We start from the raw sequence: 57538 nt of genomic DNA on the forward strand, positions 1-57538 counted from the left end.
GGAAGGGTCTTGAACTCAAAGCACGCGACGCGCGCTTGTTTCTCGCCCCAGGGCTCTGCACCCGTTGTGAGGTTGTCGAGGAAAGCGCGGCGCACTTCGCGCGGGAAGCCACGATCGGTGGTAACAACTTGCGCGAAATCGTCACGCTTGAGCCGGAGAGCAAGGTCACCTTCTTCCAGGCGGCTGGTCCACGCGAGGGCGCGATCATCAACGAACTGTTCGAGGATGAAGAAGGCGCACTGCAGCGTCGCTTCTACTGTTACATGGGCCTGCGTGGCAAAGAGCCAAATACTCTTGAGGAGCAAGCCCAGCAGACTCAGCTTGCCGGCGAGAACGGCTATAAGGCCGCCCTGCTGGCGACGGTGAAGCCGACCCGCGCACTTGTTGCAGAGGGAAACCTGTAATCAGTTTCAAAGCAGATCAGTACGGCGGCGCCTTGTGCGGTCGCCCTACTTTCTTGTTCGACTGATAATGGGTTGATTGACGGCAGGACCGCGAGGTTGATTGCAGGTGTACTCGCGTCTCATTCTCTACACGGCATCCCAGGCAGTGCTGGGGTTGTCTAAGCAAGGGGCACAGCAGCGGATAGGCAAGTAAGCCAGCGCTAGCGTAGGCGGCATTACCGCGTGACGTGATCCTGTCACGACATTCCAAATCAGGCTAAGACAGGGCGGAAAATTCGCGCCAACATTCACTTTTGATGGCGCGTCATGGCCGACATGGCCTATAGGAGCTGCCACCACTAAGGCTTGGCCTTGGTCCCCTCCCTGCCGCTCCAGGCCTCGATATCTTGCAAGCACCAGGGAAACCGTCGCACACCATGTTCGCTTGCAGGAAGAAATAGTGACTACAACCGAGAGCTTACCGTCCGACATCTATGCCATTGCCGACGTCCATGGACGCGCCGACCTTCTTGAGGTCATGCTTGGATACATCGCGGCTGCCTCGAGTGATCATCAATCCAAGCCGGTCGTGATCTTTCTAGGCGATCTGATCGACCGCGGCCCTTACAGTCCAAAGGTACTCGATCAGGTCTGTTCAACACTCGACCTTTATCCGGGTTCTCGGCTGATCCTTGGCAACCATGATTTTTACCTGCGTGAGCTCCTTCGTGGTGCTCTCACCCATGAGGACGCTGTCAACTGGATGGACTGGGGAGGCGTCGCAACGGTGAGCGCATATTCCAATCGCCCGGTGCCTGATTTCGAGAACATCGCCGCAGATATCCGCCGCGTCTTCCCACACCATGTGGACTTGCTAGAAAACGCGCTGACATTCAAGGAGATCGGGCGCTTCTGCTTTGTTCACGCTGGAATACGTCCCGGTGTTCAGCTTGCAAATCAAAGCGAATACGACTTGCGCTGGATCAGGGCGGGCTTCCTCGATCACATGGACGCCTTTGGCCATGTCGTTTTGCACGGTCACACGATCACGAAGTCGCTGCGACCCGAAGTTTACTCGAATCGCATAGCTTTGGATACCGGAGCATATCGGACTGGCCGGCTGAGCGCCGCCGTAATCAGGCGCGATGAGCTTTCACATTTCGTATGCACCGAACTAACCGAAACCGGCGCCATCCAGGTCGGCGAGTGGCGGCCCGACTAATCGACAAGAGAAGAAGATCGAGTTTCAATGGTTTCCATAGTAGGGCGTTACGCCACAAAATCTCAGATAAATCAGAAAGCTATTTAGATCATAAAGGCCTGCCGGCGGTTTGAACCGTTTCAAGGCGTGGGAGCGGGTGCCCTCCTCTGTGCAAACAAGCACGATCGGTGAGATACGCCAAAACGTTGGAAGAGATTTGGCGTATGGAATCGGTCGGGTCCATGTCTATTGGCGCTTTCTTGACAACGAAATGCGCCGCCTGACTTTCCGGTTAAGCGCATCACGTTCGAGCTGCTCGAGCAACGACCGATCCCCGATGTATAACATCTTCAGCGGCCCGCTTTTGGTTCCCGCTGAACATACCGCCACGATACACCTGGGCGTCAGCATCGAACGAGAACAAGACGATATCGGTCTCAGTCAACGCCATCGGATGCTGTTCGAACGAGGTCGCGAACACGCTCTCTCCCTCGGAGACCGTCTCGTTTCCAAACCGTATTTCCCCATTGACGACAAAGAGCAGAGAAGCCAACTCGGAAATTAGCAGCGGTCGGCAATTCAGCGTAGTGCCTGCGCTGAGGCGTGCATCAAAGACCCAGACATCGGACCGCACCATTAGCCGGGCCTTGCGAGGTCCGGCAATCAGCCGCCAGTTATCGTCGCTGACTTCGTCGACAAAATCATGAAACTGCACCATCGGCTCGAGATTTGGAGCGTGCGGCCGCAGGAAAATCTGTAGAGCCCGAACAGTTGTCTTCCCGAGCATAAGCTCTTCATGTTGGAAGGTGTGGCCGGCATTCATCATCATGAAATGCGTCTGGTCGAGCCTCTCCTCGTTACCGACGGTGTCGCGGTGGAGCATCTCGCCGCCGCGGATATAGGCCAGTATTTCGTCGTCCTTGTGCGGGTGCATGCCGATGAGATGACCCGGCTGAACCTGGGCGCGGTCAATCCTGCCGATCGGGCCGATCCCGCTGTCGTCCTGGGTGAGCGACAGACCCGGATACATGATCTCGACGCCGAAGCCTTCCCCGATGTTGCCGCGCATCCGGCCATCTGCGATTTTGGTGATAGTCATTGAACTGTTTCCTTCGATCGCGGGCGCGGGCGCGCCCGCGCCGAATCCGACGCGTTCCGCCATCAGTGGTAGTTCAGGATGCCGACGAGCTTCTGGCCGAGCGGGCTCGTCCAGTCGACGGCAAGTTCGGAGATGATCTGGTCAACCGTGGTGATGACCGCGCCGGCCTTTTCCATGCGCCGCAAAGCGATATCGTCGCCGTACTTGGTGTAGGATGCGGATGCGTCGGCCGAGACCTGGACCTCGTAACCTTCGTCGAGCATCTGGAGGACCGGGAAGGTGACGCAGATTTCCGTCGTCATCAGTGACATCGGTGCAGCTTCGCTGCCACGTTTGGCGTTCGTGGCGATGTCGGCGAGCACGAAGAACTTACTGTTACCGAAACCTGCTTTTGCGACAAGTCCGCCATATAGATGTTGCCTTAGTCGGTCGCGATATAGGTGAAGTCTGACCTCTGTTTGTTCTATCCCAAGACAATACGTTCGCCGCTTTGTGCCGATCGTTTGATAGCCATAATGACTTTCAGTGTGTTCAGCCCTTCGCGCCCGCTCACCAGCGGCGCTTCTTCACCGCGGATCACCTTGCAGAACTGCCGGATCTGCAGCACCAGCGGGTCTTCGTCCTGAATGGCGACGCGGCGCTTTTCGAAGGGCTCCCACCAGCTACGTCTTGCGCCGTTCTTCCACACGTCGAGCGACGGGATCGTCAAGGATCCGTGCGTCCCACCGATCATGTAGCATGCCTCCTCCGTTTTCGGGTAAGCTGGGTTTTCGCCCGTCGTCATCTCCCAGCTCCAGGGTGCGACGACCGAGTCCGAAACGGAAGCCGTGGCAAGAAGACCGCTTTCGAACTCCATGAGGATCACCGAGGTCTCCTCGACGGCATTGCCGCGGACGCCGCTGGATTCACGCGCCTGGATGGCAACGATTTCCCCAAAAAGGCAGCGCAGGTTGTCGACGTCGTGGATTAGGTTAAGCAAGACAGGGCCGGCTCCGGCCTGGCGCCGCCAGTCGATGTCGAAATAGTCGTCCGGCTTGAACAGCCAGAACATAACATTGGCCACGAGGATGCGGCCAAGCTCGCCGCTGTCGATGATCTCTTTCGCCTTCTGGATCATTGGATTGTGGCGGCGGTGGTGGCCGACCAGAAGCGAAACGCCAGCGGCTTCTGCCGCTCCGATCAGCTTTTCGCCGGCCGCGATGTCGTCGGCAATCGGCTTTTCGACCAGCGCTGGCACCCCGGCGGCAACGGCTTCGAGACCGTTGGCGACATGGACCTGGTTGGGCGTCGCGATGATGATGCCGTCGGGACGATCCGTCTCGATCATGGCCGCAAAGCTTGGAAACCATTTAGCGCCGTATTCCTGCGCAATCTTTTGCCCCAGCGGCATCGGATCGACGATGGCCAGAAGTTCCGTCTGCGGCTCGGCAAGCACGTGCTGGATATGTCGCTTGCCGATCAGGCCAGCGCCGAGCACTGCAAGTCTTACTTTCCGTTCCATGCCGAGCTCCTTCCCGTCACTTCGTCTCGGCAGACGTGATCAGGCTTGCAACGCGGCGGATCGCCAGTAGGTAGCCTTCGGTGCCGAGACCCGCGATCACGCCATCGGCGCGATGCGAGACGAAGGAATGATGGCGGAAGGCTTCACGCTTGTGAACGTTGGAAATATGCACCTCGATCACCGGCTGCTCGAACGTATTCAGCGCATCGAGAATGGCAACTGAGGTATGGGTGAATGCGGCTGGATTGATAACGATGCCCGCCCCGTCCTCGCGCGCCTCATGGATCCAGTCGATGATTTCGTATTCACGATTGCTCTGGTGAAAGCGGATTTCGTGGCCAAGTTCGGAAGCCAACCGGCGGCAATCGGCCTCGACATCGGCGAGTGTCTCATGACCGTAGATAAGCGGCTGGCGCTTGCCGAGCAGGTTGAGATTCGGGCCGTTGAGAACATAGATCAGGCTCATGTGTCTTCCTTTCGAATTGCCGGAATGATCACGGCAATGTGCTCTCGTGGATCGCAAAATCGGGATCCGACTGGATAAGATCGGCACGCAGGGCGCAGCGCCCCTCATCGAGTACCGGACGGGCGACCCCTTCGGCTGCGTCATAGACCATCTGCAATATCGCTCGCATTTCGGCCGCAGAGCGTCCGGGTCCGATGCGCAGGATGATCTGCACGAATTGATTGGCGGGATTCTCGTCGGCGACCAGCGAATGGGTGGCTTCGCGTGCGAAGGTCCGCACGGCATTCGGCTTGACCGCGCCGCTGTCACGCACGCTGCGATGAACAGCCTTCACCAGCGCCGGCATGTCTATGCGTCGGCCGGCTCCATGGCTATATTCGATGACGATGTGGGGCATCCCGTTCCTCCTTCGCCAGCCTGGATCAGGAGGCTCTGCACAGTTCGGTGAAATGGGTGCTCATGCGTTCGGCGTCCGGTTCGATACCGCTGAAGAGCCTGAATGCGGCCGCTGCCTGAAACACCGTCATCCCGCCACCGGTCAGAGTGCGGCAGTCGAGACGGGTGGCGAGCGCCAGAAGCTCGGTTACCAGCGGCATGTAGACGATGTCGGCGACCCAATGGCGAGGTTCCAGCCAGCTCTCTTCGATCGGCAGACCCGGATGGTTTTTCATGCCCGTCGGCGTCGCATGGATAAGGCCATCAACGGTCCGCATCGCTTCACCGACATTGGTGATCGAAAAAGCCCGTTCGGCAGAAAACCGGCGGTTCAGATCTTCGGCGAGCTTTGTCGACCGTGCAATATCCTGATCGAAAATCGCGAGATGCTCGATGCCGAGTTTCATCGCGGCATGTGCAACTGCGACCCCGGCGCCGCCGGCGCCCAGAAGGACCGCCCGATGCCGCGGGACGTCAGGAAGGCCGCGCCGGAAATTTTCATAGAAACCGTACCAGTCCGTGTTGTGGCCGGTCCGTCTTCCGTCCTTGAATACGACGGTGTTAACCGCGCCCAGCATGCGGGCGTCGTCGGAGAGATCCGTGAGGTACTGAATCACCGTCTGCTTACAGGGATGCGTGATGTTGCTGCCCGCAAAGCCGCGGGCTTCCATTTCGGCCAGCAGATCCGGCAGGGCGCTCGGAGGCAGTCCGCGCTCGGCAAGGTCGAGGAGTTCGTAGCGATAATCGAGACCCTGAAGCGTGCCCTCGCACTCATGCAGGGCAGGGGACTTCGACATCTGGATATCCGCGCCGATCAGTCCCACCAACACAGCGCGCTTCATCGTTTCGTTTGAAACAGTCATATGCGGATCGCCTCAGTGATGGGCCAGGATTTCGCCGAGGAAGGCCTGGGTGCGTGGATGCGTGGGATTGCGGAAGAACGTTTCCGGCGTCGCCTCTTCGATGATCTCGCCGGAGGCCATGAAGATCACGCGGTCGGCCACCTGCCGGGCAAAGCCCATTTCATGGGTGACGCAGATCATGGTCATACCGTCCCTGGCGAGACCGATCATCGTGTCGAGGACTTCCTTGACCATTTCGGGATCGAGCGCGCTGGTCGGCTCATCGAACAGCATGGCTTTCGGCTCCATGCAGAGCGCACGCGCAATCGCTACGCGCTGCTGCTGTCCGCCAGAAAGCTGGACGGGGTACTTGTCAGCCTGGTCGAGAATGCGGACGCGTTCGAGATATTTGCGGGCGATTTTCTCGGCATCTGTCTTGCTGGTGCCACGGACGCGCATCGGCGCAAGCGTGCAGTTTTCGAGGATGGTCATGTGCGGAAACAAGTTGAAGCTCTGGAATACCATGCCGACTTCGCGTCGCACGGCGTCGATCGCCTTGCCGCTGTCATCCAGTTTTGTCCCCTCGACCATGATCGTGCCTTTCTCGATTTTCTCGAGCGCATTGATGCAACGGATAAGGGTTGACTTGCCGGATCCCGACGGTCCGCAAAGGACGATCTTCTCGCCTTTGCGGACGGTCAAGTTGATGTTCTTCAACGCATGGAATGCGCCGTACCATTTATCCACGGCTTCCATAGAGAGAAGCGGGCTTTGAGTGTCAGCGGCGTGCGGCACGGCGATCTCCTGCGCAGAACTTGGATCAGTTGATGGTGAAGGGGATGTTTGGAATGGATTCGGGGAACTTCGGAACCTCCACCTTCATCCACTTGGCATAGACCTTGGCGTGCTCGCCGTTTGCCATGATTTTGTCGAGGAAGGCGTTGACGGTTTCATTCCAGTCCTTCTCGCCAAGCCGTGTTCCGACGCCATTGAATGTGGTGAGGAAATCGATCTTGCGTTCATATGTGCCGGCACTGGCTGCTTCCAGACGGTCGAGGTAGAACTGGTTGCCGCCGACCGCCTGCACCTGGCCGGAAAGCAGCGCCTGGATGGACGCGGCATCATCGTCGAAACGCCGGACGGTCGCCGTATCGCCGACAGCGGCGGTCACCGCCTTATCCTGCGAGCTTGACTTTGGAACGCCGATCTCCAGGCCTGCGAGATCGCCGATTTCGGCCATCTTCTTGTCCTTCGGTCCATAAAGCGAAATCGTGTTGCCCGCATACGGCTTGCTGTACTGGATCGACTTGGCGCGTTCCTCGGTCATCGCCATGGTGGCAAACAGGATATCGACCTTACCAGTGACAAGCGCCGGGATGCGGTTGGCGACCGCGAGCGGTGCGAATTCGACCTCGACGCCCAATTCTTTGGCGAATAGCTTGGCGATATCGGCGTCGAAACCGTCCTGAACGCCGCTCGAATTGACGAAACCCCAGGGTGCGTTGTCGCCCTGAATGCCGACGACGACCTTGCCCTTGGCCTTCACCTCCTCGACCGTTGCAGCTTGTGCAGACACCGGCGACAGCCACGGGGCCATCACCAGTGCTGCCGCGGCGAACAGAATTCCACGGCGCTTCAGGCCGGTCTTAAAGCTGCTGATCATTACCTTCTCCTCCTTGGTTGATAGAGCTTGTGCGTTCGTTGGATTGCCAACTTACCGAGCGGCCTTGGCCATCCGATTTTCGAGCCGGGCCCCGTAGAGGGACAGGGGCCAGCAAATGATGAAGTAGATCGCACCGACGATGCCGAAGACCAGCAGCGGCCTGTAGGTCTGGTTCGAGACGATCTGTCCAGCGCGGGCGAGCTCGATGAAGCCGACGATGGCGGCAAGCGACGTGCCCTTGATGAGCTGGACGAGAAAACCGATCGTTGCCGGCAGCGAGACCTTGAAGGCCTGCGGAAGGACCACGTCCTTCATCCGCGACACATAGTGGAGACCCAACGCATTGGCGGCCTCGCTTTGTCCCTTAGGTATGGCCTGTATGGCGCCGCGCCAGATCTCGCCCAGAAACGCACTGGCATGAAGCGTGAAGGCGATTGCGACGGCTAGCCAGGCTTCGATGGTGACGCCGATAAGCGCGATCCCGTAGTAGACGACGAACAGCTGCATTAGCAGCGGCGTACCCTGAAAGACGGCGATATAGCCCGCCGCCGTCTTGCGGAGCGCAGAGCGTCCGGACGTCCGGGCCAGTGCGATCAAAAGGCCGAATACGCCGCCGCCGATGAAGCCGATCGCAGATAGAAGCAGCGTCCACTTCAGGCCCTGCAGCAGGAAAAGCAGTTCGTTTTGGCCGATAACACCCACCGTCCCGCTCCTTACCGCACCGGATAGCTGAAGAAATGACGGGAGATCAGCGCAAACAGCCCCATCATCATCGACGAGATGGCGAGGTACATCAGCGTAATCGTGAAATAGACTTCGAAGCTGCGGAACGTATCGGACTCGATGATCTGTGCGACGGAAGTCAGCTCATAGGCTGCGATCGACGTGCAGACCGATGTCGTCAGCGTCAGCATGATGAATTGGCTGGTCAACGAGGGATAAATAGCCCTCAGCGCCGGTTTCAGCACGATCAAGCGAAACACCTGCGCCTTGTGCAGGCCAAGCGCGAGGCCTGCTTCAACCTGACCCTTGTGGATGCTGTCGACCCCGCCGCGAATGATCTCGATCGCATAAGCGCCGCCGTTGATGGCCAGCGCGATGATCGCCGTGACCGTAGGGTTGAGGCGGATGCCCATCATCGGCAGGGCGAAGAAAATGAAGAAAATCTGCACCAGGAAAGGGGTATTTCGCACCACTTCGACGAAGGCGATGACGGCCGCGCGCAAGGGACGGATATTCGATGTTCGGGCAGCGACCCCGATGACGCCGATCACCAGCGCCAGCGACATGCCGGCCAGTGCCAAGCCGATCGTCGCAAGAGCCGCCATCAGAAGGTCGGGCATGTTTTCGAAGACAACGCTGAAATCCAACACGTAATTCATGACAACATCTCTCTCCCGCCGACGGGCTCCTCTGCCTGTCTTCGTGTGTGGTATCCGTTTTGCGCTTTGCTTCTGGTTAGCCGGTCAACGCTCGGGCGGCATCGTGAAGGTGACGCAAATGCTCCTCCGGCGCCTGCCTGGAATGGATCGGCACCTCCACCGAGACCGCGGCGCCTGTCGGCAACACCCTCATCAGGCTCGCAACGGGAAGTTCACCCAGCCCCGGCGCAAAACGCCCCGTCCTGGCCTCGCTGACCTTTTGATCCGCCGTTATCGGCGCGGGTCCGCGGGCGTCGCAGAGCTGAATACTCCTGATCATGCCTTGGGGGGCAGCAGAGACATCGTTGGCTTGGCCGCCATTGCGGAAGAAGTGCAGCGCATCGACCAGCGCGCCGGCGTTGTCCCGGTTCGAATCCTGCACGATCGACAGGCTGTCATGAAAGCTTGCGACAGTGCGCCAGCCCATGTTCTCCAGGTCGACGCCCATGCCGAAGGTGCCCGCGAGGTCGCAGAGTGCCGCGAAATTGGCAATGAGGCGCTCCCGATCCGGATCGTCGCCGCAAACGCTGAGACGTTGCGCCCCGAGCGCGCTTGCGGCCTCCAGCACTGACGTCAGGGCAGCGGCATCGAAGTCCGGACCGATGACGACAAATTCGATGTCATAGAGCGACATTCCTTCACCATCCAGGCGGGCTTTAACGTCACGAGCTACGTCGCTTCCCGCCGGCAGCTCATAGTAGGGAGCGCCAGGAAATGCCGGGTGAAGGCGTAGGCCAACCGATGAAAAGCCCGCTGCGGCTGAGAGCGACACAAATTTTGCCGGCTCGACGTCGATCGCTGAAAAATGGGCAACGCCCAGCGACGGCACAAAAGTCTTGGATGGGATTGTTTTCTCCCGGGCCTCCATTCAGGCGATTCCCTTTTCAGCGAGGTGTTTTCGAAGATTTGTGCCGGTACGATGGATGTGCTCGCGCAGCCGGTCGCAGGCGTAATCCATGTCCCGTGCGACTGTTCCTTGTGCGATTTCGCTATGTTCAACGCTGACATTGCGGTCGCCGGATGTGCGGGTGAGAAATGTGCGCCGATAGCGGTCGTTCAGGTTCAGCATGGTCTTGCAGAAACTGAGAAGCAGCGGCTTGCGGCAGCCCGAAATCAATGTGAGATGAAATTCCCGATGAACGGCCTCCCACTGCTCGAGCGTTTCGGGTTTGGAGGCATCCCGTTCCGTGCGGTTCAGGCGATGCAGCGCACGCATGATATTGCCTTCCCATTCGACATCGCCGACGCGCATGGATTCCCGCAGCGCATAGGTTTCGAATTCCTCGCGCAGGCTGGTGATCTCTTCGAGATTGGACAACGATACGGGCGAGACGCGGTAGCCGCGATTGTCTTCGAACTCGACGAGTCCGTCCGAAATCAGACGCGCCAATGCCTCGCGCAAAGGACTGAGGCTGACGTTGAAGCTCTGCTTTGCCCGATCGAGATTGATCTTGCTGCCCGCTTCAAGCTGGCCCGAAATGATCGCTTCGCGCAACTGCGAAACAAGTTGGCTGGCGATTGTGTTCTTGCCGTCATCCAAAAACGAGGGGGGCGTTACCGCCTCCGCGCCGCCTTCGAAGATCAGACTTCCAGGCCCTGATCGCAATTGACATCCTCCCAGATGGTTCCACCACGATTTTCGATGGCGGACTTCATTATCGACGATCGATATAATAAACGATTATTTGTGTCAAACGATTTGGCACAAAATTCTCCCATTTCAATCATGAAAATCCCTCATCCGTTATTTATGTAACAAACTCAACTATATGATTGGTGATATGGCGCCGCCGTGAGCGGTTTTTGTAAAAATTACTGACGGTGCAGCAGCTGTCCGCTTGACAAATAATCGATGATTCAAGACAACGTCTGCGGGCGCAGGGAGGTGCGAGATGGTGATACGGACCCAACAGGATGTGACGGCCGCAGTTTTGAAGGTCATGGAACAGACCAGCGACGATCGTCTTCGGGAGATCATGACGGCGCTTGTGAAGCATCTGCATGCCTTCGTCCGGGAGGTCCGCCTGACGGAGCCGGAATTCCGCGAGGCAACAGCTGTCCTCAACGAAATCGGCCAATTGCAGACTGACAGCCATAACGAGTTCGTCTTGATGTCGGGTTCGCTTGGTGTTTCAACGCTCGTCTGCCTGCTCAACAATGGCGATCAGGGTCAGACCGAAACGTCCCAGTCGTTGCTTGGCCCCTTCTGGCGCCTCAACTCGCCGCGCGTTGAAAATGGCGGCACCATTGTCCGGTCGGATACGCCGGGTTCTCCGCTTTTCGTTCACGCGCAGGTGGTGGATGCGCATGGCAGTCCCATTGCGGGCGCCGAAGTGGATGTCTGGCACGCGTCGCCCGTCGGTCTCTATGAGAACCAGGACCCCAATCAGGCCGAGATGAACTTGCGGGGCAAATTCACCACGGACGCTGATGGTCGCTTCTGGTTCAGCACGGTCAAGATGGTGGGCTATCCGATCCCGGTGGACGGTGTCGTCGGCCGGCTTTTAAAGGTGCAGGGACGTCACCCCTATCGCCCGGCGCATCTGCACGCGCTGATCTTCAAGGCAGGCTACAAGACCCTTATTTCGCAGGTTTTCGACCCGAGCGATCCGAACATCGGTTCCGACGTTCAGTTCGGGGTGACGTCCGCGCTGACGGGCGATTTCGTGCAGCACGACGAACCGCATCCCGACGATGCGCATGTGAACATTCCCTGGTTTTCCCTGGAATACACATACGTGATGGAGCCGGGCGACGCGGTTCTGCCGCGCGCGCCAATCAAATAAACAAACGGGAGAACGACACCCATGTTGACGGATGAAGAGCATCGCGCTGCGGCACAGTCCTTGCTGAGCGCCGAGGAAAGCCGGGTGCCGATCCCGCAGCTCAGCAGGACCTATCCGCAGATTGAGATCGAGGACGCCTATCGAATCCAGGATCTTTGGGCGGAAGGCAGGATTGCCAAAGGTGCGCGCGTTGCGGGCCACAAGATCGGCCTGACATCGCGGGCCATGCAGATGGCATCGAAGATGACCGAGCCGGACTACGGGCGCATCCTCGACGATGCTCTGTTCAACGACGGCGCCCAGATCAGGGCCGACCTCTTCATCAAGCCACGCCTCGAAGTGGAACTCGCCTTCATCATGGGCGAGGACCTTGAAGGTCCGAGCACCCGCATCTATGACGTCATGCGCGCCACCGAATTCATCGTTCCGGCACTCGAAATCATCGACTACAGGACCGAGGTTCCCCGCGCGATTACCGATACCATCGCCGACAACGCCGCTTTCGGCGCCATTGTCGTCGGAGGCCGCGTCATCCGTCCGATGGATGTCGATATCCGGTGGATCGGGGCAACGCTCTCCAAGAATGGGATCATCGAGGAGTCCGGCGTTTCGGCGGCCGTCATGGGACATCCCGCAGCAGGGATCGCCTGGCTCGTCAACAAGCTCCATGCGGTTGGCGGCAAACTGCAGAAGGGGCAGATCGTGCTGGCGGGCTCCTTTACCCGCCCTGTTGACATCGCGGCTGGCGACGTCATCCACGCGGATTATGGCCGGATCGGTGCTATCGGCGTCGCTTTTGTATAGGTGAAGACATGAACCTTCTGGAAAATCGCTTCAAGCAGGCCCTGCTCGAAAAAAGGCAGCAGATCGGTCTCTGGTGCAGTCTGCCGGGGAGCTATGCGGCGGAGATCGTTGCGCCCTCCGGGTTCGACTGGCTGCTGTTCGATACCGAACACTCACCGGGCGACGTCCTGACGGTGCTGCCGCAGTTGCAGGCGGTCGCGGCCTATGATGTCTCCGCGATCGTGCGGCCTGCAAGCAATGATGCAGTTCTGATCAAGCGTTACCTCGATATCGGCGCGCAGACACTCCTCATTCCTTATGTGCAGAACCGTGCGGAAGCGGAAGCTGCGGTCTCCGCCATGCGCTATCCTCCTGCCGGTATCCGCGGTGTGTCGGGACTGACGCGGGCGACGCGTTTTGGGCGTGTCGCGGGTTATGCCCGGCGGGCGGAAGAGGAACTGTGTCTGCTGGTGCAGTTGGAAACCCGTGCGGCACTCGAGGCATTGGAAGCCATTGCACAGGTTGATGGTGTCGATGGCATCTTCATCGGACCGGCGGATCTTGCCGCCAGCCTTGGATATCCGGGGGAGCCCGGCCATCCTGAGGTCGTCGCTGCTGTCGAGGATGCGATCAGCCGCCTTGCAGCTCTCGGCAAACCGGCAGGCATCCTGACGCCGGACACCGCCTTTGCTGCCCGCTGCATTGATCTCGGAACGATTTTTACCGCGGTCGGCATCGATGTCGGTATTCTCGCTCGCGGGACCGAGGCGCTGGCAGCGAAATTCAGGCAATAGTGACCGCAAGATTGCGCTGTCCCGCAGGAGATAAAGACATGACCGACGCTATAGCGGCTTCGCTCAGCGCACTGATCCCGAAGGGCTATCTGCGAGCGGCGGTAAACCTTGCCAATATCGCTTTGGTGCAGCTCGATCCAGATACAGGAGCCTTTGAAGGTGTCAGCCCACAACTCGCCAAAGAGTTTGCAGAGCGCCTCGGTTGTCGCGTCGAATTCGTCGCATATCCTTCGGCAGCCAGTATCCTGGACCGGGTCGATCAGGACGAGTGGGACATCGCCTTCCTGGCCGCCGACCCGGCGCGCGAAGACAGGCTGCTGTTTTCGCCTGCCTATGCGCTGATCGAGGCCACGCTTGTGGTTCGGAAGGCGACACCATATCGCAGTCTTCAGGACATCGACGCGGAGGGCGTGGAAATTTGCGTCACCCGCAACGCTGCCTATGGCCTCTATTTGTCCCGGCGTCTCGCGCATGCCAAAATCGTTCATTCGTCGACGCCGGGGGAGACCCTTGAAATGTTTGCCGAAGGGAAACATCACGCCGCGGCGGGTGTGCGGCAAGCGCTTGAACATTTTGCGAGCATGCGTAAGGGTTTCCGCGTCCTGGTGGAACCATTCCTCGTTATCAGGCAAGCAATCGCCGTCAGTTGTTCCTATCCAGCGGCGGCTCTCTTGGTACGCGAATTCGTCGAGGAGGCTCTTCGAGAAGGTTTCTCGGAAAACGTCATTCGCGATGCGCAAAGCAATGGCGTTGCTTTGGCAAAGAAGTAGCAGTTCCATAAATAGGCGATATGCCGCAATCGCCTGGTCGATGGTTCGATTCCGTTCAAGACCGCAGGTACCCCAATCAACACCTACTGTTCTCCAGTCTCATCGTCGGCGATCTTGCGCAGCAGATACAACAACGCTATGCGTTCCGCGGGGTTGAGACGCGCGACGGTCTTTTCGCTGATGATATAGGCTTGCGGATACATGTCCTGCAGCAAGGCTTCGCCCTTGGGCAGCAGGGAGATCACCACCTTGCGGCCGTCGGCCTGGTCCTTGGAGAGATCGATCAGTCCGCGGGCCTTCAGCCGCTCGACGATGCCACGGATGGTCGCCTGGTCGACGGAGGTGGCCTTGACGAGCTCGACCTGTGAACTGGGCCCGAGGTCATGCAGCGCGCACAGCGTCACAAACTGCACCGATGTCAGGTCTGGATCACTGGCATTGGTCTGGAAAATCGACAGATGACGCTGATAGGCCTTGCGCAGCAGATGCCCGACTTGCTCCGTGACGTGGTAGCCATTCTGAGGCGCCGGCGCTTCGGGGAGGCCTTCGGTGTCTTTTGCGGTCATCGTCGGTGTGGTCCATCGGTTTGCGGCTCTTCGGCGCGAATGCATCGCGGACTGCAGGAAACATCACAGCAGGTTGCGCTGGTCAAGGCGTCTCGAGCCGCACCCGCTCCGCGCGATTTCACGCGGAGCGGCTTGGCTATCTCGGCTATTTGAAGTTGTACTTCATTTCCTTGACGGCGATGTCGCCATCCAGAACCATCGGTTCATCGTCGAGGAACAGCGAGCAACCGCGCATCGGGATGTCCAGATGGCAGGCGGTGTCGTTCGGGCCGCCGAGCTCGTTGTTGGGGCCAGTGGAGAACATCACGTTGCCGTAGAAGGAGCGTGCCTCCATGCCCATGCCTCCGGGGAATTCGCCGGGCACCATTCGATGCCACTTAGCGTTCTGATTAAGGCCCCAGCCGACATGGCTCATGCCCATGCCACGCGGGTCGTTGAAACCTGCCATATAGGATTTGACCAGCTCGGCATCGAGACCGCCGCGAATGTCGGTGATCCAACCGTTTTCGATCGTATAGATGATCGGGTCGCGCACGTAGATGTTCTGCGGCAGCAGGATATCGCCCGGAGCAACGACGATTGTACCGTCGACGCCATCGTCGTCACCACCGGTAAAGACAAAGCCGGACGGCCAATGATCCCAGCGGCCCGGCTCGTCCGTGCACGCATATTCCGTAATGGCGGGATAGGTGTTGAGCTTGTAGGTGACATCCGTGCCATGCGGAGAAGTGATCCGCATCACCTTCGCCTTGGACAAGAGGTCTCCCGCAAATTCAACGCGCTCGCGCAGTTCCTTTGTCGGCAGCATGCGCGCCAGAATCTCCGGCGGTTCCACGGCGGTCAGGATACGCGTGCCGGCCGCCTGGATCGCCATCTGTTCCGGGCTGAAGAGTAGAAAGATGCAATCGATCAGCATGTCGGCGGCCTTCAGGGCCTCTACCGCTTCCGGCATGGCAGCAAGGCCTGTCTGGCCGACCGCCCATGCACCTGCCGGCGGCACCGGCGGCAAACGCATGTGATACATCTTGGCGCCAAGACGCATGCCCGCCGCCATGAAGGCGTCGGCGTAATCGAGGCGCTCGTTGCCCTGGGTAAGGACAATGAGTTTTTCTCCCTCGTGGACGCCCGACATCTTCAACTGATGCAGGCAGATTTCCGTGAAGCTGAATTGATCCATGCTCATTCCCCTATCTTGTTTGAAGGCTTGGCTGTTTTGTAAAGTTACGGACAGTCGGACTTGACCTTGGCAATTTCGGCGATCGCCTCCTCCCTCGAAACGACATCGCCATACTTGCTGTCGATGTCGAAGAGGTTGGCATTGTGTGGATCGGGATGCCGGTCGCCGACGCAATCGCGCACGACAATGGTTCGGAAGCCGTGCTGCACGGCATCGACGGCGCTCGCACGGATGCAGCCGCTGGTCGAGCAGCCGGCTAACACGACCGTGTCGATGCCCTGCGCACGCAGATGCGAGGCGAGGCTGGTGCCGAAGAAGGCGCTGGCATATTGCTTGACTATGACAAGTTCGCCTTTTTCCGGAGCGACGCCGTCGCAGAATTCGGCCAGCACGTTGCCCTCGACCATGGCCTTCATGACCGGGGCCTTCTTCACCCACATGCCGCCATCGGCACAGTTTTCCGCGAGATAAAGGATGCGGGTGTGGATGACGGGAATGCCTGCGGCCCGCGCAGCAGCCAGAAGCGCCGGTGTTTGCGCCACTGCATCGACGACACCCGGCGCAAAGAGCGGCGCGCCTTCCACCGTATAGGCCTTCAGAAAGTCTATGACGAGCAAGGCGGGGCGCTGGCCGAAGCCGATGCGGTTGCCCCAGACGCCCTGATAGTTGGTTTCGGCACTGACCATCGGGCTCTCCTCAATACGCGCCGGACAGCAGCGCGCCGGCACCCGGTACGACGGCTTCCATTCCCAGTGATTTCAGCATGCAATACGTGGTGGCGACGGCGGCGGTGAGGACCGGCTTGCCCGTCATGGCCTCGACCTTGGCGATCACAGGCAGCGACGGCATCTGCACGCAGGCCGAAAGCACGATCACGTCGACATCCGAGAGATCGAGTGTCTGGACGATCGCCGGCAGGTTTTCCGGGTCGTGGCGGGCGACATCGAGATTATCGGGAATTTCCAGCGCCCGCCAATCCATCACCTCGAAGCCCTCTTCGCGAATATAGTTCACGACGAGTTCGGTGAGGGGCTTCATATACGGTGCGACGACGGCAATCTTCCTGGCCTTCATCACCTTCAGGCCTTCGATCAGCGCGCCGGCGCTGGTAACAACCGGAATGTTCGTGTCGTTTTCCTGAGTGCGGCCGGTAAGGCGCTTTTCCGACTGGCGGTGATAGCCGAGGCCCATCGCCATGATCGCAACCAGGCAGGCGTATCCGAGAACATCGACGCGGGCGTCGGAAAGCTCGACGGCGCAACGGTCGGATTCGGCGTCCATCGCTGCCAGTTCCTCCTTGACCACTTTCTTCATCCGCATGCGGCTGGAGTGGAAGGTGAAGCGCTCGGGGCGGATGGACTGGCGTGCCGTCAACATGGCGGGAATTTCGGTCTCCATCGTTGTGTTGGAGCTCGGAACGATCTGGCCGATACGGTAATATCTCTGCACGGATGGAATCCTCTGCGTTGCAAAAGCGAGTGTCAAACAAACGCCGGTGGATCGTCGATCCGCCGCCGTTCCAATCAACGGGAGAGAAAATCTCCAAGCGCGGCAAAGAAGCCGTCGAAATCATCCCAGGGGATCATGTGCCCGGCATTGGGCACACGCACGATTTCCATCGCTGGATAAAGTGACTGGATTTCGGTCGCGTCCTCCGGCTCGATCACGCCGCCGCGGCCGGCCACCATCAGCATGGCGGGCTGCTTGAGCTTCGGCAGATCCGGGAAAATATCGTCCTTGTGGAAGTCCTCGAAGGCGGTGACGATGGCCGGCTCGTAGCAGGTGTGCAGCCATTCGGCGCGCAGCTTCAGCTGTTCGTCGGTCCATGTCGGGCAAAACGCCTTCATGCCTTCCGCATCGATGCCCTTCAGCGCAAGGCGGATGCTGTCGACATACCAAGGCAGCTTGCTCGGGTAGGCGCGGCGTCCGGGGCCAGAAACCGGCGGATCGATCAGCGCGAGCCTCGAAAACGCCTCGGGCGCCGCAACGGCGGCGCGGATGGCGATGCGCGCGCCCATCGAATGGCCGAGTAGGGCAGGGGCAGGAAGCCCGAGCGCTGTGGCGAAGCCGACCACGTCGGCGGCCATCGCGTTGAGGCCGTAATCAAGGTCGGGCCCCGTCGAAGACAGCCCCCGGCCGCGCACGTCGATCACATAGACGTCGTAGCGTTCGGCGAGCCGCTCGGCGACGAAACCCCATGTGATCGCCGGGCTGGTGATGCCAGGGATCAGGATGACCGCAGAGCCGCTTCCGCCGTAGCGCAGATAGTGTTGCCGAATGCCGTTGGCGAAGACGTTCGCACCGTACAAGGCACCGCCGCTCATGCTGCGGTCTCGCTCTTCAGCGGCTCGGCATAGATGTCGTAGCCATAGACCCACGCGGGATCCTCCTGCTTGAGCAGGAAGGTGTTGGCGTTCGAAACGCTCTGGACACGCGTCGCGCGGTCGCGGCGGTTAGTCTCATACAGTCCGAAAGCGGCGCGGAAATCGTTGATGCCGGTTTCCTGCAGGCAGCGGGTCAGCATGGCGGCGTCTTCGATCGCCATCGCGGCACCCTGCGCCATATGGGGTTTCATCGGATGGCAGGCATCTCCCAGCAGCACGAGGCGGCCCTTGCTCCAGAGTGGCAGCGGGTTACGGTTGAACAACGGCCACTTCGTCACCTCATCGGTGCTTTCGATCAGAGCCTGGATGATCGGATGATAACCCTCGAACGCCGCCGCCATCTCGTCGCGGCTGCTGTCGACGAAAGCCGAATCGAACTCCCAGGCTGGATGCGGAACGCCGGTGACATAGTAATATTCGTCGCGGCGAGCCGTCGTGTAGTAGACCATCATGTGACGGTCCGAACCCCACCACTTGACGCAATCCTCAAACGTCAGGTCGTATCTCTTCAGCTTGTCGGACGAGATCAGAGCGCGATGGCCGACCCAGCCGCTGTAATTCGGCCTTTCTGCGCCGAGCAGCGTTTCGCGAACGCGCGAATTGATACCGTCGGCGCCGATCACGATATCGGCGCGCACCGAGGTTCCATCTTCGAATTCGATCAGCACATCGGTGCCGTTATCGTCGAGGCGGGCCAGCTTCTTGCCGAAATGCAAGGTGCCCGGCTGCAACGCATCGCACTGAATGGCCTGCAGGTCTCCGCGGTGAACGGTGCAATAGGTCTGGCCGTAACCTTCGAGCGGAACCCGCGCGGTGTATTCGCCGGTAATGCCGTCGCGGCTGAACCAATGGCTCGGCGTGCTGCTGATGCCGATGACCTTTTCGTCGACGCCGATGCGCTCGAAAATCTTCAGGACGTTCGGCCCCATATGGATGCCGGCACCCAGGCGCGAGAAGCTCGGCGCCTGTTCATAGACGTTGACGTCAAAACCCGCGTGCTGGAGTAGCGCACCCGCGACGGCGCCACCGAGGCCGGCGCCGATAATCGCAATCTTTTCTTTTCCGTTCGACATAGCGACCCTTCTTAGCTGTCCTTCGACGCATTGTTCCCACGATTGGTGGCTTGGCAAAAGTCTAGCGCATACACTCTAAATAGCAATAGCGAGGCTTTGATTTTCATCAAAATTGCGCAGAAATTCCTTCGTCAATTGAATATACTAGGGAAATTGTAATCGCTAAATCCGACTTGTCATCGGTCACTATAAAGCGTATACGCTTTTTAATAAAATAAAAGGGGCAATAGATGCGAAGAGTCGGTGACTGTCGCATCGTTATGATTTGTGGGCGTCCGCGCGATGTCTGCTGCGTAGCGGTTCGGCCGATGGAAAAAGGCGTGGTCTGTGTTTCGTTCTCCGGTGCGGAGGGCCTGCTTTGACACTGCCAGTTTGCTTCAGTTTGAATGTGAACGATGCCGTAGCGAGCGTCGAAGCAAGCCCGGAAACACCACTTCTCTACATCCTAAGAAACGATCTCTCTCTCAACGGCCCGAAATACGGTTGTGGGCTCGGGGAATGCGGGGCGTGCGCCGTTCTCGTGGACGGTCGTGCCGTCCGGTCCTGCACGGTGCCGCTCGGTGCGGTTGGCGCGCGCCGCGTAACCACGCTTGAGGGCCTCGGGACACCCGAGCATCTGCATCCGGTCCAGGCAGCCTTTATCGACGAGGCCGCCGCTCAGTGTGGATACTGCCTGAATGGCATGATCATTGCCACCGCTTCCCTGCTCAATCGCAATGTTGATCCGAACGAGGAAGACATTCGCGAAGCGCTGCGCCATCATCTCTGCCGCTGTGGGACGCATATGGAAATACTCGCTGCAGCCAGGCGGGCCGTCGGCTATGCCAAAGCCGAACGTGCGCGCCGACCCATGCCGGATCCCGTGCCGCTGGACGCCGTGAAGGAGGTTTCTCCATGACCGATCACCGCGCAATGCCAAAATCCGCCTATATGTCCGCTACAGACATGCTGCTCATCGTCAATGATGCGTCGCTGGGCGATGCCGCAGAGCTTTACATCGCGGTCGGTGCGGATAGCCGTGTGACCGCATTCAACGGTCACGTCGATCTCGGGACCGGCATCCGTACCTCGCTGGCGCAGATCGTAGCCGAGGAGCTCAGCGTGCCGTTCGAGCAGGTGGATATGGTGCTCGGCGCCACCTCGGCTGCCCCCAATCAGGGTGCGACGATCGCCAGCGAAACGATTCAGATCACTGCCATTCCCCTGCGCCAGGCCGCCGCCACCGCCCGCCATTATCTGCTCGCCAAGGCGGCAAACAAGGCTGGCGTGGCGCTTGAGCGGCTGATCGTGGACGATGGCATCATTCGTACGGATGGCGGCGAGAACTGGCAGCTCAGCTTCGGCGACATCATCGCCGGCGACCATGTGAGGCTGTCGATCGACAAGACAGCCGCGCTAAAGCCGGCGGCAGACTATCGGCTCGTCGGCTCGTCGCGTCCGCGTGTCGATATTCCTGAAAAGGCCACCGGGCGCTGGACCTACGTGCATGATGTACGCGTGCCCGGCATGCTGCACGGTCGGGTCTTGCGCCCTCCCTATGCCGGTTTCGATCACGGCGAGCATGTCGGCAATAGCCTGATTTCGATCGATGAAGGATCGGTCGCGCATATTCAGGGGCTGGTCGGCGTGGTCGCCATCGGCGATTTTGTTGGTATCGTCGCGACCCGCGAGGAGATCGCCATCGAGGCGGCCAAGAGCCTGAAGGTCGTCTGGCGCGCGCCGCCCGAGTGGCCGGATCTGAACGCACCTGAAAAGGCGATTCGAGCCAACCCGGCGAGGCCGCGCAAGCTTGCCGACCTTGGCAATGTCGATATGGCGCTGGCCGGCAGCGCCCAGTCGATGAACCGCACGTATGTATGGCCCTACCAGATGCACGGCTCCATCGGTCCGTCCTGCGCGGTGGCGGACTATACCGAGACAGGTCTCACGGTCTGGTCGGGCACGCAGAACCCATTCCCCATGCGCCGCGATCTGGCACTCCTTCTCGACATGCCGGAAGATCTCATCCAGGTCGAGCGGCTGGAAGCTGCGGGCTGCTATGGCCGTAACTGCGCCGACGACGTCACGGCTGACGCCGCACTGCTGTCGCGCGCCGTCAAGGCACCCGTGCGGGTGCAACTGACCCGCGAGCAGGAACATGCCTGGGAGCCGAAGGGCGCCGCCCAGATCATGGATGTGCGCGGCGGTCTCGATCTGGAGGGTGGTCCGTCTGCCTACGATTTCGAAACCCGCTATCCCTCCAATCTCGCCCCGACGCTCTCCCTGATCCTCACCGGCAAGGTGGCGCCGATCTCCGATGTCGTGCAGATGGGCGATCGCACTGCGATCCCGCCCTATGCCTATGGCAATCTTCGCGTGACCGTGCATGACATGCCACCGATAGCGCGTGCATCGTGGTTCCGTGGCGTCTCGGCGATGCCGAACACCTTTGCCCACGAGTGCTACATTGATGAACTGGCCGCTGCCGCCGGCGTCGATCCGATCGAGTATCGGCTTCGCTATCTCCACGATCCACGCGCCGTCGATCTGGTGCATGCGCTGGCCGAACGGGCGAAGTGGGTGCCGCATACGGCATGGGGCACCCTCGGCGGCGAGGGCGACCTGCTCTATGGGCGCGGGTTTGCCTATGCCGTTTACGTCCACGGGCCGTTCCCGGGCAAGGCCGCCGCATGGGCCGCTTGGGTCGCCGATGTCGCCGTCAACAAGAAGACCGGCGAGATCGCGGTGACCAAGGTCACCTGCGCGCAGGATTCCGGGATGATGATCAATCCCGATGGCGTGCGCCACCAGATCCATGGCAATATCATTCAATCCACCAGCCGGGTGCTGAAGGAGAAGGTCGAATTCTCGTCGACGGCCGTGCAGTCGAAGGAATGGGGCGGCTATCCGCTGATCACCTTCCCCGAGGTCCCCGCCATCGACGTGCTGATGCTGCCGCGGCAGGACGAACCGCCGCTCGGCGTCGGAGAGTCCGCCTCCGTTCCCAGTGCCTCGGCAATTGCCAACGCGGTCTATGACGCCACCGGCATTCGCTTCCGTGAATTGCCATTGACGCCGGAGTTGGTGCTCGCTGCGCTGAACGGCAAGAAGGATGAAACCCCTTCCGCCCCGCCCGCGAATAAGCGTAAGTGGTGGAACATCGGTCTGTCCGCCGTCGGTGCTGTCGCGGCACTGTCCGGCGTCGTCACCGTGTCCTCGCCATGGCGACCGGCAATCAGCACCATTCAGCGGCCGGATACCAACGTCTATAGCGCCGCCACCATCGAGCGTGGACGGCTGGCGGTTGCTGCCGGTGCCTGCAATGTGTGCCATGTCGGCCCCGACGGCACGCCCTTTGCTGGCGGCCGACGCTTCGACACGCCTTTTGGGGCGGTCTATGCCACCAATATCACGCCGGACACCGAAAACGGTATTGGCGCGTGGTCCTATCCGGCCTTCGAGCGGGCCATGCGCGAGGGCGTGAGTCGTGACGGCCATCACCTCTATCCCGCCCACCCCTACACATCATTTGCGGGTGCCGATGATTCTGATCTTCAGGCGCTCTATGCCTACATGATGACGCAGGCCCCGGTTGCCAAAAAGGCGCCGGAGACGAAACTGAAATTCCCCTACAGCATCCGCGCGATCATGGCGGGCTGGAACGCGCTTTTCCTGAAGGCGGAGCCGTTCAAATACGACCAGGCCCGTGATGCACAGTGGAACAGAGGCGCTTACCTAGTGGAAACGCTCGGCCACTGTTCGGCCTGCCACACCGATCGAAACGTGCTCGGCGCGGAAAAGAGCGGCAGCGCCAAGCTTTCCGGCGGCTTTGCCGATGGCTGGGAAGCGCCGGCCTTGAATGCCTTCGCCAAGGGTCCGGTCGGCTGGACCGCCGATGCTTTCTACGACTATCTGCGCACCGGTCACTCGCGCGATCATGGCAGCGCGGCAGGCCCGATGGCGCATGTCGTCGAAGTGATGCAGCCGCTGCCGGATACCGATATCCGCGCCATGGCAACCTATCTCGCAAGCCTGAACGAAACGCCTGCCGACACCAAGGCACAGAGTGAAGCGGCCGTTGCGGCGAGCGAAGCCGCCAAGGCCTCTGCTGCGCATATTTCACCGAAGGGCGAGCGGCTTTTCAACGGCGCCTGCGCCACCTGCCATACCGGAAACACTATCCTGTCGTCGCTTGCCCTCAGCAGCAACCTGCATGCAGACACACCCGACAATCTCATCCAGGCGATCCTGAACGGCGTCGAGGCGCCGGCGATCCTTGCGCAAACCACCGGCCGCGAAGGCCCAGAGGTGATGTCGATGCCGGCGTTTCGCGAGACGTTGAACGAAAGCCAGATCAAGGATCTCGCCGCCTATCTCAGGGCGCGCTTTGCTCCTGACAAGCCGGCCTGGACGGAGACGACAAACGCCATACAGCGCGTCACGGCATCGAGCCACTGAGGGAGCAGACGAGTTGGCCCAGATCCGAACCGGACAGGATATCGACCACCGCGGCGTGTTCGAAAAACCGACAGCCGCCTTTCGGCCCTCGGCCTACTGGTTCTGGCATTCGATCCCGACGGAGGAGGTCTGCCACGCACAGCTCGACGATTTCAAACTGAAGGGGATCGGCACCATCCTCATCCAGGCGCGTCTTGCGATGTCGCGGGATGATTATCTGTCGCCTGATTACCTCAATGCCTATCGCGTTGCGGCCGAAATCGCCGGTAAGCTTGGCCTGAAGCTCGGCATTTATGACGACTACAACTGGATCAGCGGTCACGCCGGCGGGCGCACGGTTGCGGGCTGTGACGCGGTGCGCGAACGCCACCTGTTCTGGGCCTCGTCCGAGCAGGCTGAGGGGCAGATCAGCGGCATCCATCCGCCTTTCACGCAAAAGATGGGGCCGGACATTTTCGCGTGGCAATATGAAGGCGGTCGGGTCGAGTGGTGCGAATGGGTGGTCGCGTCCGCCCTGCTGCATTCCTCCGATGAGGTTGGCGGTCTGGACGAGATTGTCGATGTGATCACACAGACATCGGTCGTTAGAAGCGACGATGTTTCCTGCACCTACGCATTCGACGGCGAGATTAAAGACGGCCAGACGTTGACGGTCTTCATCAGCGCGCGCTCCACGACCTCCCGGCTGATCAACTACCTCCTGCCGGAAGCCGCGGAGCGGTTCATCGACGTCGGGCTTGATCCGCTCGTCGAAGCGCTTGGTAATCTCGTGCCTGATCCCGTCGGCTTCGTGTTCTATGACCAGCCGGCGGCCGGGTTTTACAAGTGGGATCAGATTTCGGGCAGTCTCGGCAACAGTCTGCTGTTTGCTTCGACGCTGCCGGATGCCGCTTTGCACAGCACGGGCCAGCCGTTCGCCAAGACGCTGCTGGGGCTGCTGCGCGATGTCGGGCCTGAAACCTTGCGGCTGCGCGCGCAATTCTATGCTGCCTATTCAGCCCTGATGAACGATGCCTTCTCTGGCACGCTGCGTCGATGGGCCGAGGGCAAGGGCATCGCGCTGACTGGACACGAGATCCTACCGCATATCAGCGCGTGGTCTTTGAACGGCGGTTTCACCAGCATAGACCCCAGGGTTGCGCTCGCTGTGGATTTCTTCGGCATCGACGCTTTCAGGCATGAGACGGCGGTCGATTCCAACAATTTCATTGCCCAGCTTGCGCCGAAGCTGGGCGATTCCGTTGCCCGCTCGAATGGCCGCAGCCGCTGTGTCGTGGAGACCTATGCCAGCGCCGAGCGAACGCCCGTGCGCGCCGCCGGCCAATGGGAGCTGACGCTGGAGACAATGCGCGCGCAAGCGATCCGACTCTATTGCCTCGGCACCCGACAGTTTCTCTGGCACGGCGTTTACCAGAGCGATGGTCACGACGACGATCCGACGCCCTTTGCCAATCCGCGTTTTGATTTCGGGCCGGGCATCAATTTCGAGCCGTGGTGGAGTTATCACGATCTGTTCGCGCAGGAGACCGCACGCATCTCCGCCTTCATCGAGCCGGCCAAACCCCGTACCCCCGTTGCAATCCTCTATCCGCTTCAGACTGCGTTCGCAGAAGGCCCGCGCCACACACATGCCACCCACATCGGCGCATGGTGCGAAAAGCTTCTGACGCAGGGACGCGACTTCATGTTGGTGAGTGAGGCTGATCTTGCGACTGCAACGATAGAGAGTGGCCGTCTCCTGGCATCGGGCTTGGTTTTCGATGCGGTCGTCCTGCCATCTGTGACCGTGCTGGAGACTAAGGCGACGTTGCAAACCCTTGATGCTTTCAAGGCTGCGGGCGGTGTCATCTGGTCGTCGGGCGATCACTTGTCCACCGTCTGCGATAGCGCAATACGGGATGCCGTCGAGGTTTCAGTGCATGTCGAAGGAATGCCCGGCGACAGCGATGTGATCGCTCTGTTGCAGTCGCTTCCGTCGTCCGGTCCCGACTTGGTCTGCCGCTCCGGGAACAAGCCATGGCAATGGGTCGGATACGAGCCCGACGGCTGGTGGCGTGTCGTGCTGTTCAACGATTGCTCAACGGAGCTCGTAAGCGAGATCTCCTTCGGAGACGGCTTCGAGTGTGAGGTTTGGGCCGCGACGACAGGCGAGGTGAATGAGGCGTCCACCTTCGGTCGTCTGGCGGTCACGCTCGCACCACAGGAAGTACGTTGCATTCGGCTGCGGCAAGTGCTGCAGAAGGCAACGATCCAAGGTCAACTCTCGGATCAATCGCTTCTTGATGCTGGACACGCGATATCGCTTGTCGACGGTTGGAGCTTTGCGCCGGGCACCGGTTTAGAGTTCGTGCCGATTTCGGTGCTATCAGGTTGGGAGATGCAGGGCTTTGCCGATTTGTCCGGTACCGGCATCTATCGGCTGACGCTGGAAATAGGCGATGAGGCCGATTGGGTCCTAGAATTGCCTGAGGTCAATACCGTGGTCGCCGTGTGGCTGGACGGCAGGCAGATCGATCGCCGCGGCTGGCGGCCCTATCGTTTTGCCTTGGGTCGGTTGGTCTCCGGTGTTCATTCGCTGGAACTGCGCGTCGCCAACACGGCCGCAAATCGCTATTACCGCAACACACCCTATCTCGGCGACAGCCTCGACAAGAGCGGATTGACCGCAGCACCGAAACTCATCCCGCAGACAAACTGACCGGAAACCACCTAGCCATGCCACAACATTCGACGATCCCCCTGATGCGCGCCTGGAACAGCTGGTCCAACCGGCCGGCCGAAATGGTTTTCCTGCCCCTCGGCGTGCGGATCACGCCGATTCTGTACTCGACCCGCAGCAAGTCGACCTCTGTCATCGAACCGCGCCGCGACTCGGTCCGGCTGGGGCGCCACACGATCGACGGCTCGCTGATCGAGCTGGAGACCGATCACAGCGGCACGACCGTGGCCTTTTCGACCACGAAGACCGATCCCTTCGCCGTTCGCGGCAGCTGGGACGGCAAGGTTTCGGCCGAATGGGGGCTGCGCTTCTGGGTGACGCTGGCGATCTCGTCCGATGGCAGTGAGCTAGCCGTCCATGATGCAGGGCGAAACGTCACTCTCTTGAAGATCGGCACCCGGTTCGTGGCGGTCGCGACCTCCGAACCGCCGATCCATGTCACCGGCCACGAGACGATCGACGCATTGTGCGCGGATTTCGAGGAGAACGGCTACTTCTACACCGCCACTCGCAAGAACGAGGCACCTGTCATCGCCTTGCGCTTCAATCTCGAAATGATGCGCAAGGGCGCCTATGCCGCAGGCGTTGCCGATAGCGCGGAGCTTGCCATTTCGAAGGCGCAGGCCTGTCTCGCTGCCGGTGCGCCCGCCGAAATCGGCGATGTCCAGGCAGGCGTGTTCGAAGGCGCGCTCGACGCCATCCGCGATGTGGTCGCCTGGAACACGATCTGGGACGAAATCAATGCGCGCCCCTATACGGCAGTGACGCGGATCTGGAACCTCGGGAAGTTCGCGGTCTGGTACAATGACCAGATTTTCGCGGCTCTATTGGCCGGCGTCTTCGACGCGGATCTGGCGCGCGAGAATATGGCCACTGCGGTGGCGAGTGCGACGCCGCAGGGAAATATCGCCTGCATCGTCACCTCCAACGACGCATGGGTCGATCGTACGCAGCTTCCGTTCGGTGCTTTGGTGATCTGGCAGTTGTATCAGCGCACCGGCGAACGCTCGATGATCCAGGCAAGCTATGATGCGCTGGTCCGCAATCGGCGCTGGTGGCAGGAAAACCGCGATCCGGATGGTTTAGGGCTGCTTTCCTGCGGTACGTCGGATGTTGGCGAGGGCCTGTACAAGGGGACTGCCTTTGCCGCGCGCAATGAAACCGGCATGGACAATTCCGCGACCCATGACGAGGCGGTCTACGATCCCGTCACCCGCACCCTGTCGACGTTCGACCTCGGCCTCAACTGTGCAGCGGCTCTCGACGCCGAGATGCTGTCGAAAATGGCCGCGGTGCTCGGCAAGCCCGAAGATGCACGCGAATTCGCCGCCCTTGCCGAGCGCAGCCGCAAGCTGATCTCGGAAACACTGTGGGACGAAAGCCGTGGCATATTCGCCAATCGCCAGCGGCGCGGTGGCTTCGTGCGGTCGCTATCGCCGACCAGCTTCTACCCGCTGCTATGCGGCGCGGCCACGCCAGTGCAGGCCGCCCGCCTGCTCGAGCATCTGAGCGATGAAAGCACGTTCGGCGGCGACTACGTTCTTCCGAATGCTACGCGCGACGATCCTGCGTTCGCCGACAATGTCTACTGGCGCGGACGCATTTGGCCGAATGTTAACTACATGGTCTGGCTCGGCCTGCGCCGCTATGGCTTCGTTGCGGAAGCGAGCAAACTTGCCGCCCAGAGCTACGACCTCTTCATGAAGTCCTGGCGCGAGGATCGCATCGCCTCTGAAAACTACAATGCGGTGACCGGCGAGGCGATGGACCAGGGCGATACCGACCCGTTCTACATCTGGGCAGCGATGCTGCCTCTGATGGCCGCCGGCGAGATCGTCGAGTTCGATCCCTGGACGGGCTGGACCGTGCGCAACACTGGGCGGGATGTCGCTCTCGGGCCGATGGTGTCGCCGTCAGGAACGCTGCATCTGGCCGTTGAAGCAGGCATTCTTGCCTTGACGCTGAACGGCCGGACCGCGCTCAGGACCGACCTGCGGACCACGCTCTCGCGCATCACCATCGCAGAAGGGCGGATTGCCTGCACCGTCGCTCCAACCGCCGAAGATGGCTATATCGAGCTGCCTGACCTGGACATTTGTCAGGTCGTTGCTGTCCGTCTGGATGGGGAGAATGTCGCCTTTGTTGCATCACAGCAAGGTATACGCCTCATGATTGCCGAGAGCGCCCGTGACCGCCAACTCGACGTCTATTTTTCACCACGCGAGCCGCTCCCCACGCAAGGTAGCGCTTGACACAAGTCAATTCCTCATCAATAGTTTGTATACAAATAAAAAACGAAAAGACTGATACTAATATCAGAGGGTTTGAACTGAGGTCGGCGACAAATCGAATGATTGAAGTTGGCTTTCTATCGGCGTTATACGCTATTATCCGTCTATGAAACGATGTTCCGCAGCTGTGCGGCGCAGGTTTCCACTTGCCCGGAAAATGCGTGTTCGAATATTCGATTTCCTCTGATGATAGTTTGCATACAAACAATTAGATGTGCCTGGCATGTCGCCTGTTTTCGGCTTAGCCGATCCGTTGAGGTCGCTGACTGCGGTCGCGATCGTCTATAACTGTGTATGTTCAAGAGGGGTGCCACAATGACTGAACTCACCAGACGCAATACGATGAAGTTGATGTCCGCAGCGCTCGTCGCTGGCGTCAGTTTCTCCAGCCTGCCGCGCAAGGCCTTTTCGGCTGGCACCATCACGGTATTGAACTGGCAAGGCTACGGCACGGACGAAGCATGGTCCGTCAAGGCTTTCACCGAAAAGACCGGCATTGCAGTCGTTCACGACTACTATAGCTCGGAATCGGAGATGCTGACCAAACTGCGCACCAATCCGGGCGCTTACGATCTCGTCGTTCTCAACGCCGCGCGTTGCGCCCAGGCCGTTGCCGAAGATCTGCTGCAGCCGATCGATTTCAGCAAGGTTCCGAACGCAGCGACGGTCGATGAGAACCTGCGCTCCAACCCGAACTTCAGCAAGGACGGCAAGGGCTTCGCAGTTCCGTGGGTCTGGGGCATGACCTCGCTCGCCATCCGTGAAGGCATGCCGGTTCCCGATAGCTACGCCGTTCTCGCCGACCCTGCCTATAAGGGCCGCGTTGCCATGGACGACGATGCGATCATCAACGTTGCCGTCGGCGCCCTAATGAGCGGCCAGGACATCAACGATCCAAAGGATCTGGCCGCTGTTACGGCTGCACTCAAGTCGATCAAGCCGAACGTTAAGCTTCTCTGGTCCACGGAAGATCAATGGAACAAGTCGTTTGCCGCCAAGGAATTCGACCTGTCGCTCTTCTGGTCGGGCGGTTCGGTGCGCTCCAAGCGCAACTCGAAGCTTCCAGTTCAGTTCGTTGTCCCCAAGGAAGGCGGCATCGGTTGGGTCGATGGTCTCGGTATCCCGGCGTCGGCTCCGAACGCGGAGGGCGCGCTTGTGTTCGCCAACTGGATGATCGATCCGGCATTCTATGTGGAATGGGCCACCAAGGTCGGTGCTCCGGCGTCGTCGAACTCGGCCGCTCTGTCCGCGCTTCCGACCGACGATCTGAGCCGCCAGGTGCACAAGCCTGAATACCTGAAGACAATGGGCATCATGTCGGCGCTGCCGGACGATCGCCGCGAAGCCTTCAACAACGTATGGCAGGAAGTGAAAGCCTTCTATGCAGAATGACCAACTGACATTGGCGTTAGTGCGTGGACCTTCGGGTCCGCGCAGTCGGCGCGCGCTCCCGTCATGGGTTTCGACGACGGCCTTGCTGCTGCCAACTTATGCTTGGTTGACGCTTGCTGTCTTCCTGCCGCTGCTGACTATGTTCGTGTTCAGCTTCATGTCGGCGACACCGATGGGCAAGGCCCCGATCGTCTTTACGCTGAAGCAGTACCGCGCCTTCATCGATCAGCCCTATCTAGTCGGCATCGGCATCACGTCATTGCTGATCGGCTTCTGGACAACGCTGTTTTGCGCCATACTCGGCTTTCTCGCCGCCGTTGCGCTGGTTCGATCGACCTTTGGCAAGACGCGCGAAATGCTGCTGATCCTGATCCTTCTGCCCTTCTGGACCAACGGTCTGGTGCGCGTGTTCTCTTGGACGATGGTGCTCCGGGAAAACGGCTTCCTCGACAATCTGCTGCACATGATTGCGCCCGAGGCCGGATCGATCGGCTTTCTCTACACACGCCATGCAATCGTGGTCGGTCTTGTTCACGGCTATCTGCCATACATGATCCTGACCTGTTACATCGCCCTGGTGGCAATCGACGACGCGATCATAGAGGCTGCATCCAGTCTCGGCGCACGCTGGTGGACCATTCTGTTCAAGATTTTGGTGCCGCTCGCGGCTCCTGGCCTGATCTCCGGCTCCGTCCTGATCTTCATTCCGGTCATCGGTTCGTTCATGGAGCCGCGCATCCTGGGTGGCCGTGTCGGCGTCACCATGGGGACGGTGATCGAAGACCAGTTCACGCAAGCCTTCAACTGGCCGCTCGGCGCATCATTGTCCTTTACGCTGCTGGCCGTCGTGCTCGCCATTTTCGCAACCTTCTCCGGCGTTCTGCGCCGTGGCACGACAGCTTGAGGAGGGGATCATGAACCCGCTTGGACGTATCTATCTCATCGCGATCCTCATCTTCCTCTATACGCCCATTCTCGTGATGATGGCGATGGGCTTCAACGCTTCGCCGCTTTATCAGCTGCCGTTCAGCTTTTCGCTGCAATGGTACCAGGCGCTGTGGAGCAACACTGTTTTGCTGACGGCCGGCCTCAACAGCATCATTATTGCCACCATCACCGCGGTGCTGGCGACAGCGCTCGGGACCATGGCATCGGTGGCGCTGTCGCGGCGGACATTCCGCGGCAAGAGCCTGCTGCAGCTTATGCTTCTGCCACCGATTGCCATCCCATGGCTGATCACCGGCACGGCCATGCTGATCTTCTTCTACTGGAGCGGCATCGGGCGCGGCATGCATGCCCTGCTGATCGGCCACGTGGCCCTCGCCATCCCTTATGTGGTTCTGGTGGTCGGTACCGGTTTTCGGACCATTCGTGCCGATCTCGAAGACGCCGCGATGAGCCTTGGCTCCACGCCGGTCCACGCTTTCTTCTCGGTGACACTGCCGCTGCTTTATCCGAGTATCCTCGGCGCGGCACTTTTCGCCTTCGCCGTATCGCTCGACCAGTTCGTCATTTCCTACTTTCTCGCAACGCCCGGCTACACCACGCTGCCGGTGCAGATCTACTCCTCGATCCGCAAGGGCTTCACCCCTGAAATCAATGCGATCTCGACCGTGCTTCTGCTCGGTTCGATGACGATCATCCTGATTTTCGCGCGCTTCGCCAAGCCCGGAGACACCCGTGACAAACGTTAAAGTCAATTCCGTCGCCAAGACCTATGGCACCACGCCCGTCCTGTCAGATATCACCACCGAGTTTCCGGAAGGCTCCTTCACCAGCCTTCTTGGACCGTCCGGTTCCGGAAAGACTACGCTTCTGCGCATAGTCGCGGGCTTCATCAAGCCGGACCAGGGCGTTGTCACGATCGGCAACAACGATGTGACCGATATCCCGGTCTGGGGTCGTAACATCGGCATGATGTTCCAGTCTTACGCTTTGTTTCCGCACATGACGATCGCCCAGAATGTTGCGTTTGGTCTGGAACGTCGCGGCATCAAGGGCGCGGCCGCTCGCAAGGAAGTCGATCGCGCTCTGGAGATGGTGCGGCTTCCCGGCTTCGGCGACCGCACGCCCAAGCAGCTGTCCGGTGGCCAGCAGCAGCGCGTCGCGCTGGCGCGCGCCATCGTCATCAAGCCGAGCGTGTTGCTTCTGGACGAACCGCTGTCGGCGCTCGATCGGCGTCTTCGTCAGGAGATGCAGGTCGAACTGCTGCGTATCCAGCGCGAGAGCGGTCTTACGACGATCTTTGTCACCCACGACCAGGAAGAGGCGCTGACACTCTCCGACAAGGTCGCCATTCTCGACAAGGGGCGGATTGTCCAGATCGGCGAGCCGGAAACGGTCTACGAGCGGCCCCTGACACGCTTTGCCGCGGAATTTCTCGGCGATTCCAACTTCCTGACCGGTACGATTGATAACGGTGCAGTGCGCCTGAACGATGGCACCGTGGTGAAAACCACCGGGACACTACCCGGCGACCGCTCGAAGGTCACGCTCGCCGTGCGCCCGGAAAAGATGTCGATCGGATCGGGCCCGACGGACGGCAACAGCCTGACGGCGCGCATCACCACCGTCATTTATGCTGGCCCGGTGCTTTCTTATCTCCTGGAAACCAAGGACGGACTGCCGCTCAAGCTGTTTGCACAGAACCGCGACGGCAAGGTCCTGAGCGATGGTGACACCATCACCTTGAGCTGGTCTCCGGAACACACGGTCCCGGTGGCTGAGTGACCATGGCGACCGTGCCGTTTTCGAAAAAAACGTTGCATGTCGTCATCGATATGCAACGCCTGTTTGTCGAGGAGACGGCGTGGTACACGCCGGCGATTGCCGAGATTCTTCCGAACGTGATGACGCTGTGCGCTGCAAGGCCATCCGATACCGTGTTCGCCCGTTTCATGGTTCCGCGGGATCCCGAAAGCGCCAAGGGCCGATGGAAGAACTATTATCGCCGATGGTCGGCTGTGACGCTGGATGAACTTGACGTCGCGATGCTTGATCTGGTCGCACCGCTTGCGGCGGTCGCCCAACAGGGATCGCTCGTCGACAAGGAAACCTATTCGGTCTTCGGGTCGCCCGGTTTTTCCGAGCGATTGCAGGCAGCAGGCATCGATACCATTATCTTTTCGGGCGTCGAAACCGATGTTTGCGTCTACGCCAGCGTTCTCGATGCAGTCGATGCCGGCTACCGTGTCGTTCTGGCAGAAGACGCGCTGGCAAGCGGCGACATGAAGGCGCACAGAGTCGTCGTCGAGAATTTGGCGCCAAGGCTTTCCGAGCAGATTGAAATTCTGTCGACAGAAGCCATCCTGAACTTATGGCGAGAATGAATTTGGGAACGCGGTTGCCTGCCTGGAAGACGAACAGATAGATTTGAGAGATCCCATGGACGTTCCGTTCAAAGATAAAGCCGATTCGCCAAAGGCAGCACCTTCATCCGCGGCCGACGCAAACGCTCCGCAGGCCGAATATGCGCTTGGCGAACAGATCGGATTTTATCTGCGCCAGGCCAACCAACGCCATGTCGCCATCTTCACAGGCCTGATGGCTGAGAAGCTGACCACGACCCAATGGGCAGCGCTGGTCAAGCTCAAAGATCTGCAGCCCTGTTCCCAGGGCAATCTTGGCCGTGAGACGGCGATGGATATGGCGACCATCAAGGGCGTCGTCGACCGGCTCGTCAAGCGTGGGCTGGTTCACACCGCGCCGGATGCAGCCGATGCGCGGCGTCTTGTTTTGACGTTGACTGCAGAAGGGGAGGCGACGGTAGCGCGCAATCTATCAATCGCCCTTCAGATTTCGCAAGAAACGCTGAGCACCTTGACGCTTGCCGAGCGGATGATGCTGATGGAACTCCTGCAGAAGATCTGCTGACAGGACCATCTCTGCTGCCTAGAAATGAGAGAGTATCGATGTTTCAGCCCAGCGACGACGAAATCCACTCGCTTGTCGGCCAGATGACGGTTGCCGAAAAGGTCGATCTGCTGAGCGGACGTGGTCTGTGGAAGACAGGATCGATCGAACGGCTCGGCATTCCATCTGTTGTCATGACCGACGGCGCCTATGGCGTTCGTTACTCGACGACCCAAATCGACGCCGGTGACAGTGATGCAGACAGCCTGCAGGCATTCTTGGAACTCGTCGACCAGCAGGCCGATGCGCCAGGCGGTATGTTCGGCACGACCCGTCCCGCGACGTGCTTCCCAAACGGCAATCTGCTTGGCTGTTCGTGGGACGTCGATCTGGCCTATCGGATGGGGGCGGCGCTGGCGGCGGAATGCCAGAACTTCGGCGTCCATCTCCTGCTTGGACCGGGCATCAATATCCGCCGCACGCCGTTGGCCGGCCGTGCCTACGAGTATTATTCCGAGGACCCCCTCATCAGTGGGGACATTGCTGCGGCCGTCATCTCGGGCCTGCAGGATAACGGCATCGGGGCCTCGCTGAAGCATTTCGCTTGCAACAATTCCGAGATCGAACGAACAACCACCAGCTCAGAAGTCGATGAACGGGCACTGCGCGAGATCTACTTGGCTGGGTTTGAACGGGCGATCGAAAAGAGCGCGCCCTGGACCGTCATGAGCGCTTACAATCCGCTGAACGGTGTCCAGGCGGCCGAGAATCACTGGCTTCTCACCACAATCCTGCGCGAGGAGTGGGGCTATGACGGGCTTGTCGTTTCTGACTGGCACGCCATCAAGGATCGTGGGGCTGCGCTCTCTGCCGGGACAGATCTCGACATGCCGGAGAGCAAGCCACGCAAAGCGCGCCTGAGTGCTGCGATCAAGGCCGGTAAAGTGGCGCCCGAGGCGGTCGACGCTGCCTGCGCGAAGGTTCTGGCATTCGTGCGCCAATGCAAGTTGAACGAGCGGCGCGGGATGGCCGCGAACCTTGACGGGCACCATGCGCTGTCGCGGGAGATCGCCGCGGAATCGATCGTGCTGCTGCGCAACGAAGGCAATGTGTTGCCTATTGATCCAAGCCGCCCAGGCGAGATCCTCGTCGTCGGCGATGGCGCTGTCACCCCTGTCATTCAGGGTTCTGGGTCGGCCACGACCAACCCTTATCGCGTTGACAGCCCCTTCGTTCAGATCGCCGCCCGGGCGGGAAGTGACCTCAAGGCAAGGTATTTGCCATTTTCCTCCACTGTTCCGGTCGGCATGCCGGCATCGATCGAAACGATCGTCGAGGCAGCATCGAGTGCCGACGTCACGCTGGTGTTCGCGGAGAACGAGAAAAGCCGCCACGGCGAGGGCAACGACCGTGACTCACTGAGGCTGGCGGCCAGCCACGATGCTCTCATCAAGGCGTTGGCGGCAGCCGGACGGAAGGTCATCGTCGTGCTCTCGATGCCCGATACCGTCGAGATGCCGTGGCTCGAGGATGTCCATGCCGTGCTTGCCATCTTCTATCCGGGGCAAGGCGGCGGCGAAGCGCTCGCTCGCATTCTATTCGGCGAGCAGAACCCTTGCGGCAAGCTCTCCGCCAGCATGCCCGCGCGAATGCAGGATATTCCCGGCTGGCACACCTATCCCGGCGAGCACGGACGCCATGTCTACAGCGAGGGTATTTTTGTCGGCTATCGCTTCTACGATCTCAAAGCGATTGTCCCGGCGTTCCCGTTCGGGCATGGGCTCAGCTATACGACGTTCTCTTATGAGAATATCGAGATCGATGCGCGTGAGATCGGCGCAGCTGCGGATTGTCGGGTGCGTGTCACTGTCCGCAACAGCGGATCGGCCGCCGGCAAGGAGGTCGTCCAGCTCTATGTGCGCCCGCTTGCGCCAGGCCTGAAGCGGCCCATCCGTGAACTCAAATCCTTTGCCAAGCTGCATCTGCAGCCCGGCGAGGCGAAGACGGTGAGCTTCACGCTAACGCAGCGCGATTTTCGCTATTTCGATACCTCACGCTCTGCCTGGGTTCTTGATGCGGAGGCTTTCGTGATCGAGGCTGCGGCATCCTCCCGCGATATCCGCTTGTCCGTCACCCTGCCGTGCCGCCCGGAAGCTTCCGCTCTGCCCGTCATCTCGCCCAACTCTCCCACGGCGCTCGTTTTCGCCCATCCGAAGGCCGAGGCCGCCCTCGTCGACTTCTTCATCGCGGCGCTTTCGATTTCTGTTGCGGAAGCCACGGCACTTCTGGCCAAAACGAAAGGCTCCTTTCTTGGCTTCTACGACACCCTCAGCTGGTATGTCGGCGATAGCGTCAAGGAGAGCGATCTCGCCAGTGTCTTCGCTCGATTGAACGACCATCACCATTAGGCTCCGTCAAGATGATGGTGGCCGGCTATTCGAACCGTGCATCGCCCATCTTGCTGGGCGATGCATCCTAGCGTCGCGCTGTTCTACGCTCCGCATTTGGGTGTGTTCGTCTGGTTGATGGCATTACGACAGGGTTTAAATTGCCAAAGTTCCATAAATACTATGCCATATCTCATAGGTCTCAAGGGGGCGCTGGTAATGATCCTTTCAAGAGCTGACCATGTAGACGCCATTCGATCATGGTCAGAAGTGCGAGGTGCTCATTGGACGATCCCAGGGACATTTCATGCCGATGACCTCGCCACAAAACGCCCCTGCATGACAACCATTTCAGCGTCGCGCTTTCCGGTGATCATTGCGACAATGGCGTCGACCATTTCGCCGGCGGGCTGTTCGTAGCTTGTCAGTCCATAGGCGGGGGCGCCGCCGAGCTCGATATTGTCGAAGCCGACGACTGCCAGGTCTTGCGGAACTCTAAGAGCGAATTCGCTCCGGGCGACATCCATCGCTCCCAGCGCCAAAATGTCATTTTCACACATCAATACATCGATGCGCGACGCGGGCGAAGTTGCACTCAAATAAGTACGTGCCGCTTCGGCGCCGGCCTGGGCGCTGTATCTTTCCGCGGCCAATTCTGCGACGCCTTCGACACCCTTCCGTCGCCAGGAATTTGCATAATGATGGCGCCTGCCGTCGACAGTGTTCTCGCCCCCGTCATAAAGCCGGGACGGCGATAGCCCTTGTCGAAGACGTAATCGACGATCAGCACGGACTGAACCTGGCGCGGTATGCCGGTTGGCGTTTCAGAATTTCGTGGGGCACACTTGGAAGCGGGAGCGCGCCCGCGACCGGACTGCCTTCTCATCGATCCCATGTAAATCGGGCGACGTCGAAGCTTCCCCGCTTCAATTGCCGCGAGACTTTTTTGTTGCCATGGACGCGGAACTTCGCATCGTAGCCACCGCATATCTTGATCTTCGGGGTGATATCCGTTGCGGGCGCGGACCGACAGGCGGTCGACGTCCAGGCGCTTCGCGACTTGACGGGGGAAATCGCAGCTGATCGGCTCGACTCCGAACAACCCCGGTGTCTGTCGATGAACGGTGTCATCGCTTCAATTGGCGGTCGAGCTCTGGCTCGACAACTCAACCTAACTACAATAAGCGTCAAGATAACGCTCGGCCAGACGCGCCCAAATGGCCGCGCCGGTCGTCAGGCTGCCGTCGTTGAAATCGTATTTCGACGAATGCAGGATCGGCGAGTCCTTGCCGTTGCCGAGACGGAGGAAACTACCGGGCCTGTGCTCAAGGAAATAGGCGAAGTCTTCGCTGCCGGGCAGGAGAGGGCATGTGAAGACATTTTCAGCACCAATCAGTTCCTCGGCCACTTCGCGAGCGAATGCCGTTTCCTTTTCCGAATTCACAACGACTGGATAGCCATGCTCATAGTCGACATCGGCTCTTGCGCCATGGCCCTCGGCAACGCTTGCCGCCAGCGTGCGGATGCGCTCCTCGAGGAAAGTGCGGATCGCCGGGTCGAACGAGCGGACGCTCATCGAGATCTTTGCCGTGTTCGGAATGACGTTCGACGCTTCGCCGGCATGGATCGTGCTGACGGTGACGACGGCGGTCTGGGTTGGATCGACATTGCGCGAGACGATCGACTGCAGCGTGACGACGAGGTTGCAGGCGACCAAGACCGGATCAACGGTGAGATGCGGTCGCGACGCATGGCCGCCCTTGCCGACGATGGTGATCTTCACCGTATCACTGGCCGCCATCATCGGACCGGATCGGGTGAGCAGTGCGCCGGCCGGCATGCCGGGGTGGTTGTGTAGGCCGAAGATCGCGTCGATCGGGAAACGCTCGAATAGGCCGTCGGCGATCATCCGTTGCGCGCCGCTGTTTTGCCCGGCCTCTTCGGCCGGCTGGAAGATCAACGTCACTGTGCCGTTGAAGCGTTTTGTCCGCGCCAGATATTCGGCTGCACCGAGAAGAACCGTGGTGTGGCCGTCGTGGCCGCAGGCATGCATCTTGCCGGGTATGGTGCTGGCATAGGCGACACCCGTCTCTTCCTCGATCGGCAATGCATCCATGTCGGCACGGATACCGATGCTCTTGGTGCCGGTGCCGTTCTTCAGCGTCGCCACGACGCCATGGCCGCCGACATTGCGGGTGACAGCATATCCCCAGGCTTCCAGCTTATCGGCTACGTACCGGGCGGTCTCGGTTTCCTCGAAGGAAAGCTCCGGGTTGGCGTGCAGGTGATGGCGGGTCGCCTTCAGCTCGGCTTCCATGGCATCGAAATCGGAGACGCGGGCGTAGAGATTGTCTTGCGAGGGCATCGGAGTTCCAGACTTAGCAAAATCCAAACAAAAGGCCCCGGCCTTTGGGGCCGGGGCTAGGCGGGGAGATTTTTAAAGAAAGCGCGACAGAAAAGCCTGCGTGCGCGGATGCTGCGGATTACCGATCACATCTTCGGGCTTGCCCTGTTCGACGACGACGCCGCCGTCCATGAACACCACCCGGTCGGCCGCTTCACGGGCAAAACTGATCTCGTGGGTGACGACGATCATGGTGAGACCCTGCTTTGCCAGATCCCGCATCGTCGCCAACACTTCGCCGACCAATTCCGGATCGAGTGCCGAGGTCGGCTCGTCGAACAGCATCAGCTTCGGCTTGATCGCCAGTGCGCGGGCAATCGCCACGCGCTGCTGCTGGCCGCCGGAGAGCTGCCGCGGATAGGCATTGGCCTTCTCCGACAGACCGACGCGTTCCAAAAGGCGCTTGGCGTTCTCGATCGCATCCTTTCGGCTTTCACGATGGACGCCGACTGGCGCTTCGATGACGTTCTGCAGCACGGTCATGTGCGGGTAGAGGTTGAACTGCTGGAACACCATGCCGATCTTGCGGCGCTGCCTGGCAATGCCGGTGGGCGACAGCTTTTCCAGATGGTCGTTCTTCACCCGGTAACCGATCTGTTCGCCATCAACCTCGATATATCCCTTCTGGATATCTTCGAGATGATTGATACAGCGTAGAAAGGTTGATTTGCCCGAGCCGGACGGCCCCAGAATGGCCACGACTTCCCCCGGCATGATGTCGAGGTCGATGCCTTTCAACACTTCGAGCTGGTCGAAGGACTTGTGCACATTGCGAGCCTGGACGAGGGGCTTGGCGGTATCGACGATGGTCAATGGCTTGCCTCCTCTATGACGGCGGCCGGCTTGGGCGTGGCGCCATTGCGGCGGTCGCTGCGGCCGTAATAGGCTTCGATATAGCTCTGGCCGATATTCAGCACCGAGGTGATGAGTAGGTACCAGATGACCGCGACCAGCAGCATTGGGATGATCTCGAACGTGCGGTTATAGATCGACTGAACCGAATAAAGCAGGTCGGCCATGGCGATGACGCTGACGATCGAGGTCGCCTTGATCATGCTGATCAGCTGATTGCCGGTCGGTGGCACGATCGAACGCATCGCCTGCGGAATAATGATCCGCCATAGGGCTCGCGCCTTGGTCATGCCGAAGGCTTCCGCCGTTTCGGTCTGACCGCGGTCAACCGACAGAAGGCCGCCGCGGATGATTTCCGCCATATAGGCCGCCTCGTTGAGTGCGAGGCCGACGATCGCCGCGGTCAGCGGCGTGATCACAGAATTGGTATCCCAGCTGATGAGCGTCGGGCCGAAGGGAAGGGAAATCGATATCGTCGGAAACAACGTCGACATGTTGTACCAGAAGATCAGCTGGACTAGGAGCGGCGTGCCGCGGAAGAACCAGATGAACAGTGACGCCAACGAGCTTGCTAGCTTGTCGGACGACATGCGTGCAATCGCGATCACGAGGCCGAGCGCGACGCCGAGGATCATGGCGATCACGGTGAGGCCAAGGCTGACGTAAAGACCGCTCAAGACCGTCGCATCGAAGAAATACTGGGCAACAACCGGCCAGCCGAAGTTTTCGTTAGCGGCGATGATCCAGCCGAAGTCGACGACGACCAGCGCAATCACGATCCGGAGAGCAAGAGGGCCGCTGCGGAAAGGCGTGTGGGCCGTCGCCACATCGCGGAAGTCCTCGGCGCCCGAAGGCGCCGCATGTGTCGTAGTGTTCGCGCTCATTTGGGAAGCCGTCCACCGAGGTTGAGACCGGGCTGCTTGATCATGTTGTTCTCAAGGCCCCACTTCTTCATGATCGCGGCATAGGTACCGTTGTCCATGAGAACCTTAATTGCGTCGATGAACAGCGGGCCGAGCGGCGAACCCTTTGGAACGACGGCACCCTGGAAAATGTCGTCAAAACCGTTCTTTTGCCCGACGCCGTTCAGTTCCAGCTGGCCGTTCGCCTGGCTGACGAAATAGGTCAGCGGTGCCTGCGAAGAGAAGAAAGCGTCGGCGCGCTTAGAGCGGACGGCCAGGATGGATGCCGGCTGATCGGTATAGGACTGCACTTCCACCGGTTCCTTGCCTTCGGCCTTGCACTTGTCCGACTGTACCTTGATCACCCGTTCGGCGGATCCGCCGGCCATGACCGAGATGCGCTGGCCGCAGGCCTTGTCCAGCGAGGTGATGCCCTTCGGGTTGCCCTTCAGGGTGGCGAAGACGACGAATTCCTGCACCCAGTCGACGAAGTCGCTTGCCGTTTCGCGATCCTTGTAGTCGCCGACCGGACCGAAGGCGAACTGGTAACGGCCCGAGTTGACGCCGGCCAGCAGCGCCGGCAGCCCACCAACTGTCGCATGGTCGATCTTGACGCCGAGCACCTGTCCGATCGCGTCCGTCAGGTCGGCGCTGGCGCCGGTCATGACGGTGCCGGTGACGATCTCGTAGGGAGGGAACGAGCCGTTATTGACGGAGATCATTTTGCCGGCGGACTTGATGTCGTCCGGCAGGCGATCGTGCAGCTCCTTGTTGACGTCCAGCTTGATGGATGCGTCCTGCGCCTTGGCGACGCTAGCAAGTGCTGCGCCGGCGAGGGCGAGAGCGATGAGTTTCTTATGCGACATGTTCATTCCCCTTGTTTTACTAAGCCACGTTTGTCGAGAGATGAAGGTTGCGACTGCCGGTCAGATCCGGCTGCCATCCGTATCGAATGCGAAAAGCTCTTCCGGCGTCATGTGGCGCTTCATGATGCCCTGGGCATGCAGCTCACTGGCGAAATCGTCGATCATCTTGCGGTTGGCGGTAAATCCGCTGGCATCCCAGCCTTTGGGCAGCTCGCGCGACGTTTTCAGTACCTCTTCGAACATCCACGGCGTGGTTTCGGCGTACTTGCGGCGCTTGGCGGTCCACATGCGCTGCGATTCGTCGACGAGCCGGCTCACTTCGGCAATCACCCACGGGTTCTCGGCAACGATCTCGGCCTTGATGCCGATCAGATGCATGCCCGGAACATATCCCACATCATCGAAATACTGGCGCTCTTCTGCGCGGAAATCGGCCAGCACCTGACGGAACGGCGAGCCCGGCTCGAAATAGCCATCAGGCATGAAGGGCGTAAAGATCGCATCCAGTCCGCCTTCGCGCAAAAGGTCGACCATCGGGCGTTCGCCGGGGCAGGCTTCGATTAGGCCGGGCTGGCCAAAGCCGTCGAGCCGATCGGTGACTGGGTGTGCCTCCGTCAGGCGGCCGGCATACCACATCGCGTCCTTGACCTCGACGCCTTCGCGGCGGATGGCCGCACGCGTCCACGTGTTGCCGCTGTCGCGCCATCCGGTGACTCCGATGCGTTTGCCGGCCAGCTGGCCAAGAGTCGTGATGTCGCTGTCGCGCGTAGTCATGATGCAGCGATGGCGGAAGCCGCGCATGATGAAGTTGGGAATGCCAACGACACTGTCATCGCCGTCATGACGAAGCTGGGTATAGCGGCTGAATGAAATCTCGGCGGCCTCATGGTCGGGGCTCTTGCCGAGATGGGAGACAAGCGTTCCGATCCGGTCCACCTGTATGTCGAGCTTGTCGGAAGCGACATCGCCGAGAATCAGCGGGGTCATGTAATCCCAGTCACGCAGTGCAATTCGAAGGCTCAGTGTCATTCTAGATACTCATGTCAGGAAATGCTTACGAAGGGAGATTAAAATGTTCACTTCGTAATGATCAAATGTTATTACGTTATTGAACATTTAATTTGGTGAGAAAATGAGCGACGCCTACGATTCGACCTGGTTTGCCGAAAAATTAAGCGATCGAACAATTCGCGGAATCGCATTAGAAACCAGTGCCTTGATCAGGGCAGGGGCGCTTCCGGTCGGCGCCAAGTTGCCTCCAATCCGTGATCTCGCTTTTTCGCTCGGTGTCAGCCCGGCCACGATTTCGGAGGCCTGGAGCGAGCTTAGACGGCAAAAGATCATTACAGGCAGGGGACGAAACGGCACCTGGGTGAGCGGCGACCGCTTCATCGCAAAACCAGAGCGCCTGGCAAGTTCCGGCCACTACGGTGCCGATGTGCTCGACCTGACGATGGCCGTTCCGGACCCAAGGCTGCTGCCGCCTTTAGAGAAGGCGCTGGCATATGGGGCTTGCGCGGAGAACCTCAACAGCTACGAGCGCAGCCGTATTCTGCCGGAACTGGAGGCCGAACTTCGCAAGACATGGCCGTATGATCCGGAGGCATTGCTGGCGACCAACGGTGGTTATAACGCTGTGTATACCGCTATTCATGCACTGGTGACCCCCGGTGCGCCTGTCGCTATCGAAGAACCGACGGCGATGCGCCTCCTCGATATCCTTGAGCATCAGGGCGCACGCATCCTACCTGTGAAATGTGACGAGCACGGGCCGCTGCCCTCATCGCTACAGGATGCCATGCGCTACAAACCGGTCGTTTTCCTCTTCCAGCCGCGGCTGCATTCGGTGACCGGCCGGACAGTGACGGCGCAACGCCTAGGCGAACTAGCCGAAGTACTACGTAACAGCGACACCCTGATAATTGAGGATGATGGCATCTCCGATATTTCCGGGGTTGAGCGTCATTCGCTTGGCACCCAGTTTCCCGACCGGATCATTCACATCATCTCGTTTTCTAAAACGCTCGGTCCCGACCTTCGCTTAGCCGTATTGTCGAGCACGTCGGCAGTCGTTGAACAGATTCAATCTTATCGCAGTTTTAGTGCAGCCTGGACCAGCCGCGTCCTTCAAGCCGCCGGCGCATGGTTGTTGCGCCAACCGGGAACTTGGGAAAATATCGCATCTGCCCGGGCTACCTATAAAAAACGACGTGATATGCTCGCTAGCGCCTTGCGAGTGCGCGGCCTCACCATCGAAGATGGGGAAGGGTTGTCTTTGTGGGTGCCAGTTGTCTCTGAACCCTTTGCAATGGTTACGCTCGCTGCCCGAAACATTGCAGTCAACTCAGGAAGCAAATTCTGCGTTGCTCATAGCAATAACATTCGCGTGGCAACGTCGATGTTGGATGAGCGCTGCGAGGATGTAGCCGACGCGATTGCGCTCGCCCACATTATGTAGCTGCACGCGCAACGTGTTGACGGCTCTGGTGCAGCCGCAAGTTCCCATCATATTCGAGAGAAACTAGTTTAGCTCGAACGCCTCTTCTCCGGTTGCGAGCGCGACTTTACCTGAAAGGTCGATGTTCAACTTGGCCGCGGCGCATTCTTCGTGCCGCCCGCGGTTTGCTGAATGAAGACGGCTTACTCGCCTGAGCACGTTGTTGGCGCCGGCCGAGCACCACGCGGTCTGGTACCGGACGAGAGGCGCTTGGTCTCGCAGCGGCATTGGAGCCTGCCGGAGCGATCTCATGCCGCCGCATCGAGACTATTGAAGGCCGTCCGGTGCGACGTGACGAAGTCCTGAACAGTCATGGGCGGCTTGCCCGTCACTTCGGCGATAATCTTGTCGGTGCCCGAGAAGATGCCGTTTTGATAATCGACGGCGATCGCGCAGAAATGCTGGATCAGAAACTCAGGCAAGCCCAACTTTTCCAGGCGCTCGCGATAGGCGGGAATGGTCAGCGGCTGGTAGCTGATCTTGCGGCCGAGCACCTCGCTGATGGCTGCTGCAATGCCCGGCTGGTCGAGTTCGGTCGGCCCATGGAGGGTGTAGGTCTTGCCGATATGGGCGGCCGGCTCCGCCAGGATTGCGGCGATCAGGCAGGCCTGGTCCTCGGCCGCGATCGGGGCATGACGACCGGCGCCATAGGGCAGATCGATAATGCTCTGCTCGACGATGGTCTTGCGCGCAAACGGATAGAGCAGCCATTGTGAGAAGAAGGTCGGGCGCAGGTGCACGGTCGGTACGCCCGACCAGTCAAAGATCCGCTCGGCGATCCAGTGATCGCGCGCCGCATGGCTCTTGGAGTCTTCGCGTGCCGAGATCTGCGACATGTTGATCACGGCTTTGAGCCCGGCGCGCTTGGCCGCGTCTGCGAAATATGCCGTCGTCTGGATGATGCCAGGACGGACGGGATAGCAGAAATAGGCGGCGGCGGTGCCGGCGGCGGCGCGGATAACGTCGTCATGCTCGAAGAGGTCGCCGACCACGACCTCCGCGCCGTCGCTGCGAAGCGCCTCGGCCCGCTGGTCCTCCTTGTGGACCATAGCCCTGACGGCATGACCGTTCCCGAGCAGACGTTGGACGGTGTAGCGGCCGGTCTCACCGGTCGCGCCGGTGACCAGGAACGTGTCGGTCATTTCTATCTCCTTGTGTTTGCATCATAATATGTGTAATTACACACTTTTAGGTAAAAAAGGGAGCTACCCGCCGAGCTTCAGCTCCAGAATTTCATCGCGCATGCGCACGGCACGATCCTGTCCGACCTCCCGCTCAAACGCGGCCTGGGCGTTTTCCCAGAGGGGGACTGCCTCCGCCACCTTTGCGACGCCGGAGGGGGAGAGGGTGACATCGAAGGCGCGGCCGCTGTCGGCTCTACCGGCGACAACCCATCCGGCTGCCTGCAGCGGCTTCAGCGCGCGGACCAGAGTCGTGCGCTCCATGCTCAGCATTTCGGCCAGACTAGTAATCTTGAGGCTCTGGTAGGCTTCCAGCAGCGACAGAATCGAGAACTGCGAGACCGACAGTCCGGCAGGCGCCAGATGATTGTCGTAAAGACGGCTCAGATGCCGAGCGTTCTGGCGGGCGGCGAGGGCGTAACAGAGATGGGGACCAGTCGGTGTCAGCATGGGGTACATCTAAATGTGCAATTGCACAGTGTCAAGTCCGAACTTCGGCGTTCGACGGACAAAGTAGCAGACTCGCCACATCCCGATTCCAAGGCTCATTGCTTAAAGTGCAGTTACACACTATGTTCCGCAGGGTCGGTGTTGAGTTTGGATCGCGCTCACGCGGCCACCCCAGAAATCACGCCTTCCGGAGAAACGACATGACAGGCGGCAACGGAGATAAGCACCCATTCCTCGATGATCTTGCCGATGACGCCGAACTGAGAGGAACGGTCCTGCGCCGTCCGGTTTCGGGCCGTGACAATATTAAGAGCCTGGTCGAGGCCGTCGGCACACTCTACGCCTCGCAGCAGCCCACCTTCTACGGTGCGATCGATCAGCGCCATTTCCTGCAATATCAGGCAACACTTCGCACCGGCCTCGATCTGGAAGCGGTGGGGGTCATCGAGCGCGATGAGACCGGGCTCGTGCAGCGGGTGACGATGACGTTTGCGCCCTTGGACGCCGCGGTGTCACTGTCGGCAGAACTGGGCGGCATCGTCGGGGAAGAGTTTGGTGACGATCTCTTTTACGACGCGTCGGTGAACGAGATCGCGGCGTCCTGATTGCCAGACCCACATTCGATCGTACGCAAAGGCCGGGGGCCGGGCTACGGCCGGCCCCCGGCCTTTGCACGCCATCAGCCGCGAAGGAACGCCAGCAGGTCGGCGTTCAAGCGGTCCTTGTCGACGTGCAGCAATCCATGGGAGCCGCCGTCGTAGACGATGAGCTTGGCATGCGGTAGGAGCCCGGCGGTCAGTTTCGCGGAAATCTCCAGCGGCACGATCTGGTCGTCACTGCCATGGATCACCAGCGCGGGCACGGTGATCTTCTTGAGGTCATCACGGAAATCGGTTTCCGAAAAGGCGCCAAGCGCATGGTAGGCGGCAAGAAAGCCTGTTGCCTGCCCCTGGCGCCAGTAGCTCTCCCGCAGGCCCTCCGAGATGTGCGCCCCCGGTCGGTTGAAGCTGTAGTATGGCATGGTGACGTCGAGATTCCACTGCGACCGGTTTGCCTGCACGGCGGCGCGGAACGTATCGAACAGCTCCTTGGGAGCACCGTTCGGGTTGGTCGCGGTCTTGAGCAGGAAAGGTGTCACCGAGGAGACGAAGGCGACCTTGGTAACGCGGCTCTGGCCATGGCGCGCGACGTAGCGTGCGACCTCGCCACCGCCCATCGAGTGGCCGACGAAGGTTGCCTCGCGCAGATCGAGCGCCTCGACAAGCTGCGCGAGATCGTCGGCGAAGGTGTCGTAGTCGTAACCGCCGGAGGGCTGGCTCGACCGGCCAAAACCCCGACGGTCATGGGCGATGACGCGATAGCCGTTCTGCAACAGGAAGAACATCTGGTCTTCCCAGGCGTCTGACGAGAGCGGATAGCCATGGCTGAACACCACGGCCGGCCCGGTACCCCAGTCCTTGAAATAGAGGCTGGTGCCATCTTTCGTGACGAGATGATCGCCTGTGGGCTTCCCGGCATGGACTGACGCGGGCGTTTTTGCTGCTGCCGAGTTCGCGCCGGCACCGGCCGCCGCCAGTCCGACGCCGGCGATGGCGGCTCCTTTCAGCAGGTTGCGCCGGGAAGCAGTGTCGGGTGTTGAGATCGTAGACATGAGGAAACTCCGTGAGAATTATGCCGCCTGGGCGGCGCGATTGGCGACTGTGGTTGGGCGTCGGTGCGGTGTTCGCACCGCTTTCGTGCGGAGGGATCAGAAGCCGAGCCTGCGCAGATCCTCCGCGACGAACATCTGGCCGCTGCGATTCTTGACGCTCGGCAGCGCGGAGACTTTTGCACGCCAGGACTTCAGCGCGGAATGATCCTGAGGGATAGCAATGCCGGCGGCGTCCGCGAACATCAGCCCGGCAAACACGGTGATGTCGGCCATCGAGAATGCATCGCCGGCGACGAACGAACGGTCCTGCAGCACCGTGTCGAAATACCTCATGCCGGCTAGCGCCTTGTTGCGCTGGCGGTTGCCCCAGTCCTGACGGCCAGCCCATTCCGGGCTCTTGAACACCTGCAGCTCGGCGCCGAGGCCGGGCGTCGCGTGATGGAAGTAGTCGCCGACCGCATCGAGCAGTTCGGTCTCGGCCCGCTTTTGCATCATGTGGATGACGGCCTTTTCCTTCGGCGTCTTGCCGGTGAGCCGTGGATCGCCGTCGAGATTGTCGAGGTATTCGGTGATGGCGGTGGCCTCCGCGATGTAGGTGCCGTCATCGAGCTGGAGGACCGGGAGCACGCCCGAGGGGTTCATTTCGAGGAAAGCCGGCTGCTTATGTTCGGCGGCGATGAGGTCGACGGAGACGAACTCGACCTGGGGTTCGAGGCCCTTTTCAGCAAGGACGATGCGGATGCGGGCCGGATTGGGAAAGCCGGGGCGATCGAAGATTTTCATTGAAGGATCCTTTGAGTTGTCTGTCTATCGATAGATAGGTAACAGCCAACCGATTAGTCCTTCCCTTTCTCGGCGTCAACAACTATCTATCGAGTGATAGGTCTGGAACGGCGATGGCTAGAACGAAGAACGACATGCGTGAGGCGGTCATGGTGGCTGCTAAGGCGACGGTGCAGGCCCACGGCTACAATGCCCTCAGCTTTCGTGAACTCGCGAAAGAGGTCGGGATCAAAAGTGCCAGCGTGCACTACCATTTCCCAACCAAGGGCGATCTCGGCGCCGCATTGGCGCGTCGCTATACGGAAGAGGGCGCAACCTACCTGGCCGAGCTGCTGGCGACTTCCAACGATGCGAGTTGGTGTATGGACAGATACGCGGCGATCTTTCGCTCGGCCTTGGCCGACGACAATCGCATGTGCCTGTGCGGCATCATGAGCGCGGAACTCGATGACCTTCCCACGGAGGTCCGAACCGAGGTCGATAAATTCGCCGCGATGAACGTCGACTGGCTTACCAAGGTGCTCTCACGGGCAAGGCCTTCGGCGAACGAACAGGATCTGCAGGAACATGCGATGGCGATCTTTGCTGCCATCGAAGGGGCTCAGCTCGTCGCGCGCGGTTGCCAGGACATCGCCATCTATGACAGGACGATCCGGGCCTATCGGACTACGAGTCTCATCCCGTAATTGAGCGCAGGAGCTAGATTCCCGCACTTGCGAAATTTTCGCGTCCTGTTGGGGTGGACATGGCGCGAATCGAATTCCGCAGGCCTGGAAACCGATCTATTTATCGAGTGGCGTGACCAGTAGGTTCTCGTCGCTGGAAGAACATCCGACGCGGTAGAACGGCTGCGGCCGTGAGCACGCCATAAGCAAGTCCGGCCAGCGCCACCATCTGGAACAGGACATTGACACTCGCTCCGAACCAGATCACCGCCGACCAGCCCAGGAAGGCGGCGACAATCATCCTGACAGTTCCGGCCAGTACGGGAAGAAGCACGCACTTTGCCCCTGGCTTGCGAAATAGAGTGCCAATCCCAATCCGATCGCGCCATACGCGAGTGCCACGGTTCTCAAGTAAAGGGATCCCATTTCCTGGGCATTTGGGTCCGCACTGAACAGCCCCTTCATATGTGCGGAAACAGAGCACCGACGATTTCAATGAGTTGCATGATGCCAAACGCGATACTCGCACCAACCCAGGCAACCCGACGCGCCCGCTCGATCTGATTGGCCCCGATGTTGATGCCGGACCATGGTGACGATGGCGGTGCCAAGCCCGAAGATTATCGGGATTTGCAGGTAATCGAGACGGGAAGCAATGCCAAATCCGGCGATTGCGTCAGCGCAGTGAACAATCGACGCCGTTGAGGGACTATTCTGAGCTTCAGGGGGCTGCGGGATGATCTCAGGCAATGTGCCAGCACGAGCGCCGCCAGTGCGTAATAGATGACGACTGCGGCGCCGCCCCCCGGCAACGCCCAACCGCGGAAACGGGCCCAAGCCGAAAATCAAAGGCGGCGACAACGCGAACAGGATACAGGCTCCAGACACAATCACCAACGCGGGCACGGCTACGTTCCCGGCGCCGCGGAGGGCTGCTGACAGCAAGTCCGTGATCCAGATCGGAATCGAGCCCGCGAACACGATTCCTGAATAGGTGAGGGCTGCCGTGAGTGTCGCTCCAGTCCCGCCCCATCGACCGGTAAAGAACCGGTCCGCACAGGATGGCAGCTAGCGAGAAGACAGCGCCGAATCCGCCGGCGAGGACGATCGAGTGCCAGACAAGCCCATCAGCGTCGGCATGACGGTTGGCTCCCAGGGCACGTGCAACGGACGAGGAAACTCCGCCGCCAATGTCGCCGTTCGACATCGTTTGCATCAGCATGAGGACCGGGAAGACCAAGGTAATGCCGGCCATCTTCCGATCGGGAATCGTTCGAAGGCGAAATCACTAACAGCCCGCTTGCCGAAGACCTGTGCTTTGTCCTTCAGCGGGCATACCGCGTGATCTCGCGCCGGGCGGACACCTCGTTACGTGCGACGGGACTGACGACGGAGCAGAGCTTGCTGCTTGCTTCAATTGCTGAGGCTGGCTCACCTCGAGCAGCCGACCTTGCCCACGTTCTCGGTCAAGCCTCTGGTGAGACAGAATTGGCGGCATTGTTGGCCTCATAGCGGGTCCACCTCCTTGGCAACGAGACAGCCTGATATTCTTGTGGGGACGAGAACTCGCGTCAGCTAACGGCGGGTGAGCGGCCGGGGCTGCCTTCTGTCCAGCGTCGGAACAGTGCGCTGGCATTGACCCCGCCGAAGCCGAAGCCATTGGATATTGCGTATTCCGTCGCGATCCGTCGCGCGTTGTTCGCGACGAAATCGATACCGTCGGCTTCCGGATCCGGAGCATTCAGGTTCAAGGTCGGTGGTGCTATCTGGTTGCTGAGCGCCAAAATCGTGAAGATAGCTTCCAACCCTCCGGCCGCGCCGAGCAGGTGTCCGGTTGCTGATTTGGTTCCGCTAACAGCGACGGTATTGCCGGAACCGAAAACACTCTTGATGGCCCTGATTTCACCGAGATCACCGACCGGCGTGGAGGTCGCGTGCGCATTCAGGTGACCAATTTCATGCGGGGCTATCCCAGCTTGCGCAATGGCGATTTCCATGGCTCTGCGTGCACCATTCCCGTCTTCGGGACCGGAGGTAATGTGGTGGGCGTCGGCCGTTGTACCGTATCCGACGAGTTCGGCAATCGGGGTGGCGCCGCGAGCAAGCGCATGGCTCAGGGCTTCGATGACCAGGATTCCAGCGCCTTCGCCCATGACAAAGCCGTCACGCATCATGTCGAAGGGGCGCGAGGCCCGGCTTGGCGTTTCGTTGAAGCCGGTTGAAAGAGACCGAGCCGCGGCGAATCCGCCGAGACTGACGATATTCATGCAGGCTTCCGTTCCGCCGCATACCGCAATATCTGCCTCGTTTGCACGGATAAGTCTCGCCGCATCGCCGATCGCCTGAACACCGGCCGCGCACGCCGTCACCGGTGCGCCGAGCGGACCTTTGAAACCGAAGCGGATCGAAACTTGTCCCGCTGCTAGGTTGACGAGAAACGACGGTATGGTGAAGGGCGAAAGACGACGGACGCCGCGTTGATCGACAGTGCGAACCGCCTCGGTGATTGCCGGAAAGCCGCCGATACCGGAAGCGACGATGGTCGCGGTTCGCAGTCGGTCATCATTCGAAAGCGGCTTCCACTTCGCTTGGGCAAGCGCCTCTTCAGCAGCCGCCAGCGCGAAGAGGATGAATCGGTCGACCTTGCGTTGATCCTTTGGAGCCATGGCAGCATCCGGATCGAAGCCGCCTTCAGCGTCTTCGGCGATCGAGGGGACGACTCCGCCCACTTTCGACGGCAGGTCTCCGACGACATCGTCCCCCAGTCGCCGAATACCGCTCCGACCCGCGAGGAGGCGCGACCAGGAGATTCCGACATTAGCTCCAAGGGGGCTTACAGCTCCCATTCCTGTAATAACGATACGGCGCATACGTTCTCCGCCTGTCTTCTCATTAAAAATTGGCACGATCTAAGCGTGCCGACCGGGATTGCGACCAGTGCCCGCAACATGCAGTTTGCGCATACAAAGAGCGCTTTTCGCCCGCCCATCCGGGCGGCGTATCAACGCGGTCCCGTAACCTGCACCAGATAATCGAATCCAGCGGCAGCCTTTAGGCGACAGCGATCGCTTCAGGCGACACCTTCACCACTTGCAAGACGCCTGACTTGAGCCGCGGCTGCGTCCAGAATGCTTTGCGACAAATTCTCGTCTTCGAGAATCCGCGAGAGCGTGACGGCACCCACCATAAGGGAGAGTATCACCATCGCATTGCCGCTGGGACTGGAGCTCGGGCTCTTGGTGTCATCCATCAGCTCATCCAGGACCTCAAAGTGAGCTCGGATCCCATCTTCAAATGGACGCCTGACCTCTTCACTTTGCCGCGCAGCGTCCGATCCCAAGGCCGCCAAAGGGCAACCGTCGGCTCTTTCTCCAAGATGTCCCGGTGAGAGGTAGAACTCCATGACTGCTTCGAGGGGATTGGAGCTGGTCGCGGCCGCTGTCGACCATCTGCGTGTGGCGCTTTCCATCGCACGCCTGGATGCTAGGGCAGCAAGGTCGTCCTTGGATGAGAACTGCTTGTAAAATCCGCCTTGCGTGAGGCCAGCACCCTTCATCAGATCCTTTAGGCCAATCCCGTCGAAGCCGTGTTCTCGAAAAAGACGGCTTGCGACGTTGATCACGGTGTCCCGATTCTCCTCGGCCTGTGCGCGGCTTACTCTCATGTTGATCTCCGCTTAGATTTCGATTGACATCTATAATGCAAATAGAGTTAGATCGCAATCTAATTCCTCGGGGTCGCTCGTCAAGAAGAGAATGTAAAATGAATCGCAAACATGTCCTGGCTTTGGTGGGGCTCGTGGCAGCGGCGGGGGCTGCTGCCTTTGTCCTCGTATTCGAAACACCCAAACACGAAGCCGAGGCTGCAGATCCGAGGACGGCTCCACCACTGGTGAGGGTGGCAGAGGCGAAGAAGGCGGAAACAGCGGAACGTTCCTTTACCGGCACTGTCGCTTCCCGGATACAGAGCAACCTCGGTTTTCGGGTCCCAGGTAAGATTGTCCAGCGGCTGGTGGATGTAGGTCAGCAGGTGAGACAAGGTCAGGCCCTGATGCGCATCGATGAGACCGATCTCCAACTCGCCCTGACAGCGAAGCGCAATACGGTCATCGCAGCGCGTGCTGTCCTGATCCAGGCAGAAGCAGATGAGAAACGCTATGCGGCGCTGGTGAAAAATGGATTGGCTGCTACTCCACAGCGCTATGAACAAGCGAAGGCGGCTCTCGACACGGCCTCTGCACAGCTTGCCGCAGCTGAAGCTGACGCCGAGGTGGCGGAAAACGCAGCCACCTATGCCGTCCTTCTTGCAGATTCGGATGGAACGGTCGTCGATACCCTTGGAGACCCAGGGCAGGTCGTAGCAGCGGGCCAGACGGTCGTCCAACTCGCGCAGGCTGGGCCGCGTGAAGCCGTTGTCTGGCTACCTGAGACCCTGCGGCCGGAGATAGGGTCGGAAGCTCATGCCAGTGTCTATGGAGGCGAGAGTCTAAGCGGAAAAGCTAGCCTGCGACAGATTTCCGATTCAGCCGATCCGCAAACCCGGACCTACGAGGCGCGTTATGTTCTCGATGGCGCCGCCGCCTCTGCACCGCTTGGCTCGACTGTCACGATCAAGATCCTGGATGCGGGCAGGCAGTCGGAGGTCACTGTTCCGGTAGGTGCCATCCTGGACGACGGCAGCCGGACAGGTGTTTGGGTTGTTAACGAAGCCACTTCCACTGTGAATTTTACGCCAGTCGACATCAAACGTATCGGTGAGGAGACAGCATTTGTCACCGGGATCGGAATCGGTGAGCAGGTTGTCGCTCTGGGGGCGCATCTGCTGGAAAATGGCGCGGCCGTCAGGACGGGCGTGCAGCAAGAGGTGACAAAGCAATGAGCTTCAATCTCTCTGCCATCGCGGTTCGCGAACGCGCCGTTACCTTGTTCTTTATCGTTCTGTTGGCCGCGGCGGGGGTTTACGCGTTCGTCAAGCTAGGACGCGCCGAGGATCCCTCCTTCACCATCAAGACCTTGACGGTCACTTCAGTGTGGCCGGGTGCCACTGCGCGTGAAATGCAGGATCTTGTCGCCGAGCCACTGGAAAAGCGCATCCAGGAATTGACATATTACGACCGTGTCGAGACAACGACACGACCAGGCTACGCCTTTCTGACCGTCACATTGAAGGATAGTACGCCACCCGGCGCGGTCGAGGAAGAGTTCTATCAGGCTCGCAAGAAGCTTGGCGACGAAGCCAGAAATCTTCCTCCAGGTGTCATTGGTCCCTTTGTTAACGATGAATATTCCGATGTGAGCTTCGGCCTTTACGCACTGAAGGCGAAGGGGATGCCGATGCGTGACCTTGTTCGGCAGGCAGAGGTCATCCGTCAGGATCTCCTGCATGTTCCGGGCGTCAAGAAAATCAACATCCTCGGGGAGCGACCCGAACAGATCTTCGTCGAATTTTCCTATGCCAAGCTCGCAACACTTGGAATATCGGCACAGGACATCGCCGCAGCTTTGCAAAGACAGAACACAGTCACGCCCGCCGGCTCGATCGACACGCGTGGCCCGCAGGTCTTTATCCGTTTCGACGGCGCATATAACAGCATGCAGGCGATCGCCGATACGCCGATCGTTGCAGCTGGCCGCACTCTCAAACTTTCCGACTTGGCTGATATTCGGCGCGGGTATGAGGATCCCGCGACCTACATCATCCGCCATGAGGGCGAGCCAGCAATTATGCTGGGCGCAGTGATGCAACAGGGCTGGAATGGTCTTGAGCTCGGCAAAGCGCTTGAAGCCCGATCCGCTGCTATCGCGCAGACACTGCCGCTCGGCATGACGCTTGCCAAAGTCAGCGACCAGGCCGTCAATATCGATGAGGCGGTCGGCGAGTTCATGCTCAAGTTCGCAATGGCGCTTGGTGTCGTGCTGTTCGTGAGCCTGGTCAGCCTCGGCTGGCGCGTAGGCATTGTTGTCGCGCTTGCTGTCCCGCTCACCCTGGCCGTCGTCTTCCTCATTATGCTCGAAACCGGCCGGTTCTTCGATCGTATCACGCTCGGCGCGTTGATCCTTGCGCTGGGGCTTCTTGTGGACGATGCCATCATTGCCATTGAGGTGATGGTCGTGAAGATGGAAGAGGGTATGGATCGCATCAAGGCGGCCGCTTACGCCTGGAGTCATACGGCGGCGCCGATGCTATCCGGCACCCTCGTCACAATCATCGGACTGATGCCCGTTGGCTTCGCAAGATCAACTGCAGGTGAATACGCCGGCAACATCTTCTGGGTCGTGGGCTTTGCACTGATCGTTTCGTGGGTTGTTGCAGTGGTCTTTACGCCTTACCTCGGCGTCAAGATGCTGCCTGACATCAAGCCGGTCGAAGGTGGACATCACGCAATCTATGATACTCCTAACTACCGCCGTCTGCGCTCGCTCATCGAGTTTGCGGTTCGGCATAAATTTGTGACGTGCGGTGTCGTGGGTATCGTCATGGCCGTTTCTGTCGTCGGGATGGGAGGCGTGAAACAGCAATTCTTCCCGACGTCGGATCGCCCGGAGGTTCTCGTCGAGGTACGCATGCCTGAAGGCACGAGCATCGAGACAACGACAGCGGCGGTCGAGAAAGTTGAAAGCTGGTTGCAAAACCAGCCCGAGGCAAAAATCGTCACCAGCTATATAGGGCAGGGCGCGCCCCGCTTCTTCTTTGCCATGGCGCCCGAATTGCCCGACCCAGCCTTCGCTAAGGTCGTGGTGCTCACTGCGGATGCTCACGCTCGCGAGGCGTTGAAGCATCGCCTTCGAGCTGCCGTGTCGGACGGGCTAGTTCCTGAGGCATCCGTGCGCGTAACGCAGCTTGTATTTGGGCCGTATACGCCGTTTCCGGTCGAGTTTCGGATCATGGGACCCGATCCGGACGAACTCTACAAGATTTCTGAGCAGGCCCTGGCAATTATGAAAAGTGTGCCTGATGTCCGGCAGGCCAACAGGGATTGGGGCAACCGAACCCCGGTGCTCCGGTTTATCCCCGATCAGGATCGGCTTAATCTGATCGGCCTTTCGCCGGCGGAGGCAGCCCAGCAGATGCAGTTGCTGCTGAGCGGCATCCCTGTCACCCAGGTGCGCGACAACATCCGTAACGTGCCTGTTGTCGCACGAAGCGCAGGCGAGAACCGCCTCGATCCATCACGGCTTGCCGACTTTTCACTGATGAGCAGGAATGGTCGTCAGGTTCCGCTTGATCAGATCGGCCATTCCGAGATCCGGTTTGAGGAACCGATCCTGAAACGTCGTGATCGAACGCCGGTTATCACGATACGATCCGATATCAACGAGGCGACGCAACCCCCCGAGGTTTCACAGCAGGTCATGAAGGCACTTCAGCCGCTGATCGCATCGCTGCCTGTCGGATATCGCATCGAGATGGGTGGAAATATCGAAGAGTCCCTCAAGGCCAACGTCGCGCTCGTCCAGGTTTTCCCTGTTATGATTGCGGCCATGTTGATCGTCATCATCCTCCAGGTTCGCAGCCTGTCAACGATGACCATGGTCATGTTGACCGCACCCCTCGGGCTTGCCGGGGTGGTTCCGGCGCTGCTTCTGTTCAATCAGCCCTTCGGCTTCAATGCCATTCTCGGATTGATAGGACTGGCGGGGATCCTCATGCGCAACACGCTAATCCTCACAGAGCAAATCAAGGAAAACCAGGCTGCTGGTCTTGATGACTATCACGCTGTGATTGAAGCGACTGTGCAGCGGACACGCCCCGTGATCCTGACCGCGCTTGCAGCGGTCCTCGCCTTCATACCTTTGACCCATTCGGTGTTCTGGGGATCGATGGCCTACACACTGATTGGCGGAACGGCGGCAGGCACAGTCATGATCCTGCTCTTTCTTCCGGCACTGTACGCTGTGTGGTTCCGGATCAAGCCAGCGAAAGAAGACGGCCACGGAGAAACGATCGAGCGTCTCGAGCCGCCGATAGCACTGGCTGCGGAGTAGGGAATCTCGTGCCCAAGACGACGAGCCTCCGCACCCGTACAGACACCCACAACGATCTCTGCCGGGAGCGCATCCTCGAAGTGGCGGAAGAACACTTTCGCCGCATCGGTTACCAAAAGACATCGATGGCCGACATTGCATCCTGCCTCGGAATGAGCAGCGCCAATATCTACCGCTTTTTTCCCTCAAGGGCGGCAATCAACAAGTCGATCTGTGGCCGCTTTTTCGCGCAAACTGCTCAGTCCGCCGATTCAATCGCACGGAGGCAGGCGCCGGCTCACGAGAAGCTCGGAGATCTTTTGAATGTCCTCCACCAGAAAAGGAAAATGACGTTCATCCAAGAGAAGCCGGTCCACGATCTGATCGTCACCGCGGCGGAGGAGAACTGGGCGATCATCAAAGCCCATGGTGACGAGATCGTGAGGATCATCGAAACGATCGTAAGAGAGGGGATTGAAGCAGGTGAGTTTGGTGTTGAAAATGCCGCGCAAGCCGCCCGAAGTGTGATGAACGCCTTCATGCCGTTCTACCACCCCGTCCTCGTCGAGCAGCGCGTCCGAAACGGCGAAGATACCGAAGCAGGTCTGCGTGACCAGATCCGCTTTTTTCTGAAAGCTCTAGGTGGGGCTGGCTAGCATTGTCCACTGGCCGGTCACGCTGCGCCGTGTGGCGGCGCCGTCCAGTAGAACTCGACGAGGCGGGCTCCAGTGGCGCCGATGGGGTGCCCAAGTGCGCATGCACCGTCATTAACTTGAGGCGGTCGCGTCGGATGCCAAGATCCTTCGCCGCAGCCATTGCGACCATCGCGAACAGATTCCACGTCTTCAACAGCCCAGTCGACTTTGTCGAGCAATTTTCGTATGGCGGGAATGGGAGCGGT

Annotated in this window: 54 protein-coding genes and 2 pseudogenes (2 of these 56 only partly in view); 23 read left to right on the forward strand and 33 right to left on the reverse strand. The window is 59.8% G+C overall.

The window, feature by feature from the left end; all coding sequences use genetic code 11:
• Together K9B32_RS18510 and K9B32_RS18515 are read left to right on the forward strand one after the other, a co-directional pair.
• A protein-coding gene (locus tag K9B32_RS18510) for an AtaL-like protein (RefSeq protein ID WP_224564798.1) crosses the window boundary here: on the forward strand, window positions 1–404 show its 3' portion. It extends 70 nt beyond the left edge of the window; 404 of the gene's 474 nt are visible here — the last part of the coding sequence; the start codon falls outside the window, past its left edge; it ends in the stop codon at window positions 402–404.
• A gap of 439 nt (window positions 405–843) precedes the next feature.
• Window positions 844–1605 (forward strand): metallophosphoesterase, encoded by a 762-nt coding sequence (locus K9B32_RS18515; RefSeq protein WP_224564800.1) that lies wholly within the window; start codon window positions 844–846, stop codon window positions 1603–1605.
• A 280-nt stretch (window positions 1606–1885) separates the two neighbouring features.
• Here the strand turns inward: K9B32_RS18515 and K9B32_RS18520 are convergent, their stop codons facing one another.
• The 12 genes from K9B32_RS18520 to K9B32_RS18575 form a co-directional block, all read right to left on the reverse strand.
• The gene (locus K9B32_RS18520; protein WP_224564802.1) at window positions 1886–2683 is read right to left on the reverse strand and encodes a pirin family protein; all 798 of its coding nucleotides are present in this window, start codon (window positions 2681–2683) and stop codon (window positions 1886–1888) included.
• A 62-nt stretch (window positions 2684–2745) separates the two neighbouring features.
• Entirely contained in the window at window positions 2746–3045 is a 300-nt protein-coding gene (locus tag K9B32_RS18525) for an isochorismatase family protein (protein ID WP_224564803.1), read from the reverse strand.
• A gap of 101 nt (window positions 3046–3146) precedes the next feature.
• Window positions 3147–4184 carry a Gfo/Idh/MocA family protein gene (locus K9B32_RS18530; protein WP_224564805.1) on the reverse strand — a complete coding sequence of 346 codons (1038 nt, stop codon included), beginning with the start codon at window positions 4182–4184 and terminating at the stop codon, window positions 3147–3149.
• A 16-nt stretch (window positions 4185–4200) separates the two neighbouring features.
• Complete coding sequence (gene aroQ, locus K9B32_RS18535; RefSeq protein WP_224564807.1) at window positions 4201–4650, reverse strand: type II 3-dehydroquinate dehydratase; 450 nt, start codon at window positions 4648–4650, stop codon at window positions 4201–4203.
• A gap of 28 nt (window positions 4651–4678) precedes the next feature.
• Window positions 4679–5047, reverse strand: a complete 369-nt coding sequence (locus tag K9B32_RS18540) for a 5-carboxymethyl-2-hydroxymuconate Delta-isomerase (protein WP_224564809.1) — start codon at window positions 5045–5047, stop codon at window positions 4679–4681.
• A 25-nt stretch (window positions 5048–5072) separates the two neighbouring features.
• Window positions 5073–5948, reverse strand: a complete 876-nt coding sequence (locus K9B32_RS18545; protein WP_224564811.1) for a shikimate dehydrogenase — start codon at window positions 5946–5948, stop codon at window positions 5073–5075.
• A gap of 12 nt (window positions 5949–5960) precedes the next feature.
• Window positions 5961–6683 carry an amino acid ABC transporter ATP-binding protein gene (locus tag K9B32_RS18550; protein WP_224564961.1) on the reverse strand — a complete coding sequence of 241 codons (723 nt, stop codon included), beginning with the start codon at window positions 6681–6683 and terminating at the stop codon, window positions 5961–5963.
• 64 nt (window positions 6684–6747) lie between these two features.
• Window positions 6748–7590: a transporter substrate-binding domain-containing protein gene (locus tag K9B32_RS18555; protein ID WP_224564813.1), complete on the reverse strand. Its 843-nt coding sequence runs from the start codon at window positions 7588–7590 to the stop codon at window positions 6748–6750.
• A gap of 51 nt (window positions 7591–7641) precedes the next feature.
• The gene (locus tag K9B32_RS18560; protein ID WP_224564815.1) at window positions 7642–8292 is read right to left on the reverse strand and encodes an amino acid ABC transporter permease; all 651 of its coding nucleotides are present in this window, start codon (window positions 8290–8292) and stop codon (window positions 7642–7644) included.
• An 11-nt stretch (window positions 8293–8303) separates the two neighbouring features.
• Window positions 8304–8972: an amino acid ABC transporter permease gene (locus tag K9B32_RS18565; RefSeq protein WP_224564816.1), complete on the reverse strand. Its 669-nt coding sequence runs from the start codon at window positions 8970–8972 to the stop codon at window positions 8304–8306.
• A gap of 76 nt (window positions 8973–9048) precedes the next feature.
• Window positions 9049–9879, reverse strand: coding sequence for a sugar phosphate isomerase/epimerase family protein (locus K9B32_RS18570; protein WP_224564818.1), 831 nt, complete (start codon window positions 9877–9879; stop codon window positions 9049–9051).
• On the reverse strand, window positions 9880–10617 hold the full coding sequence (locus K9B32_RS18575; protein WP_411969720.1) for a GntR family transcriptional regulator: 738 nt from the start codon (window positions 10615–10617) through the stop codon (window positions 9880–9882).
• Window positions 10618–10903: 286 nt separating this feature from the next.
• Here K9B32_RS18575 and K9B32_RS18580 point away from each other — a divergent pair, with 286 nt between their 5' ends.
• The 4 genes from K9B32_RS18580 to K9B32_RS18595 are packed head-to-tail and all read left to right on the forward strand — an operon-like array spanning window position 10904 to window position 14144.
• The gene (locus K9B32_RS18580) at window positions 10904–11797 is read left to right on the forward strand and encodes a dioxygenase (protein ID WP_224564820.1); all 894 of its coding nucleotides are present in this window, start codon (window positions 10904–10906) and stop codon (window positions 11795–11797) included.
• Window positions 11798–11818: 21 nt separating this feature from the next.
• A complete protein-coding gene (gene hpaH / locus K9B32_RS18585; RefSeq protein WP_224564822.1) occupies window positions 11819–12601 on the forward strand; it encodes a 2-oxo-hept-4-ene-1,7-dioate hydratase in 783 nt (260 codons plus the stop codon).
• A gap of 8 nt (window positions 12602–12609) precedes the next feature.
• Window positions 12610–13374, forward strand: coding sequence for a 4-hydroxy-2-oxoheptanedioate aldolase (hpaI, locus tag K9B32_RS18590; protein WP_224564824.1), 765 nt, complete (start codon window positions 12610–12612; stop codon window positions 13372–13374).
• Between the two features lie 38 nt (window positions 13375–13412).
• Entirely contained in the window at window positions 13413–14144 is a 732-nt protein-coding gene (locus tag K9B32_RS18595; protein ID WP_224564826.1) for a transporter substrate-binding domain-containing protein, read from the forward strand.
• Window positions 14145–14227: 83 nt separating this feature from the next.
• Here K9B32_RS18595 and K9B32_RS18600 read toward each other — a convergent pair whose 3' ends face one another.
• The 6 genes from K9B32_RS18600 to K9B32_RS18625 form a co-directional block, all read right to left on the reverse strand.
• A complete protein-coding gene (locus K9B32_RS18600; RefSeq protein ID WP_132590405.1) occupies window positions 14228–14710 on the reverse strand; it encodes a MarR family winged helix-turn-helix transcriptional regulator in 483 nt (160 codons plus the stop codon).
• 145 nt (window positions 14711–14855) lie between these two features.
• The gene (locus K9B32_RS18605; RefSeq protein WP_007800776.1) at window positions 14856–15887 is read right to left on the reverse strand and encodes a hypothetical protein; all 1032 of its coding nucleotides are present in this window, start codon (window positions 15885–15887) and stop codon (window positions 14856–14858) included.
• A 44-nt stretch (window positions 15888–15931) separates the two neighbouring features.
• A complete protein-coding gene (locus K9B32_RS18610; RefSeq protein WP_007800774.1) occupies window positions 15932–16573 on the reverse strand; it encodes an N-carbamoylsarcosine amidohydrolase in 642 nt (213 codons plus the stop codon).
• A 10-nt stretch (window positions 16574–16583) separates the two neighbouring features.
• Window positions 16584–17336 carry an Asp/Glu racemase gene (locus K9B32_RS18615; protein ID WP_318013352.1) on the reverse strand — a complete coding sequence of 251 codons (753 nt, stop codon included), beginning with the start codon at window positions 17334–17336 and terminating at the stop codon, window positions 16584–16586.
• A 74-nt stretch (window positions 17337–17410) separates the two neighbouring features.
• The gene (locus tag K9B32_RS18620; protein ID WP_224564828.1) at window positions 17411–18211 is read right to left on the reverse strand and encodes an alpha/beta fold hydrolase; all 801 of its coding nucleotides are present in this window, start codon (window positions 18209–18211) and stop codon (window positions 17411–17413) included.
• On the reverse strand, window positions 18208–19344 hold the full coding sequence (locus tag K9B32_RS18625) for an FAD-dependent monooxygenase (protein WP_224564830.1): 1137 nt from the start codon (window positions 19342–19344) through the stop codon (window positions 18208–18210). The genes K9B32_RS18620 and K9B32_RS18625 overlap by 4 nt, the downstream gene beginning before the upstream one ends.
• A gap of 358 nt (window positions 19345–19702) precedes the next feature.
• Between K9B32_RS18625 and K9B32_RS18630 the strand changes: the two genes are divergently transcribed.
• The 11 genes from K9B32_RS18630 (at window position 19703) to K9B32_RS18680 (ending at window position 36443) form a co-directional block, all read left to right on the forward strand.
• The gene (locus tag K9B32_RS18630; RefSeq protein WP_007800766.1) at window positions 19703–20242 is read left to right on the forward strand and encodes a (2Fe-2S)-binding protein; all 540 of its coding nucleotides are present in this window, start codon (window positions 19703–19705) and stop codon (window positions 20240–20242) included.
• Complete coding sequence (locus K9B32_RS18635; RefSeq protein ID WP_224564832.1) at window positions 20239–23781, forward strand: molybdopterin cofactor-binding domain-containing protein; 3543 nt, start codon at window positions 20239–20241, stop codon at window positions 23779–23781. Before K9B32_RS18630 ends, K9B32_RS18635 begins: the two co-directional genes overlap by 4 nt.
• 13 nt (window positions 23782–23794) lie before the next feature.
• Window positions 23795–26479 (forward strand): carbohydrate-binding protein, encoded by a 2685-nt coding sequence (locus K9B32_RS18640; protein ID WP_224564834.1) that lies wholly within the window; start codon window positions 23795–23797, stop codon window positions 26477–26479.
• A 17-nt stretch (window positions 26480–26496) separates the two neighbouring features.
• Window positions 26497–28752 carry an MGH1-like glycoside hydrolase domain-containing protein gene (locus K9B32_RS18645; protein ID WP_224564836.1) on the forward strand — a complete coding sequence of 752 codons (2256 nt, stop codon included), beginning with the start codon at window positions 26497–26499 and terminating at the stop codon, window positions 28750–28752.
• A gap of 354 nt (window positions 28753–29106) precedes the next feature.
• Complete coding sequence (locus K9B32_RS18650) at window positions 29107–30183, forward strand: PotD/PotF family extracellular solute-binding protein (protein ID WP_007800758.1); 1077 nt, start codon at window positions 29107–29109, stop codon at window positions 30181–30183.
• A complete protein-coding gene (locus tag K9B32_RS18655; RefSeq protein WP_224564838.1) occupies window positions 30173–31087 on the forward strand; it encodes an ABC transporter permease in 915 nt (304 codons plus the stop codon). Before K9B32_RS18650 ends, K9B32_RS18655 begins: the two co-directional genes overlap by 11 nt.
• A gap of 10 nt (window positions 31088–31097) precedes the next feature.
• Window positions 31098–31877, forward strand: coding sequence for an ABC transporter permease (locus tag K9B32_RS18660; RefSeq protein ID WP_224564843.1), 780 nt, complete (start codon window positions 31098–31100; stop codon window positions 31875–31877).
• Window positions 31864–32913: an ABC transporter ATP-binding protein gene (locus K9B32_RS18665; protein ID WP_224564845.1), complete on the forward strand. Its 1050-nt coding sequence runs from the start codon at window positions 31864–31866 to the stop codon at window positions 32911–32913. Before K9B32_RS18660 ends, K9B32_RS18665 begins: the two co-directional genes overlap by 14 nt.
• Before the next feature lie 2 nt (window positions 32914–32915).
• Window positions 32916–33512: a cysteine hydrolase family protein gene (locus tag K9B32_RS18670; protein WP_224564967.1), complete on the forward strand. Its 597-nt coding sequence runs from the start codon at window positions 32916–32918 to the stop codon at window positions 33510–33512.
• Between the two features lie 55 nt (window positions 33513–33567).
• Window positions 33568–34056, forward strand: coding sequence for a MarR family winged helix-turn-helix transcriptional regulator (locus K9B32_RS18675; RefSeq protein WP_007800749.1), 489 nt, complete (start codon window positions 33568–33570; stop codon window positions 34054–34056).
• 38 nt (window positions 34057–34094) lie between these two features.
• Entirely contained in the window at window positions 34095–36443 is a 2349-nt protein-coding gene (locus K9B32_RS18680) for a beta-glucosidase family protein (RefSeq protein ID WP_224564847.1), read from the forward strand.
• A 284-nt stretch (window positions 36444–36727) separates the two neighbouring features.
• On the opposite strand, the pseudogene K9B32_RS18685 reads toward K9B32_RS18680, so the two are convergent.
• From K9B32_RS18685 to K9B32_RS18710, 6 genes and pseudogenes are all read right to left on the reverse strand, one after another.
• Window positions 36728–37302, reverse strand: a pseudogene (locus K9B32_RS18685) (substrate-binding domain-containing protein); the annotation flags it as partial.
• 291 nt (window positions 37303–37593) lie between these two features.
• Window positions 37594–38787, reverse strand: a complete 1194-nt coding sequence (locus tag K9B32_RS18690; protein ID WP_224564849.1) for a M20 aminoacylase family protein — start codon at window positions 38785–38787, stop codon at window positions 37594–37596.
• 72 nt (window positions 38788–38859) lie between these two features.
• Window positions 38860–39639: an amino acid ABC transporter ATP-binding protein gene (locus K9B32_RS18695; RefSeq protein WP_007800729.1), complete on the reverse strand. Its 780-nt coding sequence runs from the start codon at window positions 39637–39639 to the stop codon at window positions 38860–38862.
• Complete coding sequence (locus tag K9B32_RS18700; RefSeq protein ID WP_224564851.1) at window positions 39636–40562, reverse strand: amino acid ABC transporter permease; 927 nt, start codon at window positions 40560–40562, stop codon at window positions 39636–39638. The genes K9B32_RS18695 and K9B32_RS18700 overlap by 4 nt, the downstream gene beginning before the upstream one ends.
• Complete coding sequence (locus tag K9B32_RS18705; protein WP_224564853.1) at window positions 40559–41446, reverse strand: ABC transporter substrate-binding protein; 888 nt, start codon at window positions 41444–41446, stop codon at window positions 40559–40561. The genes K9B32_RS18700 and K9B32_RS18705 overlap by 4 nt, the downstream gene beginning before the upstream one ends.
• A 60-nt stretch (window positions 41447–41506) precedes the next feature.
• Window positions 41507–42475 carry a nitrate ABC transporter substrate-binding protein gene (locus K9B32_RS18710; protein ID WP_224564855.1) on the reverse strand — a complete coding sequence of 323 codons (969 nt, stop codon included), beginning with the start codon at window positions 42473–42475 and terminating at the stop codon, window positions 41507–41509.
• 103 nt (window positions 42476–42578) lie between these two features.
• Here K9B32_RS18710 and K9B32_RS18715 point away from each other — a divergent pair, with 103 nt between their 5' ends.
• Complete coding sequence (locus tag K9B32_RS18715; protein ID WP_224564857.1) at window positions 42579–43904, forward strand: PLP-dependent aminotransferase family protein; 1326 nt, start codon at window positions 42579–42581, stop codon at window positions 43902–43904.
• Between the two features lie 287 nt (window positions 43905–44191).
• Here the strand turns inward: K9B32_RS18715 and K9B32_RS18720 are convergent, their stop codons facing one another.
• Together K9B32_RS18720 and K9B32_RS18725 are read right to left on the reverse strand one after the other, a co-directional pair.
• Complete coding sequence (locus tag K9B32_RS18720) at window positions 44192–45085, reverse strand: NmrA family NAD(P)-binding protein (RefSeq protein WP_224564859.1); 894 nt, start codon at window positions 45083–45085, stop codon at window positions 44192–44194.
• Between the two features lie 63 nt (window positions 45086–45148).
• Window positions 45149–45574 carry a MarR family winged helix-turn-helix transcriptional regulator gene (locus tag K9B32_RS18725; RefSeq protein WP_224564861.1) on the reverse strand — a complete coding sequence of 142 codons (426 nt, stop codon included), beginning with the start codon at window positions 45572–45574 and terminating at the stop codon, window positions 45149–45151.
• Window positions 45575–45774: 200 nt separating this feature from the next.
• On the opposite strand from K9B32_RS18725, the gene K9B32_RS18730 reads away from it, so the two are divergent.
• Window positions 45775–46179 (forward strand): hypothetical protein, encoded by a 405-nt coding sequence (locus tag K9B32_RS18730; RefSeq protein ID WP_224564863.1) that lies wholly within the window; start codon window positions 45775–45777, stop codon window positions 46177–46179.
• A gap of 74 nt (window positions 46180–46253) precedes the next feature.
• On the opposite strand, the gene K9B32_RS18735 is transcribed toward K9B32_RS18730, so the two are convergent.
• On the reverse strand, window positions 46254–47225 hold the full coding sequence (locus K9B32_RS18735) for an alpha/beta fold hydrolase (protein WP_224564865.1): 972 nt from the start codon (window positions 47223–47225) through the stop codon (window positions 46254–46256).
• A 96-nt stretch (window positions 47226–47321) separates the two neighbouring features.
• Complete coding sequence (locus K9B32_RS18740; protein ID WP_224564867.1) at window positions 47322–48008, reverse strand: glutathione S-transferase family protein; 687 nt, start codon at window positions 48006–48008, stop codon at window positions 47322–47324.
• 113 nt (window positions 48009–48121) lie between these two features.
• Between K9B32_RS18740 and K9B32_RS18745 the strand changes: the two genes are divergently transcribed.
• Window positions 48122–48694, forward strand: a complete 573-nt coding sequence (locus K9B32_RS18745; protein ID WP_224564869.1) for a TetR/AcrR family transcriptional regulator — start codon at window positions 48122–48124, stop codon at window positions 48692–48694.
• Window positions 48695–48794: 100 nt separating this feature from the next.
• Here K9B32_RS18745 and K9B32_RS18750 read toward each other — a convergent pair whose 3' ends face one another.
• From K9B32_RS18750 to K9B32_RS18765, 4 genes are all read right to left on the reverse strand, one after another.
• Window positions 48795–49007 (reverse strand): hypothetical protein, encoded by a 213-nt coding sequence (locus K9B32_RS18750; RefSeq protein WP_224564871.1) that lies wholly within the window; start codon window positions 49005–49007, stop codon window positions 48795–48797.
• Between the two features lie 408 nt (window positions 49008–49415).
• Window positions 49416–49928, reverse strand: a complete 513-nt coding sequence (locus tag K9B32_RS18755) for an MATE family efflux transporter (RefSeq protein WP_224564873.1) — start codon at window positions 49926–49928, stop codon at window positions 49416–49418.
• A gap of 316 nt (window positions 49929–50244) precedes the next feature.
• A complete protein-coding gene (gene fabF, locus K9B32_RS18760) occupies window positions 50245–51543 on the reverse strand; it encodes a beta-ketoacyl-ACP synthase II (RefSeq protein WP_224564875.1) in 1299 nt (432 codons plus the stop codon).
• 200 nt (window positions 51544–51743) lie between these two features.
• Window positions 51744–52337: a TetR/AcrR family transcriptional regulator gene (locus K9B32_RS18765; RefSeq protein WP_224564877.1), complete on the reverse strand. Its 594-nt coding sequence runs from the start codon at window positions 52335–52337 to the stop codon at window positions 51744–51746.
• Between the two features lie 98 nt (window positions 52338–52435).
• Here K9B32_RS18765 and K9B32_RS18770 point away from each other — a divergent pair, with 98 nt between their 5' ends.
• From K9B32_RS18770 to K9B32_RS18780, 3 genes are read left to right on the forward strand one after another with little or no spacing between them, the layout of a single operon-like run.
• Window positions 52436–53551, forward strand: coding sequence for an efflux RND transporter periplasmic adaptor subunit (locus tag K9B32_RS18770; protein WP_224564880.1), 1116 nt, complete (start codon window positions 52436–52438; stop codon window positions 53549–53551).
• Complete coding sequence (locus K9B32_RS18775; RefSeq protein ID WP_224564882.1) at window positions 53548–56658, forward strand: efflux RND transporter permease subunit; 3111 nt, start codon at window positions 53548–53550, stop codon at window positions 56656–56658. Before K9B32_RS18770 ends, K9B32_RS18775 begins: the two co-directional genes overlap by 4 nt.
• A gap of 8 nt (window positions 56659–56666) precedes the next feature.
• Window positions 56667–57293 (forward strand): TetR/AcrR family transcriptional regulator, encoded by a 627-nt coding sequence (locus tag K9B32_RS18780; protein WP_224564884.1) that lies wholly within the window; start codon window positions 56667–56669, stop codon window positions 57291–57293.
• 56 nt (window positions 57294–57349) lie between these two features.
• Here K9B32_RS18780 and K9B32_RS18785 read toward each other — a convergent pair.
• Window positions 57350–57538: pseudogene (locus tag K9B32_RS18785) on the reverse strand (acetyl-CoA C-acetyltransferase); its annotated part runs 59 nt beyond the window's last position; the annotation flags it as partial.

The organism is Rhizobium sp. 3T7 (assembly GCF_020166565.1).
Classification (GTDB): domain Bacteria; phylum Pseudomonadota; class Alphaproteobacteria; order Rhizobiales; family Rhizobiaceae; genus Rhizobium.

What these genes read in the sequence shown, in the direction of transcription:
- K9B32_RS18520 (WP_224564802.1), bottom strand. Translation starts at nt 2,683, where the DNA reads ATGACTATCACCAAAATCGCAGATGGCCGGATGCGCGGCAACATCGGG.
- K9B32_RS18530 (WP_224564805.1), bottom strand. Translation starts at nt 4,184, where the DNA reads ATGGAACGGAAAGTAAGACTTGCAGTGCTCGGCGCTGGCCTGATCGGC.
- aroQ (WP_224564807.1), bottom strand. Translation starts at nt 4,650, where the DNA reads ATGAGCCTGATCTATGTTCTCAACGGCCCGAATCTCAACCTGCTCGGC.
- K9B32_RS18540 (WP_224564809.1), bottom strand. Translation starts at nt 5,047, where the DNA reads ATGCCCCACATCGTCATCGAATATAGCCATGGAGCCGGCCGACGCATA.
- K9B32_RS18545 (WP_224564811.1), bottom strand. Translation starts at nt 5,948, where the DNA reads ATGACTGTTTCAAACGAAACGATGAAGCGCGCTGTGTTGGTGGGACTG.
- K9B32_RS18550 (WP_224564961.1), bottom strand. Translation starts at nt 6,683, where the DNA reads ATGGAAGCCGTGGATAAATGGTACGGCGCATTCCATGCGTTGAAGAAC.
- K9B32_RS18555 (WP_224564813.1), bottom strand. Translation starts at nt 7,590, where the DNA reads ATGATCAGCAGCTTTAAGACCGGCCTGAAGCGCCGTGGAATTCTGTTC.
- K9B32_RS18565 (WP_224564816.1), bottom strand. Translation starts at nt 8,972, where the DNA reads ATGAATTACGTGTTGGATTTCAGCGTTGTCTTCGAAAACATGCCCGAC.
- K9B32_RS18570 (WP_224564818.1), bottom strand. Translation starts at nt 9,879, where the DNA reads ATGGAGGCCCGGGAGAAAACAATCCCATCCAAGACTTTTGTGCCGTCG.
- K9B32_RS18580 (WP_224564820.1), top strand. Translation starts at nt 10,904, where the DNA reads ATGGTGATACGGACCCAACAGGATGTGACGGCCGCAGTTTTGAAGGTC.
- hpaH (WP_224564822.1), top strand. Translation starts at nt 11,819, where the DNA reads ATGTTGACGGATGAAGAGCATCGCGCTGCGGCACAGTCCTTGCTGAGC.
- hpaI (WP_224564824.1), top strand. Translation starts at nt 12,610, where the DNA reads ATGAACCTTCTGGAAAATCGCTTCAAGCAGGCCCTGCTCGAAAAAAGG.
- K9B32_RS18595 (WP_224564826.1), top strand. Translation starts at nt 13,413, where the DNA reads ATGACCGACGCTATAGCGGCTTCGCTCAGCGCACTGATCCCGAAGGGC.
- K9B32_RS18600 (WP_132590405.1), bottom strand. Translation starts at nt 14,710, where the DNA reads ATGACCGCAAAAGACACCGAAGGCCTCCCCGAAGCGCCGGCGCCTCAG.
- K9B32_RS18605 (WP_007800776.1), bottom strand. Translation starts at nt 15,887, where the DNA reads ATGGATCAATTCAGCTTCACGGAAATCTGCCTGCATCAGTTGAAGATG.
- K9B32_RS18610 (WP_007800774.1), bottom strand. Translation starts at nt 16,573, where the DNA reads ATGGTCAGTGCCGAAACCAACTATCAGGGCGTCTGGGGCAACCGCATC.
- K9B32_RS18620 (WP_224564828.1), bottom strand. Translation starts at nt 18,211, where the DNA reads ATGAGCGGCGGTGCCTTGTACGGTGCGAACGTCTTCGCCAACGGCATT.
- K9B32_RS18625 (WP_224564830.1), bottom strand. Translation starts at nt 19,344, where the DNA reads ATGTCGAACGGAAAAGAAAAGATTGCGATTATCGGCGCCGGCCTCGGT.
- K9B32_RS18635 (WP_224564832.1), top strand. Translation starts at nt 20,239, where the DNA reads ATGACCGATCACCGCGCAATGCCAAAATCCGCCTATATGTCCGCTACA.
- K9B32_RS18645 (WP_224564836.1), top strand. Translation starts at nt 26,497, where the DNA reads ATGCCACAACATTCGACGATCCCCCTGATGCGCGCCTGGAACAGCTGG.
- K9B32_RS18650 (WP_007800758.1), top strand. Translation starts at nt 29,107, where the DNA reads ATGACTGAACTCACCAGACGCAATACGATGAAGTTGATGTCCGCAGCG.
- K9B32_RS18655 (WP_224564838.1), top strand. Translation starts at nt 30,173, where the DNA reads ATGCAGAATGACCAACTGACATTGGCGTTAGTGCGTGGACCTTCGGGT.
- K9B32_RS18660 (WP_224564843.1), top strand. Translation starts at nt 31,098, where the DNA reads ATGAACCCGCTTGGACGTATCTATCTCATCGCGATCCTCATCTTCCTC.
- K9B32_RS18670 (WP_224564967.1), top strand. Translation starts at nt 32,916, where the DNA reads ATGGCGACCGTGCCGTTTTCGAAAAAAACGTTGCATGTCGTCATCGAT.
- K9B32_RS18675 (WP_007800749.1), top strand. Translation starts at nt 33,568, where the DNA reads ATGGACGTTCCGTTCAAAGATAAAGCCGATTCGCCAAAGGCAGCACCT.
- K9B32_RS18680 (WP_224564847.1), top strand. Translation starts at nt 34,095, where the DNA reads ATGTTTCAGCCCAGCGACGACGAAATCCACTCGCTTGTCGGCCAGATG.
- K9B32_RS18690 (WP_224564849.1), bottom strand. Translation starts at nt 38,787, where the DNA reads ATGCCCTCGCAAGACAATCTCTACGCCCGCGTCTCCGATTTCGATGCC.
- K9B32_RS18700 (WP_224564851.1), bottom strand. Translation starts at nt 40,562, where the DNA reads ATGAGCGCGAACACTACGACACATGCGGCGCCTTCGGGCGCCGAGGAC.
- K9B32_RS18705 (WP_224564853.1), bottom strand. Translation starts at nt 41,446, where the DNA reads ATGTCGCATAAGAAACTCATCGCTCTCGCCCTCGCCGGCGCAGCACTT.
- K9B32_RS18710 (WP_224564855.1), bottom strand. Translation starts at nt 42,475, where the DNA reads ATGACACTGAGCCTTCGAATTGCACTGCGTGACTGGGATTACATGACC.
- K9B32_RS18715 (WP_224564857.1), top strand. Translation starts at nt 42,579, where the DNA reads ATGAGCGACGCCTACGATTCGACCTGGTTTGCCGAAAAATTAAGCGAT.
- K9B32_RS18720 (WP_224564859.1), bottom strand. Translation starts at nt 45,085, where the DNA reads ATGACCGACACGTTCCTGGTCACCGGCGCGACCGGTGAGACCGGCCGC.
- K9B32_RS18725 (WP_224564861.1), bottom strand. Translation starts at nt 45,574, where the DNA reads ATGCTGACACCGACTGGTCCCCATCTCTGTTACGCCCTCGCCGCCCGC.
- K9B32_RS18730 (WP_224564863.1), top strand. Translation starts at nt 45,775, where the DNA reads ATGACAGGCGGCAACGGAGATAAGCACCCATTCCTCGATGATCTTGCC.
- K9B32_RS18735 (WP_224564865.1), bottom strand. Translation starts at nt 47,225, where the DNA reads ATGTCTACGATCTCAACACCCGACACTGCTTCCCGGCGCAACCTGCTG.
- K9B32_RS18740 (WP_224564867.1), bottom strand. Translation starts at nt 48,008, where the DNA reads ATGAAAATCTTCGATCGCCCCGGCTTTCCCAATCCGGCCCGCATCCGC.
- K9B32_RS18745 (WP_224564869.1), top strand. Translation starts at nt 48,122, where the DNA reads ATGGCTAGAACGAAGAACGACATGCGTGAGGCGGTCATGGTGGCTGCT.
- K9B32_RS18755 (WP_224564873.1), bottom strand. Translation starts at nt 49,928, where the DNA reads ATGGCCGGCATTACCTTGGTCTTCCCGGTCCTCATGCTGATGCAAACG.
- fabF (WP_224564875.1), bottom strand. Translation starts at nt 51,543, where the DNA reads ATGCGCCGTATCGTTATTACAGGAATGGGAGCTGTAAGCCCCCTTGGA.
- K9B32_RS18765 (WP_224564877.1), bottom strand. Translation starts at nt 52,337, where the DNA reads ATGAGAGTAAGCCGCGCACAGGCCGAGGAGAATCGGGACACCGTGATC.
- K9B32_RS18770 (WP_224564880.1), top strand. Translation starts at nt 52,436, where the DNA reads ATGAATCGCAAACATGTCCTGGCTTTGGTGGGGCTCGTGGCAGCGGCG.
- K9B32_RS18775 (WP_224564882.1), top strand. Translation starts at nt 53,548, where the DNA reads ATGAGCTTCAATCTCTCTGCCATCGCGGTTCGCGAACGCGCCGTTACC.